Here is a 56594-nt window from a genome sequence, read left to right as displayed (position 1 = left end):
CCGGCGGGCTCGCGAAATCGCTCGGTTTTCCGATCCCGGTGATCCCGATCGATTTGCCCGCCTACCAGCGGAAGGAAAATTGGGGCGCGTCGGAGACGTTCTACCAGCTCGTCCGCGCGCTCGCGGGTCCGAATGCGCCGGCGCCCGGCACCAAGCGCGCCGAACGCGCGCCCGGCGTCCGCGCCAAATGCAATCTGCTCGGCCCGACCGCGCTGGGTTTCCGCCATCGCGACGACGTCGCCGAAATCACCAAACTACTTGGTCAACTCGGCATCGAGGTCCATGTCGCCGCCCCGATGGGGGCCACGCCGGCGGATATTGCCCGGCTTGGTGACGCGGATTTCAACGTCGTGCTGTATCCCGAGATCGCCGGGCAGGCGGCGTCTTGGCTGCACCGCATCTTCCATCAGCCGTTCACTAAGACGATTCCGATCGGCGTGTCGGCCACCCGCGAATTCATCCGCGAAGTCGCGAGTCTTGCCGGCGTCGATCCCGAGCCTGTGCTCGCCGCCACTTCGACGCGGCTGCCGTGGTACTCGCACTCGGTCGATTCGACTTACCTGACCAACAAGCGGGTATTCATTTTCGGCGACGCCACGCACGCGATCGCCGCGGCTCGCATTGCGTCGGAAGAACTCGGCTTCAAGGTGGTCGGGCTCGGAACCTACAGCCGTGAGTTCGGCCGCGACCTGCGCGAGGCGGCGGCGAAATACGGCGTAGAAGCGCTGATCACCGACGACTATCTCGAGGTCGAGGCCAAGGTCGCCGAACTGCATCCCGAGCTCGTGCTCGGCACGCAGATGGAGCGCCACATCGCCAAGCGGCTCGGCGTGCCTTGCGCGGTGATCTCCGCGCCGGTGCATGTCCAGGACTTTCCGGCGCGCTACGCGCCGCAGATGGGGTTCGAAGGCGCGAATGTGATCTTCGATACCTGGGTCCACCCGCTGATGATGGGCCTCGAGGAACATCTGCTGGCGATGTTCAAGGACGATTTCGAATTCAAGGACGGCGCGCTGCCGTCACACCTCGGCACCGGGCACGCGTCGCAAGCCGCGCCCGACGTGGCGGAGGTAGTTATTGCGCTGCCGCAAGGCGCGCCAACTCTCGACGAGGCAGCATCCGTGCCGGCTGCTGCAAACGGTGCGGCCGCAGGGACCGTCTGGGCTCCTGAAGCAGAGAAGGAACTTCAAAAGATTCCGTTCTTCGTTCGCGGGAAAGCCCGCCGGAATACCGAGCGATTCGCCAACGAAAATGGCGTCGCAACCATTACCGTCGAGACCTTGTACGATGCCAAAGCGCACTTCGCCCGCTGATAAGACCCCCATTCGGGTCGTCATCGTTACGCTGGACAGTCATTTGTCCGGGGCCGCCGCGCGTGCACGCCAGGTGCTGCGCAAGGACTATCCGGGTCTCGAACTCGTGGTGCACTCCGCTGACGAGTGGGGCAGCGACGGCCACGCGCTCGAGCGCTGCCTCGCCGATATCGCCACCGGCGATATCATCATTGCCACCATGTTGTTCATGGACGATCACGTTCGCGCGGTGATGCCGGCGCTGAAGGCGCGGCGGGCGCAGTGCGACGCGATCGTGTGCTGCATGTCGGCGGCCGAAGTGGTGAAGCTCACCCATATCGGCAAGTTCGACATGAGCGCCGAAACGCTCGGCATGATCAACTGGCTGAAGAAGCTGCGCGGCAAGAAGCATGAAGGCAGCGCGGGCAAGGGCGAGATGAAGATGCTGCGGCAGCTCCCGAAGCTGTTGCGATTCATCCCCGGCACCGCCCAGGACATGCGCGCCTATTTCCTGACGCTGCAGTACTGGCTCGCGGGCTGCGAGCAGAACATCGCCAACATGGTGCGGCTGCTGATCGATCGCTACGCGAACGGTCCGCGCAAGGTGTTGCGCGGCGCCGCGAAGGTCGAGCCGCCGATCGATTACGCCGATGTCGGCGTGTATCATCCGAAGATGAAGGGCCGGATCGCCGAGACGCTGGACAAGCTGCCGGCGGGGCCGGCCGAAGCCAAGGGCACGGTCGGCGTGCTGCTGCTGCGCTCTTATCTGCTAGCCGGCAATGCCGGCCATTACGACGGCATGCTGGAGGCGTTCGAGGCCAAGGGCCTGCGCGTCGTCCCGGTTTTCGCCTCGGGTCTCGATCAGCGTCCCGCCATCGAGAAGTTCTTCATTCATAACGGCCGTCCGACGGTGGATGCCGTGGTGTCACTGACCGGCTTCTCGCTGGTCGGCGGCCCGGCCTACAACGACTCCAAGGCGGCCGAAGACATCCTGGCCGCCCTCGATGTGCCGTATCTGTCGGCGCATCCGGTCGAATTCCAGACCCTCGAGCAATGGGCCGCGTCCGACCGCGGGCTGATGCCGGTGGAAAGCACCATCATGGTGGCGATCCCCGAACTCGACGGATCGTCCGGCCCGATGGTTTATGGCGGCCGTTCCGATGGCGGCGACGTCGCCTGCCCCGGCTGCGATAAGTTCTGCAAGTTCGAACGCAGCGAAAGCGGCGGCGACATGCATGTCTGCGGCGAGCGCGCCGAAATGCTGGCGTCGCGAACCGCGCGGCTGGTCGCGCTGCGCCGTAGCGAGCGCAAGGACCGCAAGGTCGCTGTCGTGCTGTTCAACTTCCCGCCGAATGCCGGCAACACCGGCACTGCGGCGTTCCTCGGCGTGTTCGAGTCGCTGTTCAACACGCTCAAGGCGATGAAGAGCGAAGGCTACACTGTCGAGGTGCCCGAGAGCGTCGACGCGCTGCGCGAGTCGATCATCACCGGGAATGCGGCGCGGTTCGGCGCCCACGCCAACGTCCACGCCCGCGTCACGGCCGGCGATCACGTCAAGTCGGAGCGCTGGCTGCGCGAGATCGAAGCGCAGTGGGGTCCGGCGCCCGGCAAGCATCAGAGCGATGGCAGCTCGATCTTCGTGCTTGGTGAGCGCTTCGGCAACGTCTTCGTCGGCGTGCAGCCGGCGTTCGGCTACGAAGGCGACCCGATGCGGCTGCTGTTCGAGAAGGGCTTCGCGCCGACGCATGCCTTCTCGGCATTCTACCGCTGGCTCAAGCAGGATTTCGGAGCCCACGCCGTGCTGCATTTCGGCACTCACGGCGCGCTGGAATTCATGCCCGGCAAGCAGACCGGCCTTTCAGGCACCTGCTGGCCCGATCGCATGATCGGCGATCTGCCGAACCTCTATCTCTACGCATCGAACAATCCGTCCGAAGGCGCGATCGCCAAGCGTCGCTCGGCGGCGACGCTGGTCAGCTATCTGACGCCGCCCGTGGCCCACGCCGGTCTGTACCGCGGCCTGCTCGAACTGAAATCCTCGCTCGAGCGCTGGCGCGGGCTGACGCCGGAAGAAGAGACCGAGCGCGACAATCTGGCGGTGCTGGTGCAGGCGCAGGCCGCCGGCCTCGATCTCGTGCCGGCCGAGCCGGCCTGGACCGCTGAAGATGCGGGCGCGGCCATCGCCAAGCTCGCCGATGCGGTGCTCGAGATGGAGTACGCGCTGATCCCGCACGGGCTGCACGTCGTCGGCAATGTGCCGTCCGAGGAGGAGCGCGTCGAAACGCTGGAAGCGATCGCCGATGCGTTGCACGGCAAGCGGCCGGACAAGTCGCTGCTCGAAGCGCTGGTCCGCGGCGGTCATCCCGAACATCTGTCGGGCAACGGACCGGATGCGCAGGCTAATCTCGACATGCTCAAGGAGCTTGCCGGGATGGACAAGCTACTGGCCGAGGACCACGAGATCGCTGCGATCTTGCGCGCGCTCGACGGCAAGTTCATCCGGCCTGCGCCGGGCGGCGATCTGCTGCGCACACCGCAGGTGCTGCCGACCGGCCGCAATCTGCACGGATTCGATCCGTTCCGGATCCCGTCGGCCTATGCGTTGCAGGACGGTGCCAAACAGGCGCAGCGGTTGATCGACAAGCACATCGCCGAAGGCAATCCGCTGCCCGAGACCGTCGCGATCGTGCTATGGGGCACCGACAACCTCAAGAACGAGGGCGCACCGATCGGCCAGGCGTTGGCGTTGATGGGCGCAAGGCCGCGGTTCGATGGCTACGGCCGTCTCGCCGGCGCGGATCTGATCCCGCTTGCGGAACTCGGCCGGCCGCGCATCGACGTGATCATCACCATGTCGGGCATCTTCCGCGACCTGCTGCCGCTGCAGATCAAGCTGCTGGCCGAATCCGCCTATATGGCGGCGAGCGCCGACGAACCGGCCGAGCAGAACTTCATCCGCAAGCATTCGCTGGCCTATCAGGCCCAGCACAAATGCGACATGGAGACCGCATCGTTGCGCGTCTTCGGCAACGCCGACGGCGCCTACGGCTCCAACGTCAACCATCTGGTCGAGAACAGCCGCTGGGAAGACGAGGACGAACTCGCCGAGACCTACACCAAGCGCAAGAGCTTCGCCTACGGCCTCAAGGGCCAGCCTGTGCAGCACGCCGAGCTGCTGAAAAGCGCGCTTGCCGACGTCGATCTCGCTTATCAGAATCTCGACTCGGTCGAACTCGGTGTTACCACGGTCGATCATTACTTCGACACGCTGGGCGGCATCAGCCGCGCGGTTCGCAAGGCCAAGGGCGGGCAGGCCGCGCCGGTCTATATCGGCGATCAGACCCGCGGCGCCGGAACGGTGCGCACGCTGTCCGAGCAGGTCGCGCTCGAGACCCGGACGCGCATGCTCAATCCGAAATGGTACGAGGGCATGCTCAAGCACGGCTACGAAGGCGTGCGCCAGATCGAAGAGCACGTCACCAACACCATGGGCTGGTCGGCGACCACCGGCGAAGTCGCGCCGTGGGTCTACAAACAGCTCACCGAAACCTTCGTCCTCGATCCGGAAATGCGGGCCCGTCTCGCCGCGCTCAATCCGGTCGCATCCGCGAAGGTCGCTAACCGGCTGATCGAAGCCCACGAACGAAACTACTGGTCTCCGGACCCGGAAATGCTCGAGGTCCTGCGCAAGGCAGGCGAAGAGCTCGAGGATCGCCTAGAAGGCGTAGGAGTGGCCGCATGAACATCCTGACTGATCCCCTCAAGCTGAAGACTTCGGGCTGTGCCGACCTCAATGCGTCGAAATGCTCCGAAGGGGACGGCGAGGGCAGCGTCCAGGTGCAACTCGACCCGAATGTCAAAATCGGCAGCGCCAAGGTGTTTTCGATCTACGGCAAGGGCGGCATCGGTAAGAGCACGACCTCGTCGAACCTGTCGGTGGCGTTCTCCAAATTGGGCAAGCGCGTACTGCAGATCGGCTGCGATCCCAAGCACGACTCGACCTTCACGCTGACGAAGCGACTGATCCCGACGGTGATCGACGTCCTCGAGGAGGTGAACTTCCACTCCGAAGAGCTGCGTCCCGAAGACTTCGTGTTCGAGGGTTACAACGGGGTGATGTGCCTGGAAGCCGGCGGCCCGCCGGCCGGCACGGGTTGCGGCGGCTACGTCGTCGGCCAGACCGTGAAGCTGCTCAAGGAGCATCATCTGCTCGAAGACACCGATGTGGTGATCTTCGACGTGCTCGGCGACGTGGTGTGCGGCGGCTTCGCAGCGCCGTTGCAGCATTCCGAGCGGGCGATGATCGTCGCCGCAAATGATTTCGACTCGATCTTCGCTGCCAACCGCATCGCTGCTGCGATCCAGGCGAAGTCGAAGAACTACGCCGTCCGACTGGCGGGAATCATCGCCAATCGCAGCCGCGACACCGATCAGATCGACAAGTTCGGCGCCGCGACCGGTATTCAGCGCGTTGCGCACCTTCCGGATCTCGATGTCATTCGCAAGAGCCGTCTGAAAAAGATGACACTCTTTGAGATGGATCACACCGACGAAATTCTGGCTGTGCAACAAGAGTATCTTCGGCTCGCTGCCGATATGTGGGAGGCGAAGGCGCCACCGGTCCAGGGCAAGCCGCTGAAGGATCGCGACATCTTTGATCTCTTGGGATTTGATTGATGGCGTTGGGCAGCTACATCGAGCGACGCGGAGAGCTTGAAACCTATTTCGACCGCACTGCGGCCGATACATGGGCCAAGCTGACGTCCGATGCCCCCGTGAGCGGCATCCGCGCCACGGTGCGCGCCGGCCGTGACGAGATGCGCAACACGCTGCTGTCGTGGTTGCCGGCCGACATGACCGGCACCCGGCTGCTCGATGCCGGCTGCGGCACCGGCGCGCTGTCGATCGCAGCGGCGCGGCGTGGCGCGCAGGTGCTGGCGATCGACCTGTCGCCGACGCTGGTCGCCGTCGCCCGCGAACGCCTGCCGGAGGACATCGATCCGGCGGCGATCGACTTCCGTTCCGGCGACATGCTCGATCCTGCGCTCGGCGAATTCGACTTCGTCGTCGCGATGGATTCTTTGATCCACTATCTGCCGCACGATATCTGCCGCATCCTCGCCACGCTGGCGTCGCGCACCCGGCAATCGATGGCGGTGACGTTTGCGCCGAAGACTCCGGCGCTGGCGTTGATGCACTTCGTCGGTGGCTTCTTCCCGCGTGCCGACCGCGCGCCGGCGATCGAGCCAGTGAGCGAGAAGAAACTGCTCAAGCTGATTTCGGAAGACGCTGCGCTGGTGCAGTGGCAGCCGGGCCGCACGCACCGAGTGTCGTCCGGTTTCTACACCTCGCAGGCGCTGGAGATGGTTCGACGATGAGCCAGATGACGGCGACATTGGCGAAAGGCTGGATGCGTCTCGGCACGCGCTTCCTGCCGTTTGCCGATGCCGCCACCAAGGAGCTTCCGCTCGGCCGGCTGCTGCGGTTGTCGCTGTTTCAGGTCTCGGTGGGCGCTTCGGTCGTACTGCTCAATGGCACCCTCAACCGCGTGATGATCGTCGAGCTCGGCGTCTCGACGCTGCTGGTTTCGCTGATGGTGTCGCTGCCGCTGGTGTTCGCGCCATTCCGCGTGCTGATCGGCTTCAAGTCCGACAATCATCGCTCCGTGCTCGGTTGGCGCCGGGTGCCCTATATCTGGATGGGCACGCTGCTGCAGTTCGGCGGCTTCGCCATCATGCCGTTCGCACTGCTGGTGCTGTCGGGCGGCGGCGAGTATCCGGCGGTCTATGGCCAGATCGGCGCCGCTTTGGCGTTTCTGCTGGTCGGCGCGGGGATGCACACGACGCAGACCGCGGGCCTTGCGCTCGCGACCGATCTTGCACCCGAGCATGCGCGGCCGCGCGTCGTTGCGTTTCTCTACGTCATGTTGCTGGTGGGGATGACCGGCAGCGCGCTGATCTTCAGCGAGCTGCTGCGCAACTTCAGCGAACTGCGTCTCATTCAAGTGATCCAGGGCGTCGCCGTGGCGCAGTTGCTGCTCAACATCGTGGCGCTGTGGAAGCAGGAAGCGCGCAACCCGACGCTGACCTCGGCGCAGCGCCAGCGGCCACAGTTCAACCAATCCTGGTCGCGCTTCCGCGCTGCCGGCGGCTCGTCGCGCATGCTGATCGCGGTCGGTCTCGGCACCGCCGGTTTCTCGATGCAGGACATTCTGCTGGAGCCCTACGGCGCGGAAGTGCTGCGGCTTTCGGTCGGCCAGACCACGGCGCTGACTGCGTTCTTCGCACTCGGCACGCTTGCGGGCTTCGGCATCGCGGCGCGCACGCTGGGCCGCGGGGGTGATCCGTATCGGCTCGCCGGCTTCGGCGCGCTCGTCGGCATCTTTGCGTTTGCGGCTGTCATGTTCGCCGCGCCAGCGCAGTCGGCCTTGCTGTTCCGCATCGGCACGGCGCTGATCGGTCTCGGCGGCGGCTTGTTCGCCGCCGGCACGCTGACCGCCGCGATGGCCGTGGCGTCGGACAGCGATCCCGGTCTTGCTCTCGGCACGTGGGGCGCCGTGCAGGCGACCGCGGCCGGCGGCGGCATCCTGCTCGGCGGCGGCATTCGCGACCTGGTCGCGTCGTTCGCCGACAGCGGTGCGCTCGGCGTCGCGTTGTCCGGCCCGGCGATCGGCTACGGCTTTGTCTACAACATCGAGATCGCGTTGCTGTTCGCAACGTTGGTTGCGGTCGGTCCGCTCGTGCGTACGTCACGATCGGGCGGCGCGCAGCCTGCTACCAAGTTCGGCCTTGCCGAATTTCCAGGTTAACAAAGAGGAAGGGGTCCGCTCATGCAACCCGGAGCGTATTTGGACTTAGCACAGGTTACCCTGTACGTATTTTGGATCTTCTTCGCCGGCTTGCTCTTCTATCTTCGCCGCGAAGACAAGCGAGAGGGCTATCCGCTGGTCGCCGACGTCGGCGCCGGCAACCGTCTCGCGAAGACCGGGATTCCGGCCTCGCCGGATCCCAAGACCTATCTGCTGCGCGGCGGTGCGACCAAGACAGTGCCGTCGATCAGCAACGATCGGCCCAACGTCGCGCTCACCCCGACCGCGCCTTGGCCCGGCGCGCCGTTCGTGCCGACCGGCAACCCGTTCGCCGACGGTGTCGGCCCGGGTTCCTATGCGCAGCGCGCCGATGTGCCGGAACTCGGCCTCGACAACCTGCCGATCATCGCGCCGCTCCGCGCCGCGAAGGGCATGTTCCTCGACCATCGCGACCCCAATCCGATCGGCTTCCCGGTCGTCGGTTGTGACGGTCAGGTCGGCGGTACGGTGACCGAAGTCTGGGTCGACCGCGCCGAAGTTCTGGCTCGCTACCTCGAGGTCGAAGTCGCCAAGACCAAGAAGCGCGTGCTTCTCCCCGTGCCCTTCGCGCTGATCAACAGTCCGGTCGGCAAGGTCTCGGTCGACGCGATCCGCGGTGATCAGTTCGCAGGCGTGCCTGCGCTGGCCAAGGCGGATCAGGTCACCAAGCTCGAGGAAGACAAGGTCTGTGCGTATTACGGCGCCGGCACGCTCTATGCCACGCCGATGCGTCAGGAGCCCATCGTATGACCGACTCCCCCAGCCAATTTCGTGAGCTTCCGTCGCCACTGCCGGAGGGAGAGCGCGTTCTCTGGCAGGGGAAGCCGACCTTCAAAGGGTTGGCGATCCGGACCTTCCACATGCGGGCAGTGGCGATCTATTTCGCCCTGCTGATCGTGTGGAAGGCCTGGTCGAACTGGTCGAACGGTGAATCACTCGGCGAAGCATCGGCGTCCGCGGCGATGCTTCTCCTTCCGGCGATCGGCGGTCTCGCACTGCTGGCGCTGCTCACCTATCTGTTCCGCCGCGCGAGCTGCTACACCATCACCTCCAAGCGCGTGCTGATCCAGACCGGGGTGGCGCTGCCGATCACGCTGAACATTCCGCTCGGCAAGATCGCCAACGCGGATCTCCACGAACGACACGACGGAAGCGGCGACATTCCGCTGCGGATCATCGATACCAAACGCACCTCCTACGTTCTGCTGTGGCCACACATTCGACCATGGCGTCTGCGTGCACCCGAGCCGATGATGACGTCGGTCAGCGACGTCGCAAAGGTGGCTGCGATCCTCACCGAGGCGGTGAAGGCACAGCTCGATCCCGCCGCAGTTTCTCTCGTTCAGACGGCTACCAGCGGACCGGCTCAAGGCCCGTTGTCGAACTCGACGGCCACTGCCGTCGCTTGAACCGGAGAGAGAGATGAGTGAGGCCGCCGAAAATTTCACCGTTCCCAAAGGCGCGTTGATCGGTGCCGCTGCGATCGTGCTGTTTGCGATCGGGGCGGGCGCGACCGTGCGCCTGACCGGTTACGGGCATTCTCACATGACGCCGCCGGCCGTCGTGGAGAGCATGGACCTGACCTTCGAGGACAGCTCCAACGGTCTGGTTAATATCTACCGCGCCAACGACCACACTCTCGTCCGCGTCATTCATCCCGGCGAGTCAGGATTCGTCCGCGTGGCGATGCGCGGACTGGCGCGCGAGCGGATGGTGGCCGGCGTCGGCTCGGAGCCGCCCTTCGTCCTCGCCCGTCATAGCAACGGCCAGTACACGCTGACCGATACCGCGACCCGCAAGGTGCTCGACCTCAACGCCTTCGGTGCGGACAATCTCCGCGCCTTCTCTCAATTGATGCCCGCTCCGACGATCGGGGCAGCTAACGACAAGCAAAATAGCGATAAGCAAAAGGACGGCTCGCAATGAGCACGTTCGGGATCGGGAAACGCACAAGCTTCGACGTCCCCTGCACGGTGGAAATCGAGCAGACGTCGGAAACTCTCCATGCCCACGTGATCCTCGACGGCGATGTCGAGATCGGCCCCGGCGACGAAGTGATGGTTCACGACGCGCCGACCCACGTCGAATTCGGCGAACGGCTGGTCGTTCGCCGCACCGCGACCGTGGTGCGGGCCGGCTGGCTCGACAAGATCCGCGCGCGGCTGGAAGGTTATCGCGAACTGACCGAGCTCTACGAAGTCAGCTTCTCAGATGGGAGGGTTTCATGATTCCGATGGAGGGAGGCGCGCAGGGCGCGCTACGGCCGACGGCCCGCCCCGCGATCAAGGGTAGCGTCGACAGCCTCAACATCGCAAAAGAGGATACGATCCTCACGCCGCGGTTCTACACCACCGACTACGCCGCGATGGACAGGCTCGACGTCAGCCTAGTGCGCGCCGAGTGGACGGCGATGATGAACGAGATGCGCGCCGACTATAACAAGTCGCACTTCAAGAAGACCGACGAATTCCGCGAAAGCGACCTCGACAAGCTGCCGCCGGAACTGCGCGCCGAGTTCAAGGACTTTCTGGTCTCGTCGCTGACCGCCGAGTTCTCGGGCTGCGTGCTGTATTCGGAAATCAAGAAGCGCATCAAGAACCCGGAGATCCGCGAACTGTTCGGCCTGCTCAGCCGGGACGAAGCGCGCCACGCCGGCTTCATCAACGAGATCCTCAAGGATCATGGCATCGGCGTCGATCTGTCGTTCCTGACCAAGGTCAAGAAGTACACCTATTTCCGGCCGAAATTCATCTTCTACGCGACCTACTTGTCGGAGAAGATCGGCTACGCGCGTTACATCACGATCTACCGCCAGATGGAGCGCCATCCGGAGCGCCGTTTCCATCCGATCTTCAAATGGTTCGAGCGCTGGTGCAACGACGAATTCCGTCACGGCGAAGCGTTCGCGCTGCTGATGCGTGCCGATCCGTCGCTCCTGTCGGGCATCAACAAGCTATGGATCCGGTTTTTCCTGCTCGCGGTGTTCGCCACGATGTATGTGCGCGACCATATGCGTCCGGCCTTTTACGAGGCGCTGGGCGTCGATGCCACCGACTACGGCATGCAGGTGTTCCGCATCACGACCGAGATTTCCAAGCAGGTTTTCCCGGTGACGATCAATCTGGACGATCCGCGTTTCCTCGCCAATCTCGAGAGATTGCGCAAAGCCGCGGACAAGATCGCCGAGTCTCGTAGTCAGGGTGTGGTCGGCAAACTGAAGCGTCCGTTCTACGCGGCCTCGGCCGCGCTGGCGTTCGGTCGTCTGTTCCTGCTGCCGGCGAAGCGGAACGAGTTGCCCCGCGTTATCGGTCTGCGGCCGGCGTGGTGAGAGAGTAGCGCGATGGTGTCCTATCTCGGCCCACCTATCTTCGCGGCCTTCGTCTGGTGGTTTTCCACCGGTGCCGTTCTGCTGCTGGTTGGCAGCGTCGGCCGCTCGGAGCTGCTCCGGGCGGTGTGTGCGGGCGGGATGCTCACGATCGCGCTGTGCGGCCTGTCAGTCACCGCGCACGACACCAGCGTCGGCGCGGCCTATATGGCGTTCAGCTGCATCATCTTCCTGTGGGGCGCCCAGGAAATCGCGTTCCTGTCCGGTTGGCTGACCGGGCCGCGGGCCGAGCCGTGTCCACCGGATGCCAAGGGTTTTGCTCGCTTCAGCTACGCGCTGCAGGCGATCATTTATCACGAGATCTGCCTGCTCGCCTGTGGCGCCATCGTGGTGTGGGTGACGCTCGGCGCCGAAAACGAAGTCGGTCGCTGGACCTATCTGGCACTGTGGGTGCTGCGCCAGAGTGCCAAGATCAATCTGTTTCTCGGTGTTCCCGTCACCAATGACGAACTGATGCCGGACGCGGTCCAGTTTCTGAAGACGTATTTCGCGCGTAAGCCGGTGAGTGTGTTCTTCCCGATCTCGGTGACCGCGGCCACCGCCGTGCTGGTGGTGATGATCCAGCGCATCGTCGAAGTCGCCGATACGCCCTCCGAAGTCGTCGGCCTGACGCTGGTATCGACTTTGTTCGCACTTGGCGTCGTCGAACATTGGTTCATGCTGCTACCACTGCCCGCCATCACGCTTTGGAGTTGGGGCATCCGTCCAGCTTTCTCGCCGGAGAGCAACATCATGGAACAGAATCCGTCTACCATTGCCGCTGCGTCCGTGCATGCCGCGCCGACGCAAGCTTCCGAAGCGCCGCAGGCCGCTGCTGAGGCCCGCAGTGCGGTCGGGCCGCAGCTCGTGGTGCTGCCGACCGCTCGCAAGGACGAAGCGCCCAAGGTGCGCTCGAGCTGCGCCCGGCAGCGCCTCGAAGATCAGTTTCGCCAGACTTTCCTCGAACAGCATCCGCGCAGCGGATTGGCTCCGGCCCGGGTCGGCATCGCCGCCGAGCCGGTCGCAACGATCAACGGGAGGACGTCATGAATTACGAAGCCTATTTCCGCAGGCAGCTCGAAGGCCTGCATCGTGAGGGCCGGTATCGCGTCTTCGCCGATCTCGAGCGCCATGCGGGCTCGTTCCCGCGCGCCACGCACTATAAGCCCGACGGCACCGGCGACGTCACGGTGTGGTGCTCCAACGACTATCTCGGCATGGGCCAGCACCCTGCGGTGCTGAAGGCGATGCACGAGGCGCTCGACAGCTGCGGCGCCGGCGCCGGCGGCACCCGCAATATTGCCGGAACGAATCACTATCACGTCCTGCTCGAGCAGGAGCTGGCCGCGCTCCACGGCAAGGAAGCTGCGCTGCTGTTCACCTCCGGTTACGTCTCGAACTGGGCCTCGCTGTCGACGCTGGCGTCGCGGATGCCCGGCTGCGTGATTCTGTCGGACGAGTTGAACCATGCCTCGATGATCGAAGGCATCCGTCACAGCCGCAGCGAGACGCGTATCTTCGCCCACAACGATCCGCGCGACCTCGAACGCAAGCTGGCCGATCTCGATCCGCACGCGCCTAAGCTGGTGGCGTTCGAATCGGTCTATTCGATGGACGGCGACGTTGCGCCGATCGCCGAGATTTGCGACGTCGCCGACGCCGCGAACGCCATGACCTACCTGGACGAAGTCCATGGCGTTGGCCTGTATGGCCCGAACGGCGGCGGCATCGCCGATCGCGAGGGGCTGAGCCATCGCCTGACCATTATCGAGGGGACGCTGGCGAAGGCGTTCGGCGTGGTCGGCGGCTATATCGCCGGCTCGGCTGCGGTGTGCGACTTCGTGCGCAGTTTCGCCTCGGGCTTCATCTTCTCGACCTCGCCGCCGCCAGCTGTCGCGGCTGGCGCGCTGGCGAGCATCCAGCATCTGCGCGCCAGCTCGGCCGAGCGTGAGCGCCATCAGGATCGCGTGGCGCGGCTGCGTGCGCGGCTCGACCAGGCCGGCGTGGCCCACATGGCGAACCCGAGCCACATCGTCCCGGTGATGGTCGGCGACGCCGCGCTGTGCAAGCAGATCAGCGACGAGCTGATCGACCGCTACGGCATCTACGTGCAGCCGATCAACTACCCGACGGTGCCGCGCGGCACCGAGCGGCTGCGCATCACACCGTCGCCGCAGCACACCGACGCCGACATCGAGCATCTGGTTCAGGCCCTCAGTGAAATCTGGGCCCGGGTCGGTTTGGCCAAGGCCGCATAGGTCGCGCTCCCGGATCAAACGGCGGTTCGCCGTGCGCCAGGCTTGCCTGGCAAGTTGGGCGCGCCGAGAGACTTCACCTTCGTCATGGCCGGCGGGCCATGACCGAGGAAAGACTGCGAAAACGGCGCCGGCGCATTTGTGGCAAGATACAGCGGCCGATCGTCAGAGTCAGCCTATACGAGCCTGTCGCTAGAGCGATTCTGCCTCTAATCGAATCGCTGCCGTCATCCCGAGGTACCCGCTGTGCTGCGCTCTGCGCGACGCTGCTAGCCTCGAAGGATGAGCCACGGGCGCCTTTGCCGCATCCTTCGAGTCGCGCTACGCGCGCGCCTCAGGATGGACGATTCCGCACCAGAGGAGACGGCGTCGCTTCAATCAATCGATGAAGCGCTCTCGTCCTGCTTTCCGTCAGTCCTGCCTGCCATCAACGCTTGATGCGATGCCCGGCGGGCGGCGCGGACGGGCGCGTCAGGCGCATTCGCCGGTCGGTTCGCGGCAGGAATTGCGGGCCCTCGGCCTTCAGGAAGTCGAGCATCGCGCGCGCCGGCGGCAGCAGCACCTTGTCGTTGCGCGTGACGACGTACCATTGCCGCACAACAGGCAGCCCGACGACGTCGAGGATCACGAGCCGCCTTTCGTCGAGCTCGGTTGCGACCGTGTGGGCGGACAGGAAGGCGATGCCGAGGCCGGCGATCACTGCCTGCTTGATGGTCTCGTTGCTGCCCATCTCCATGCCGATGGTTGGCCGGATGCCGGCACTGCCGAAGAGCTGCTCCATCAGGCTCCGCGTCCCTGAGCCCGGCTCGCGGGTAAGGAACGTCTCACCGGCGAGTTCGGTGAGCGCGACGTCGGATTTGCGCGCCAGCCGATGCGCGGTCGGCGCGATGATGACGTGCGGGTGGTCCCCGATCAGATGGGTCTCGACTTCGAGGTCGACCGGCGGCCGTCCCATGATGGCGATGTCGAGTTCGTAGCCGCGCAGCGCCGAGCCGATCTCCTGCCGATTGCCGATGAACAGCCGGACGTCTATCTTCGGGTTGAGCTTGAGAAATCCCGAGATCGCAAAGGGCACGAAGTACTTTGCGGTCGACACCGCGCCGATCGAGATCCGCCCCGCGGTTTTGCCGGCGATCATCTCCAGCGACGTGTCGCATGCGGCTATCGCGGCCTCGATCCGCTCGCTCAGCGCCAGCACTTCGAGCCCGGCATCGGTGAGCTGCATGCCGTCGCTGCGCCGCTGAATCAGCGGGATGCCGGCGAGCGCCTGTAGATTGCGCAGCTGCAGCGTGACCGCCGGCTGGGTCAGATGCAGCTTGTTTGCCGCCGCCGTGATGCTACCGGTCTCTGCCAGGGCCGCAAGTGCGCGGAGCTGCCGGATCGAAACTGCTCTGAAGGGGCGACTCATCAACAATGACTGCGTGCGGGGACGTTGACGGAGTGTCGGCTATTCCCCGAGGACGGTCAACATTGATCAGGCTGGTGAACACCGGGCTGCGATCACGAGGATCCGAATTGGTCCGGCTGCGACCTGAAGCCGATGGCAGAAGTGATTCTGCAGGCGGCGTTGCGATCCTGATAGTTTGTCATCGTCAATTACTTGCTGGCTGACCGGAGAGCTTCCGGTGCACATCGACCGGCAGCCCGGTCAAAGTCGAAGCCGTTGGTCTTGGAACGGCCAGACGCTGGTGACCTCGTACAAATCCGTGAACTTCATCGATTACGACGTATCCTCGTTCAATGACGAGTAGCGGCGAAATATCTTCCCGTTCGACGAGAATCGCCGTCATCTAAACGAGAAATTAGCTTGCCGACGATCAGAGTTATCGCGGGCGATGTGATTACAAAACTAATCGAATTACTTGTTGCGTCTACCGCCGGCTGAACCGCGGACAGGGGGCTTCGTGAGGAGTCGCATTCTCCATATCGACGACGATCCAGCGATGTTAAAAATCGTTTCCGTGGTGCTGTCGCTCGATCCGAGTCTGGAAACCAAGGGCTGTCTCTCCTGCGAAGAGGGGATGCAGGCGGTCACGGAATGGCTTCCGGATCTGATCCTGAGTGACGTCTCGATGCCGGGTATCGGTGGTCTGGAGTTGCTCGAACGGTTGCGCAATCGAACGGCCACGCGGGGCATTCCGGTGGTCTTTACGACCTCCCGCAGCCGACAAAATCATGTCGCTCAATTCATGTCGTGCGGCGTGTCGGGCGTCATCTTCAAGCCGTTCAACCTGCGCGACCTCATCGGCAGTGTTCGCAAGTACCTCGATCTCACAGCCATGGATCAAGAGGATGTCATGCCGCCGGACGTGGATATCGGGCGTCGGCTGAGTGACGATGCCGCCACCCTCCGGGAACTTCGGGCCGTCTTTGCGGCTGGAGACTCCGCCGCGCCGATGCGCGATGTCGTGCACAAGCTGGCCGGCGTGGCCGGCCTGTACGGTTACGATTCGATCAGTGAGACAGCCGCGCGGTTGGAACGCGTGCTCGATGCCTTTACGCGCGGAACGACGGCGAGCAGCGACGTGGTGACCCGCCTCGATGATCTGCTGGAGGTGCTCGATCGCGACAACCAGCCGAAGTCCGAACAATCGACGACGCCGGAGAGATTCGAATGAGTGCGCGTAGGATTTTGATTGCGGACGATGACCCGGCAATCTTGAAGGCCCTGTCGACGCGGTGCCGGAGAATGGGCTTCGAAGTCGATACCGCGACAAACGGCTTGCAGATGTTGCTGAAGGCGCGGCGGACGTCACCTGATCTGATTATCGTCGACGTCAACATGCCGGAGCTGGATGGACTGACGGCGTCGTTCCATCTGCTCGAGCCCGGTGGGCCTCCGGTCGACGTGATCGTCGTCACCGGTGTATCGAGCGCGGAGACCCTGGAGCGCTGCGAAGCGATGGGAATGTTCCTCGCCTGCAAGCGAACCGATTTCTGGCTCGACATCAGCCGTGCGCTCATCGAGATATTTCCGCAGATGGCGGAAGCGATCGCCACGGAAACAGACGCGTTGGCAGCAGCCGCAAAGGAGGTGCCGACGCAGCCGCGGGTGCTGGTGGTCGACGATGACGAGCAGGTCGGCCAATTCCTCGCCAGCCGTCTCAAAAAGCTCGGCATCGACGTGCTGTTTGCTCCGAACGCCGCGCGCGCACTGCGTCTTGCGGCCGGTCATTTTCCGAGCGTGGTCGTGACGGATTATCACATGCCGGAGGGTGACGCCGACTTCCTGATCACCCGGCTGCGCAGCTATCCGGCGACCGCCCTAATTCCGGTGATCGTGCTGAGCGCCAAAGACCTCGACCTCTCGACCGAGAAGCTGCTGAAGCGCGACGTGCTGGGCTATCCCGGCGCCATCGGCATTTTCAAGAAGTCGTTCGACGTCAGCGGATTGTTCGAGACCATCCAGCATTATTGCTGTGCCGGTCCGAAACGAGATCCGGCGGCTTAGCACGAGTTCCGATCGTGATTCGCCTGGATCCAGCGAAGCGAAAGTTCGAAGGCGCGCCGATGCCGACCCGACGTCCAGCTGGCGGCAGAAGCGCGCGTTTTGTCGTCCGTCTCGGCGGTGCCGCCGTGATCGTCGCCCTGAGCGTCGTGGCCGGACGCATCGCGTCCGCCGATGTGCCGTCATGGGAAGCGCTGGGCAGCTGGGCACTCGATATCCCGTGGTGGATCTTGGCGAGTTCGTTAGCGATCGGCCTGCTGATCGCCGGCCTGATCGAGCTGCATCTGACGCGGTTCGAACGGCGCAATGCGCGAACGCGTCACTACGCGCATCTGGCGGCGATCGTGGAGTGCTCGAGTTACGCGATCGTCGGCAAGTCCTTGGACGGCTCCGTGCTGAGCTGGAACAAGGCGGCGGAGCTGCTGTTCGGTTACACCGCCGATCAGGCGATCGGCCGGAACGCGAGCGACCTGATCGTTCCCGACGAACTTCGGGAGGAAGAGCGGCAGATGCTCGCCGGCATGCAGGACGGGACCTGCTTCGCCTATCTTTGGACCAAGCGACGAAAGGCGAACGGAGACCTGGTCGATGTCGCCGTGAGCATCTCGCCGATGCGCTCGGATGACGGCACGTTGATCGGGATGGCGGCCTCCGCGCGCGACATCACCGACCTGGTGCAGGCCGAGAGAGAGATCCACAATCTCAACGCCTCGCTCGAACGGCAGGTCGCCGAGCGAACCGCGCAGCTCGAGAAAACCCTGACGCTGCAAACCGCCATCCTCGAACGCGCCGCCTATGCGGTGATCGCGACCGACGTCTCGGGGACGATCACGTTGTTCAACCCGGCCGCCGAACGGATGCTGGGCTACAAGGCGCAGGAGATGATCGGCCAAGCCACCGCAATGCTGTTTCACGATCCCGACGAACTCGCGGAGCGCGCCGCAGCGATGCGAAGCGAAGGAGTGCATGTCGCCTCCAACGCCGGCGTGCTTCGGGCGCGGCTCGCACGCAACGATCCGGACACCGCGGTCTGGACCTATATCGACCGACAGGGCAACCGCATTCCCGTGCGGCTGACTCTCAGTCTGCTGCGGTCGAAAGATGGAACCAATCTGGGCGTTCTCGGAATCGCGATCGATCTGACCGAGCAGCTCAAATACGAGGACGAACTCAAGGCCGCACGCGCGACCGCCGAGCAGGCGAGTGCCGCCAAGGCGGATTTTCTCGCCAATATGAGCCACGAAATCCGCACCCCGCTGAACGGGATCATCGGATACTCCGATCTCTTGCTGGAAGACCAGACGCTTGCTCCGGACACCCGCCGTCAGGTGACCCGGATCTTCGAGGCCAGCGACTCGCTGCGTGTCATCATCGACGACATTCTCGACTTCTCGAAGATCGAGGCCTGCGGCGTGAAGCTGGAGAGCAAGCCGCTCTATATCCCGGAGCTGATCGCGAATTGCGCCTCGATCATCGAGCCGAAGGCCGATGAAAAAGGCCTCAGACTGATCGCGGCGACGCGTTCCACATTGCCTGTCCTGATCGGAGACGCTGCACGGCTGCGGCAGGTGCTGCTGAACCTGATGAACAACGCCGTCAAGTTCACTGCGGCCGGCTCGGTCGAACTGATCGTGTCCTGCGTGTCGCGGGTCGACGATGTCGTTCGTCTGCGGATTGCCGTGACCGACACCGGCATCGGCATCTCGCCGGATGAGCAGAACGGGCTCTTCAAAAGGTTCAGCCAGGCCGACGAGACGATCTCGCGCAAATACGGGGGCACCGGTCTCGGCCTGGCGATTTCGCAGCGCATCGTTCACGCCATGCAGGGGGAGCTGAAAATCGAGAGCGAGCCTGGAATAGGCAGCACCTTCGCGTTCGAAATCGACCTGCCGGTCGCCGAGCAGATCGACATCGACAGGCACGACGCGCCGGTTCAGAGCAGCAGGCGCGCCCGGATTCTCGTGGTCGACGATGTCGAGATGAACCGCGATCTCTGCAGGACCATGCTCTGCAGGGCGGGGCACCAGGTCGATTTGGCGGACAGCGGCAGCACGGCGATCGCCATGACCAGCAGTCGCGTCTACGATCTGATCTTCATGGACGTGCAGATGGGCGAGATGGACGGGCTGGAGGCAACCCGGCGGATCCGCGCGAGAGGCGTCGGCCCGAGCACGGTCCCGATCATCGCACTGACGGCGAACGTTCTTCCCGAACAGGTCGCGCGCTACAAGGCGGCGGGCATGGATGACCATCTCGGCAAGCCGATCAATCGCGTCGAACTACTCGCCTGTGTGGCCCGATGGATTGATGGTGGCGTCGCGAACCTGCCGTCCGTGCCGTTGGCGCCATCGGCAGCCGGACCGGATCTGCCGGTCCGCGATCAGGATGCGCTCGACGACCTCAGGCTGTTTGCAGACGATCAGGTGATCGCGGGCTTTGCGGCGCAACTGTCCGAGACGATCGCCCGGATGGAGCCGCGCGCGCCTCACGACGAGCCAGCCGTCGCCCCCGGCATCGGCGCGTTCGACCCGGCGGAGCGCGAGGCGCTCGGAGCGATCGCCCACAAGACGATCTCGCTCGCCGGTCAACTCGGCTTCGTCCAGCTCGCCGAAGCCTGTCGCCGCATGGAGATGGCGTGCAGCGAGCACGCGCACGACGTGCCGGAGCTCTATGTCACGCTCCAAATCGCAATCGACAACGCGAAGGCCGAGCTCGAAGCGCTGCAATCCGTCGCCTCATAATATTTACTTTGGCGATGTCGAAGATAATGAAATTTCTCTTATTTTAGCCGTTGTGATCAAAGTCCCTGCGACGCATTCGCGACACGTGCCGGACATGCGGCACCTTCGCGATCCCCGTTTCCGGAACGGCATCTGACATCTCGCGGCCGACGCCAATCAGCTTTCAGGGAGGACGACATGAACGAGTCAGTCACCATCCGCGGCAAGGACCGCTATCGCTCCGGCGTGATGGAATACAAGAAGATGGGCTATTGGGAGCCCGATTACGAACCGAAGGACACCGACGTCATCGCGCTGTTCCGCGTCACGCCGCAGGATGGCGTCGATCCGGTTGAGGCCTGCGCAGCCGTGGCCGGCGAGAGTTCGACCGCGACCTGGACGGTGGTCTGGACCGACCGCCTGACCGCGGCCGAGAAGTATCGCGCCAAGTGCTACCGAGTCGATCCGGTGCCGAATTCGCCCGGCCAGTACTTCGCGTACATCGCCTACGACCTCGATCTGTTCGAGTCGGGCTCGATCTCCAACCTCACCGCCTCGATCATCGGCAACGTGTTCGGCTTCAAGCCGCTGAAGGCGCTGCGGCTCGAGGACATGCGGCTGCCGATCGCCTATGTGAAGACCTTCCAGGGGCCGGCGACCGGCATCGTGGTCGAGCGCGAGCGCATGGACAAGTTCGGCCGGCCACTGCTCGGCGCCACCGTCAAGCCGAAGCTCGGCCTGTCCGGCCGCAACTACGGCCGCGTGGTGTACGAAGCGCTGAAGGGCGGCCTCGACTTCACCAAGGACGATGAGAACATCAACTCGCAGCCGTTCATGCATTGGCGCGAGCGCTTTCAATACTGCATGGAGGCGGTCAACAAGGCGCAGGCCGTGAGCGGCGAGATCAAGGGCACCTATCTCAACGTGACCGCGGCGACCATGGAGGACATGTACGAGCGCGCCGAATTCGCCAAGGAACTCGGCTCGATCATCGTGATGATCGACCTCGTGATCGGCTACACCGCGATCCAGTCGATGGCGAAGTGGGCGCGCAAGAACGACATGATCCTGCATCTGCACCGCGCCGGCCACTCGACCTACACCCGGCAGCGCAATCACGGCGTGTCGTTCCGCGTCATCGCCAAATGGATGCGGCTCGCCGGTGTCGATCACATCCATGCCGGAACCGTGGTCGGCAAGCTCGAGGGCGATCCGGCGACCACCAAGGGCTACTACGACATCTGCCGCGAAGACTACAATCCGATGCAGCTCGAACACGGCGTGTTCTTCGACCAGCATTGGGCCAGCCTCAACAAGCTGATGCCGGTGGCGTCGGGCGGCATTCACGCCGGCCAGATGCATCAGCTGCTCGACCTGCTCGGCGAGGACGTCGTGTTGCAGTTCGGCGGCGGCACCATCGGCCATCCGATGGGCATCGCGGCCGGCGCCACCGCGAACCGTGTCGCGCTCGAAGCGATGATCCTCGCCCGCAACGAGGGCCGCGACTACGTGCACGAGGGCCCGGAGATCCTGGCCAAGGCGGCGCAGACCTGCACGCCGCTGAAGGCCGCGCTCGACACCTGGAAGAACGTCACCTTCAACTACGAATCCACCGATACCCCCGACTACGCGCCGACACCCTCGGTTTCGACGTAATCGTCATTGCGAGGAGCGAAGCGACGAAGCAATCCAGCCGCATGCACTACGCTTCTGGATGCCTCGCTTCTGGATTGCTTCGCTTCGCTCGCAATGACGGCCCCGGAGATCGTTCGCCCAAAAAATAAGGAGCAATTCATGCGCGTGACCCAAGGCTGTTTCTCGTTCCTGCCCGATCTCACCGACGAGCAGATCGCCGCGCAGGTGCAATATGCGCTCGGCAAGGGCTGGGCGGTGAACCTCGAATTCACCGACGACCCGCATCCCCGCAACACCTATTGGGACATGTGGGGGCTGCCGATGTTCGACCTGCAGGACGCGGCCGGCGTGATGATGGAGCTGGCCGAATGCCGCAAGGTTTACGGCGACCGCTACATCCGGCTGTCGGCGTTCGACTCCTCGCACGGCTGGGAGTCGGTGCGGCTGTCCTTCATCGTCAATCGACCGAAGGAGGAGCCCGGCTTCCGGCTCGACCGCCAGGAAGTCGACGGCCGCAACATGCGCTACACCACGCGCGCCTATTCGGCCGACAAGCCTGAAGGCCGCCGCTACGGAGAGTGATTGTGGACACGCCTGCTGCAGCCACCAACGAGAGCGACACGCCGCCCGAGCGCGTCGACCTCCGTGCCGAGTTTGAAGCCGTCGGCATCGGCGAGGTTCTCGATCAACTCGATCGCGAGCTGATCGGGCTCAAGCCCGTGAAGACGCGAATCCGAGAGATCGCCGCGCTGCTGTTGGTCGAACGCTTACGCAAGCGGATGGGGCTCGCGACCGGCAATCCGACGCTGCACATGTCGTTCACCGGCAATCCCGGCACCGGCAAGACCACGGTGGCGCTGCGCATTGCGTCGATCCTTCACCGGCTCGGCTTCGTGCGGCGTGGTCACGTCGTGTCGGTGACGCGCGACGAACTGGTCGGGCAATATATCGGCCACACCGCACCGAAGACCAAGGAGGTGCTGAAGAAGGCGATGGGCGGCGTGCTGTTCATCGACGAGGCTTATTATCTGTATCGCCCGGAGAACGAGCGCGACTACGGCCAGGAAGCGATCGAGATCCTGCTGCAAGTGATGGAGAACCAGCGCGACGATCTGGTGGTGATCCTTGCCGGCTATGCCGACCGGATGGAGAAGTTCTTCGCCAGCAATCCGGGCTTCCGCTCCCGCATCGCGCACCACATCGACTTTCCGGACTACACCGACGGCGAGCTGCTGACGATCGCCGAAGGCATGCTGAACGAGCAGAATTATCACTTCGCCCCCGAAGCGAAGGCTGCTTTCGAGCGCTACATCGGCATCCGCAAAACCCAGCCGTTGTTCGCCAACGCCCGCTCGATCCGCAACGCTCTCGACCGCATCCGTCTCCGCCAGGCCAACCGCCTGATCGCCGACCTCGACCGCTCGCTGAGCGCCGAGGATATCATGACGATCGAGGCCGGCGACGTACTGGCGAGCCGGGTGTTCGGCAAGGGAGGGTAGCATCCGGATCCATGGATAGCGAAGCCAAGTCGTGTGAGGCCGTTCCCGAAGCGCGGGCAGTGGTGCTCATCGAGATCAGGGCTAGTGCGGAATCGACGCATGGTTCGGTCAGCTCGCTGATCACGGCTTCCGGCCGGCGTTCATCGCGAGCTCTGCTTCCATCCGAGGGTGCCGTAGATAACCCCTCCGGTGGGGCGGCCTGCATGATCGGGTCGGATTTGAAGGTCGCTTTGAGGAAGCTCGACACCGCGCGTATGCGCGGCACGAACTGCAGGTCGGTGTGCACGTTGATCCAGACTTCGCGTGCCGTCCATATCTGGTCGTGCAGCACCGGCACCAGATCGTCGCGATCCTTAGCGGCGAAGCTCGGTAGCAAGACCAGGCCGAGACCCCCGGCCGCGGCGTTCATCTGCGCAATCATGCTGTTGGAATGAAAACTGACAGTGGGATTCTTGATGATGTCGTCCAGCCAGCGGATCGAATCGAGCTGGATGAGATCGTCGATATAGGTGATGAACTGATGCCGCGCGAGGTCGGCGGCGGAACTGGGTGTGCCGAGCTGATCGAGATAGTCCTGTGAGGCGTACAGGCCCAGCTCGAAACATCCGATTCGCTCGGAAACCATGCCCTGGCCGCGAGGGCGGAAGAAGCTGAGGAAGAGATCGGCCTCGCGGCGGTTCACCCAAACGGTCTGCGGCGACGTCAGCAATTCGACCGTCAGGTTGCGATGCTGGCGGTGAAGACGCGAGAAGCGCGCGGCCAGATAGAGCGATGCGATGCCTTCCATCGTCGCCAGCCGGACGCGGCCGGCCGTCCGGCTACTGCCGCATTGCACGTCCTCCTGCATCGCGATGACCGCGCTCTCGATCCTCTCGGTGTGGCACAGCAAACGGTCGCCCAGCTCGGTGACGCGCAGTCCGGAGGGGAGCCGCTCGAACAGCGCGATGCCAAGCGTGCTCTCCAGATGCGCGATCTTGCGGCTGACGGTGGATTGATCGACCTTCATGCGTTTGGCCGCGCTGCCCAGGCTGCCGCCCCTGGCCGCGTGCAAGAACACCTTGAGGTCATCCCAGTCGAGTGAATTGAAGTCCTTCATGCGACGACATCGGCAAAACCCGTGCCAATAGATGCTGCTGAGACGCATTCTTGCCGGATGCAAGCCGGCTTGCAGGATTGCCTCTACCCACAGCGTTCGGAAGCGACCTAGCCTGTTGGAAACAAAGGACGACGATATGCTTCCTCGATTCAAGGCGGCCGCGGTTCACGCCGCACCGGTGTTCCTCGACAGGGCTGCGACTACGAAAAAGGCGCTCTCGCTCATCCGTGAGGCAGCCGCGGCAGGTGCCGCTCTGGTTGCGTTTCCCGAGACCTTCGTCCCTGCATTTCCGGTGTGGGCCGCTTTGTGGGCGCCGATCGATAACCACGATCTGTTCGCGCGAATGGCCGATCAGTCGGTGCTGGTGGACGGACCCGAGGTGAAGGCGATCCGGGACGAGGCGCGGGCACACGGGATCGTGGTGTCGATGGGCATCAGCGAGAGGTCGCCGGCCAGCGTCGGCTGCATCTGGAATTCCAATCTGCTGATCGGCGAGGACGGGACGATTCTCAATCACCACCGCAAGCTGGTGCCGACGTTCTACGAGAAGCTGATCTGGAGCGCCGGTGACGGCGCGGGTCTGCGCGTTGTCGATACGCCGATCGGCAGGATCGGTCAGTTGATCTGCGGCGAGAACACCAATCCGCTGGCGCGCTACGCGCTGATCGCGCAGGGCGAGCAGTTTCACATCTCCAGCTGGCCGCCGATCTGGCCGACGCGGCGCCCGGCCGAAGGCGGCAACTACCATATCGGGACGGCGACCCGTATCCGCGCCAGCGCGCATTGTTTTGAAGCGAAGGTTTTCGGCCTCGTCACCGCCGGCGTCCTCGACAAGCCGGCGCGCGAACTGCTGATGGCGCGCGATCCGTCGATTGCCGCCGTGCTCGACGGTACGCCGAACGCGGCGTCCTACTTTCTGGATCCGACCGGCGAGCAGATCGGCGAAACGCTCTGCGAGGACGAGGGCATCCTGTATGCCGACATCGACCTCAACAAATGCGTCGAGCCGAAACAATTCCACGATGTCGTCGGGTACTACAATCGCTTCGACGTCTTCGAGCTGGGCATCAACCGCCGCCGGCTGGTGCCGGCGACCTTCATCGACGACGCAGCGAACGTCGCGGCTGTGGACGATGCCGCGGACGACATCGGCCGCGCGACGCAGACTGCCCGTATCGGTCTCTAGTTTCGCCGGGGCTTCCCCCAAACCGCAACTCACCGCCGATGGTGGTGGTGATTGAACTGACAGAGGTGGTGACATGCAGTTTGACCGTCGGCAGCTTTTGCTCGGAGGAGTCGGCGCCGCAGCCGGTCTCATGCTTCCGGAACGCTCGTTTGCGCAGTCGCCGGCGACCATCGGCACGTTTCCGGCAGGCGTTTCCGCCGATTCGGTTTTCGTCGGTCTGACCATCCCGCTCACCGGCGTGTTCTCGGGCGACGGCGGCGACCTCAAGCTCGGCTACGATCTGGCGATCGCGCAGATCAACGCAGGCGGTGATATCGCCCAGAGCTGGGGACTGAAGGGCAAGGGCGTGCTCGGCCGCCAGATCCGCTACAAGGTCTCAGATACCGAGGGCAAACCGAACCTCGACGTGCAGAGCGCTACCCAGTTCATCCAGCGCGACAAGGCCATCATGGTGGCCGGGTCGGTGTCGAGCTCGAGCGCGATCGCGCTCGAAGAGCTCGGCTCGCGCGAGAAGGTGCTCTACATGGTCGGCATCGCCGGCTCCAACGACATCACAGGCAAAAACTGCCAGCGCTACGGCTTCCGCTCGCAGCAGAACGCCTACATGGCCGCCAAGGGTCTTGCACCGGTGGTCGCCAAGGCACTCGGTAAGAATATCAAGATGGCGTTCCTGGTGCCGGACTACACTTACGGCCACAGCGTCTATGACAGCTTCGCCAAATTCTCGACCGAGCAGGGCTGGAAGCAGATCGCCAAGGAAGTGGTCCCGCTCGGGACCACAGATTACTCCTCGGCGCTGCTCAACATCGCCAACAGCGGCGCCGACGTGTTCGTCAACATCGCTTTCGGCGGTGACGCCGTCGCCTCGACCAAGCAGGCCGAGCAGTTCGGCGTGCTCAAGCGCATGAAGCTCGTGGTCCCCAATCTGTCGTCGTTCCAGGACAAGGAGCTCGGCGCCGAGCTGATGCAGGGCGTGTATGGCAGCTGCGATTTCTGGTTCGGCCTGCAGGACACCTTCCCGCTCGCCAAGGCCTTCGTCGAGAGCTTCGTCGCGCAGAACAAGTACTATCCGCGATGGGGCGCCCATATCGGCTACATGCAAACCTATCTGTGGGCGATGTCGGTGGAGCGTGCGAAGACCTTCAATCCGGTCGACGTCATCAAGGTGATGGAAAGCTCCAAGTCGCAGCCTTACAACACCACGATCGGCAAGGTCTATTATCGCGCCGAAGATCATCAGATGGTTCGGCCGATCCCGATCCTGCGCGGCAAGAAGCCCGCTGAGATGAAGCACAAGGAAGACTTCTACGACATCGTCGAGATCGTCGACGGCGAGAGCGTGATGAATTCACCGGACTTCTTCGGCTGCAAGCTCGGCCCCTATACCTGAGGAAATGGTCATGCCGAGCTGGCCCGTTCTCGTCTCGCAGGCCTTCAACGGCTTGGCACTCGGTACGCTGCTGGCATTGGTCAGCAGCGGGCTGACGATCATCCTCGGCACGCTCGGCGTGCTCAACTTCGCCCACGGCGCGCTGTTCGCCGTGGGCGCCTATACGGTCTTCGTGCTGCTGCACTATACCTCGTCGTTCGTGCTGGCGATCGTGCTCGGCTGCTGTTTCATGCTGGTGCTCGGCTTCTTGCTCGAGCGCGTCATCATTCGCTACTTCTACGACCGGCCGCACGAAGACCAGATCCTCGTCACCTACGGCATCGGCATTGTTCTGGTCGAGTGTATCCGTGCCGGTTTCGGCGGCAACGCGCAGCGCGTGCCGGTGCCGCCCTGGGGGCAGGGCGCCACACAGCTTGGGTTCCTCATCTATCCGACCTACCGGCTGCAACTGATCGCGATCATCGCCGGGTTGCTGATCGGGCTGTATCTCGTGCTGTATCGCACCTCGATGGGATTGGTGGTGCGTGCCGGAATCGAAAATCCGGGCATGGTCGGCATCCTCGGCATCAACGTGCGCCGCGCTTTCTTGCTTGTGTTCGCCATCGGCATCGTCGCCGTGGGGCTCGCCGGGATGCTGTATGCCCCGGTGGTCGCGGTGTCGCCGGATATGGGTGCGAATTTCATGGCGCAATCGTTCGTCGTGATCGTCCTCGGCGGCCTCGGTTCGTTTCCCGGCGCGATCGTCGGCGGTCTGATCGCCGGCGAGATCATCAGCCTGACGAGCGCGTTCAACTCGTCCTATTCCGAAGTCATGCTGTATGCGCTGATGGCGCTGTTGCTGGTGATGCGCCCGCAGGGCCTGTTCGGATCGGAAGGCAGGGCATGAAGCGCGTCAGGACGTACTCCGCGGAAATCGCAGTTCTGCTCGCACTGATCTTCGGACCGCTGGTCCTGAATCCGCTGGGCTTCTCCACCGATCTGTTGACGCGTGTGCTGAACTGGGGACTGATCGGCCTCGGCTTCGACATTCTGTTCGGGCTGACGGGCCTGCTGTCGTTCGGTCAGGCCGCCTTCTATGGCGTCGGCGGATTCGTCACGGCGTATCTCCTGGTGTCCGGCGCGATCGGCAGCGTCTGGCTGGCCCTCCTCGCGGGCACGGGTGCGGCCGGCGTCTTCGGCTTGGTGGTCGGCTGGTTCGCCGTGCGCCGGATCGGCATCTACTTCACGATGATCACGCTCGCCTTCGGACAGATGGCATACTTCATCGAAAACTCGATCTTGACCGACTACACGGGCGGAGAGAACGGCATCGCTGGCGTACCGGTGCCCGTGCTCGGTTTCGGTGAGCATGCGTTCCGCATCACGGCCGGTCTGCCGATGTACGGGTTGTTCGCGGTGATCTTTTTCGTCGGCTATGTGCTGGCACGGCGCATCGTGCGCTCGCCGGTCGGGGCGATCCTGCTGGCGATCAAGGAGAACACCGGCCGCGTCGCGATGCTGGGCCACAACGTGCCTGCCTATAAACTGACGGCCTTCGTCCTCGCCGCGCTTTACGCGGGTCTCGCAGGTGGATTGCTCGGTTCTTTTCAGAGCTACATGCCGCCCGATGCATTCTCGCTGGAGACGTCGGGTCAACTGGTGGTGCAGACCATCGTCGGGGGCGCCGGCACGTTGATCGGGCCGCTGGTCGGCGCCACGGTGTGGCTGTGGCTGCGCGACAATCTGCAACTGATCCCCGGCTTCGCCATTCTATGGAAGCTGGTCCTCGGCGTCGCTTTCATCGTGCTGGTGATCGGGCTGCGCCGCGGCATTTGCGGGGAGATCGCGCATTGGTGGAGTGAGCGGCGCAACCAAGCCGCGCTGCGCGCTGCCGAGGCGAAGACCGAGGTGATCGAGGCGCACAACATCGACGCGGCCACCGGTGGCGCGGCGGCGCGTGCGGATGTGACCCTGCCGCTGGCCGAGCCTGCGACGGGAGACGGAGAGACCGCGCTCGAGGCGCGATCGCTGGCTCGCTACTATGGCGGTTTGAAAGCCGTCGACGGCGTCTCGTTCAAGGTTCGTCGCGGATCGATCCATGCCGTGATCGGCCCGAACGGCGCGGGTAAGTCGACATTGTTCAAAATGCTGCTCGACGAGGTCAGCCCGACGTCCGGTGATGTGCTGTTGTTCAGTGAGAAGGTCACCGGTCTCGGTGTCAGCAGAGCCGCTCAGCTCGGGATCGCCAAGAGCAACCAGCTCAACCAGCTGTTTCCCAACCTGTCGGTGCGCAAGAACCTGCGCATCGCCGCATTGGCCCGCAGTCGCGGTCCGCTGCGCTTCGACCTGTTGCGGCCGGCGAACAGTCTTGCGGAAGTAGAAGCGCAGGTCTCGTCGATCCTGTCCATGCTCGACCTCGTCGAGCGTGCCGATACGCCGGCACATGTGCTGGCTTACGGCGAGAAGCGCCGGCTCGAGATCGGGATGGCGCTGGCGACCAGTCCGAACGTGCTGCTGCTCGACGAGCCGCTGGCCGGTATGAGCCCGGCGGAGAGGGCCGCGACCTGTGCCTTCATACGCGACATTGCCCGAGCTCGAACCGTGGTGATTGTGGAGCACGATCTCGACGCCATTTTCGGCCTCGCCGAGCGCATCACCGTGCTTTACGAGGGCCGGCTGCTGGCGGACGGCACGGCCGATGAAATCCGTCGCAACCCGGCGGTCCAGGATGCCTATCTCGGAGGGTTGCACGCTCATGAGCCTGCTTGAAGTCGACCGGATCAACACGCTGTATGGCGATTCCCATGTGCTGTTCGACCTGTCCATCCGGGTCGAGCAGGGCGAGGTCGTGGCCCTGCTGGGGCGTAATGGCGCCGGCAAGACGACGACGCTCCGCTCGATCATGGGCGTGCTGTCGCCGCGCAGCGGCGCCATCCGCCTCGACGGCAAGCCGATCGCCGGAATGCCGCCGTCGGCGATCGCCGCCATGGGCGTGCAACTGGTTCCCGAGGAGCGGGCGATCTTCGGTGGTCTCAGCGTCGAGGAGAATTTGCGCATCGCAGCACTGACCGCGCCGAACGCCTGGTCGTTCGAACGGATCTACGAGGTATTTCCGCGACTCAAGGAGCGGCGCAAATCGGCCGGCCGCTCATTGTCCGGTGGCGAGCAGCAGATGCTGGCGATCGCCCGCGCGTTGATCCGCGATGCTCGCATCATCCTGCTCGATGAGCCGTTTGAAGGTCTCGCGCCTCTGATCGTCCGCGATCTGGTCGCGGTCGCGCGCAATCTCGCCGCGGAAGGCCGCACCATGATCGTGGTCGAGCAGAACGTCGCAGCCGCCCTCAGCTTTGCCAACCGAGTCTATGGACTTAACAACGGTCATGTCGTGTACGAGGGCACCCCGGCGGAGCTGAACGCCAACCCGGGGATGGCACGCGACTTCCTCGGTGTGGCGTCCTGAGGGATGCACCTCGTCCCGCGGCCGCGGAATGCCGCGGGTCTCGTCCCAGGAGCACAAGGGCAGCGCCGCAGCTCGTGCGGCGATGCCCTGCTCAGCAACAAACGTCTTTGATCACCCCTGCAGCGCCTTCAGCACCTCGTCGGGACGCTCGACCATCATCGTGTGCCCGGCGCCTTTCAGGATCACGGTGCGGGAGCCGGCCACTGCCGCCGCCAGCGTTTTGCCGTTCCTGGTCGGTGTCATCATGTCGCGCTCGCCGAGGATGAACAGCGTCGGCACCGTCACCTTCGCCGCCGCCGCCAGCGCGTCCTTGTAGTCGTTGCAGGCCGACAGGTCGTTGAAGATCACCCCCGGCTTGTTGGCTTCGAGCACCCGCACCGAGCCGCCATGCATCCACAGGCCCGGCGCGAGGTTGCCGCCGATCTCGGCGTCGGGGCCGAGACCCCAGATCGTCATCATGGCGATCGCAGCAGGATCGTTGACCTCGGCGGCCTTCAGCAGATCCGGGCCGACGGTCATGACCGAGGTAGTCCCGATCAACGCCAGCGACGCCACCTTGGCGGGATGCCGCGCGGCGGCTTCCAGCGCGATCAGCGAGCCCATCGAGTGGCCGATCAGCTTGGCCGGCTGTGCGCCGGCGGCACCGAGCAGCGCCGCGACCCAGTCGGCCATCTCGGCGATGGTCTTCAGCGGCTCGCCGCCGGCGCGGCCGTGGCCGGGCAGGTCGGGCGCCAGCACAGCGAAGCCGTGATGCGCGAACCAGCGCGTCTGCAGCGCCCACACCGAATGATCGAAGCCGGCGCCGTGAATGAACACCGCGGCCGGCAGCGAGGGGTCGAATGCCTTGCCGCCGGTGGCGACGAAGGTGTCGATGCCGTTGACCTTGATCTGCATGGCTCAGCCCTTCTGCGACATGCGCAGCGCCTGCGCCAAATCAGCGATGATGTCCTCGGCGGTCTCGATGCCGACCGACAGCCGGATCAACTCCTCACCGATCCCGGCGGCAGTGAGTTGCTCGGCGCTCATCTGCTGATGGGTGGTCGAGGCGGGGTGGATCACCAGCGTCTTGGCGTCGCCGACATTGGCGAGGTGGCTGGTCAGCCGCAGCGCCTCGATGAACTTGCGCCCGGCTTCGCGGCCGCCCTTGATGCCGAACGAGATGATCGAGCCGGCGCCCTTCGGCAGCAATTGCTGGGCGAGCGCGTAGTCCGGATGGCTCTCCAGCGTCGGGTGCAGCACCCAGTCGACCGCCTTGTTGCTACCGAGGAAGTCCAGCACCGCCTTGGTATTGGCAACGTGGCGATCCATCCGCACCGGCAGCGTCTCGATGCCCTGCAGTAGCTGGAACGCATTGGTGGGCGACAGGCAGGCGCCGAAGTCGCGCAGCCCTTCCATTCGCGCGCGGATGACGAAGGCGGGCGGGCCGAACTGCTCGTCGAAGACGACGTCGTGATAGCCGGCATAAGGCTCGGTCAGCGTCGGAAACTTGCCGGAGCTGCGCCAGTCGAATCGGCCGCCGTCGACCAGCACGCCGCCGATCGCGATGCCATGGCCGCCGAGCCATTTGGTCACCGAATGCATCACGATGTCGGCGCCAAGTTCGATCGGCTTGCTCAGATAGGGGGTAGCAAACGTGTTGTCGATCAGCAGCGGAATCTTCGCCTCATGGGCGATCGCCGCGACCTTCGGGATGTCGAGCACTTCGAGCCCGGGATTGCCGATGGTTTCGCCGATCATCAGCTTGGTGTTGGGCTGGATCGCCGCTTTCAGCGCGGCGTGATCGCGCGGATTGACGAATGTCGTGGTGATGCCGAACCGCGGCATGGTGTGCGCCAGCAGGTTGATCGTGCCGCCATACAGCGATGACGACGCCACGATGTGATCGCCGGCGTTCAGCAGCGTAGCGATCGCCAGATGCAGCGCCGCCATGCCGCTCGCGGTCGCCACCGCGCCGACGCCGTTCTCCAGCGCCGCAATGCGCTCTTCCAGCACCGCGGTCGTCGGGTTGGAAATGCGCGTGTACAGATGCCCGGGCCGCTCCATGTTGAACAGTGCGGCGGCGTGGTCGGTGTCCTGAAACACGTAGGACGTGGTCTGATAGATCGGCACCGCGCGCGAGCCGGTGACTGGATCGGGATGTTGTCCGGCGTGCAGGCTGAGGGTTTCAAATCCGGGCGGTTTGGGTGCGGCCATGATGTGCTCGGGTTGTTTCCTGATGGCTTCTTTGTTGAACTCCGTCATTGCGAGGAGCGAAGCGACGAAGCAATCCAGGCTCAGTGCTCGGCGCTTCTGGGTTGCTTCGCTGCGCTCGCAATGACGGGGAGAGGGTGTATTGCGGGCTTTATGCCACGCTCACGCGCCGGCGTCAGCCAGGCCCACCGCCCACAGCGCGAAGGCGTAGACGATGGCGACCTCGTCGAGCCGGCTGAAGCGGCCGGAGGCGCCGCCGTGGCCGGCGCCCATGTTGATGCGCAGCAGCACCGGCCCCCCGCCCGTCATGGTGGCGCGCAGCCGCGCGACCCATTTGGCCGGCTCCCAATAGGTGACCCGCGGATCGGTCAAGCCGCCCATCGCCAGGATCGCCGGATAGTCCTTGGCGGCGACGTTGTCGTAGGGCGAGTAGGACAGGATGGTCTTGAAGTCGGCTTCGCTGGCGATCGGATTGCCCCACTCGGGCCATTCCGGCGGCGTCAATGGCAGTGTGTCGTCCAGCATGGTGTTGAGCACGTCGACGAATGGAACCTCGGCGACGATGCCGGCAAACAAGTCGCCCGAGCGGTTGGCGACCGCGCCCATCAGCATGCCGCCGGCGCTGCCGCCATGGGCAACGATGCGCTTCGCCGACGTGTAGTTCGCGGCGATCAGCGCGCGAGCGCTGGCGGCGAAATCGTCGAACGAGTTGGTCTTCTTGTCGCGTTTGCCGTCGAGATACCAGCCCCAGCCCTTGTCGGCGCCGCCGCGGATATGGGCGATCGCATAGACGAAGCCGCGGTCCACCAGCGACAGCGCGTTCGCCGAAAAGCCGGCGCCCATCGCGTGACCGTACGAGCCGTAGCCGTACAGCAGCAGCGGCGCCTTGCCGTCGAGCGGCAGCCCCTTGCGATGCAGGATCGACACCGGCACCTCGGCGCCGTCGTCGGCCTTGGCCATGATCCGCGTGGTGACGTAATCGGCCGGGTTGTGGCCCGACGGAATCTCCTGGCGCTTGCGCAGCACGCGTTCGCGCGTCGCCATGTCGTAGTCGTAGAGTTCCGAGGGCGTCGTCATCGACGAATAGGAGAACCGCATCACGGTGGTGTCGAATTCATAGCCGCCCGACGCCGACAGCGAGTAGGCGGCTTCGTCGAACGCGATGGCATGCTCGTCGCCGCTGGCGAGATCGCGGATCGTCACCGACGGCAGCGCATTTGCGCGCTCCAGCCGCATCAGGTGGCCGCTGAACAGATCGAAGTCGATGATGTAGATGCCTTCGCGGTGCGGGATCAGATCGCGCCAGTTGGCGCGCACCGGATCGGCGAGCGGTGCGGTGACGATCTTGAAGTCGATCGCGCCGTCCGCATTGGTCAGGATGAACAACTCGTCGCCGCGATCGCCGATGGAATACTGAACGCCGAGTTCGCGCGCCGCGACCAGTCGCGGCGGCGCAGTCGGGTCGGCGACGTCGATCAGTCGCTGCTCCGAAGTTTCGTGGTCGCCGCCGGCGATCACGCAGAACCGGCCGCTGGTGCTCTCGTGAATGTGGGTGAACCAGCCGGAGTCTTGTTCTTCGTACACCAGCAGATCGTTGGCCTGCGCGGTGCCCAGCTTGTGCAGCCACACCTGCATTGGGCGATGATTGTCGTCGAGCTTGACGTAGAAGAATCCCGACGAGTCCGCAGTCCACACCACGCCGCCATCGGTCTCCTCGACCTCGTCCGGCAGATCCTGCTTGGTCGCCCAGTCGCGCACCCGGATCGTGTAGTATTCCGAACCCTTGGTGTCGGCGCTCCACGCTTCGAGCTTGTGGTCGAGCGAATGCCGACGGTCGCCGATTTCGAAGTAGTCGAGGCCTTTTGCCAGTTCGTCGCCATCGAGAATGACGTCGATCTCGCCACCGTCGCGCGGGGTGCGGCCGTACAGCGGGTGCTGGCCTCCCTCGCGATATTTACGCAGATAGGCATAGGGCCCATCCGGCAGCGGCACGCTGGAATCGTCTTCCTTGATGCGTCCGCGCATCTCCGCGACCAGCTTCTTCTGCAGCGCATCGGTGTGGCCGAGCACGCCCTGCGTGTAGCCGTTCTCGGCCTCGAGATAAGTGCGGATGTCCGGCTGCAGCAGCGACGGGTCGCGCAGCACCTCCTGCCAGTTCGGGTCCTTCAGCCAGGCGTAGTCGTCATTGATGGTGATGCCGTGGGTGGTGAAGGCGTGCGGACGGCGCGGCGCGACGGGGGGCGTCAAGCTGTCGCGGGGCGGGGACTTTGTCATGGGCAGGTCTCGTTGCATGCGGATGCCGTGGTTTGGCCAAGTTGGGCTTAGCAGAGTTTGGCCCTTGCGGCGCGCGCCGGTTTAAGGTCGAAAGGACGCGGCCGGTTCCGCTCCCGGCCGGGCCTTCGCGGAGTGTGCAAGTGGCTGAAAACAGACCTGATTTTCATGGCGTCTTTCCTTATTTGGTATCCCCGCTGGAGCCCGATGGCGGTGTGCGGACCGATGTGCTCGGCCGGTTGTGCGACGACCTGATCAAGGCGGGCGTGCACGGCCTGACGCCGCTTGGTTCGACCGGCGAGTTCGCCTATCTGGGCGCCGCGCAGCGTGAAGCGGTGGTGCAGGCGACGATCGAGGCCGCGGCCGGGCGCGTGCCGGTGGTCGCCGGCGTGGCGTCGACCTCGACGGCCGATGCGGTGGCGCAGGCGAGGGCGTATCAGAAGCTCGGCGCGACCGGCATCCTCGCCATTCTCGAAGCGTATTTCCCGCTCAAGGACGCGCAGATCGAGAGCTACTTCCGCGCCATCGCCGATGCGGTGGACATCCCGGTGGTGATCTACACCAACCCGCAATTCCAGCGCTCCGATCTCACGCTCGACGTGATCGCGCGGCTCGCCGAGCATCCGCGCATCCGCTATATCAAGGACGCCTCGACCAACACCGGCCGGCTGCTGTCGATCATCAATCGCTGCGGCGAGTCGTTGCAGGTGTTCTCGGCCTCGGCGCACATTCCGGCGGCGGTGATGCTGATCGGCGGCGTCGGCTGGATGGCCGGCCCCGCCTGCATCGCGCCGCGCCAGAGCGTGAAGCTCTACGAGCTGTGCAAGGCGCAACGCTGGGACGAGGCGCTGACGCTGCAGCGCAAGCTGTGGCGCGTCAACGAAGCCTTCGCGAAATTCAATCTCGCCGCCTGCATCAAGGCCGGCCTGGCGCTGCAAGGCTACGACGTCGGCGACCCAGTCCCGCCGCAAGCGGCATTGACGGCGGAGGAGCGCAAGGCGGTCGAGCAGGTGCTGCGCGAGATTGCGTAGTCTCGAGCGTACGCCCCGCGTCGCAGCGCGCTCCCCTCCCCCTTGCGGGGAGGGGTAGGGGGTGGGGGGCCCCAGGCACGACCTGTCTTTGAGCACCCCATCGTCGCTGTACGCTCCCGTGCAGATGATCGCAGCGCCCCGCTCGTGGCGGGGGGCCCCCCCCCCCCCCCCCCCCCCCCCCCCCCCGCGCGGGGGGGGGGCGCCCCCGAGCCGCGGGCACAGGGTTTCGTAACTTCGCCACCCCACCCCGCTCGCTATGCGAGCGACCCTCCCCCTGGAGGGGGAGGGTGAAGGACGGCGTCGCTCCTTCAGGACGCGATAGCCTCCGCCAGCTCCACCTCGCGCCGGCGCGCGGCCATGCGGCTTTCGCCGCTCTCCTCGCCGAAGCAGTCGGCAAAGTCGTTGCACTGCGCGCAGGACGGGGTGCTGCACATCACCATGCCGTCGTCCTCGCAGAGCTTGCGGTAGAAGTAGCGCTTCCAGCGCATGTTGCGGGTATTGCCATGCGCGAGTGGAGCGAAATGGCGGATCAGCAGCCGCGACAGCTCCGACCGGTTGCGCAGACCGAGATCCTCCCACAGATGATCCGGCTCCATCGCGCGCCGGGCTACCATCGCCGCCAGCCAGTGGCCGATCTCGCCGGAAGTCGAGCGATGCTTCAGCAGCAGGTCGCGCAGCATCGCGGCCTCGTCGTCGACCTCCGCCGCGCCGATCGCGAGCACCGACAGCAGCACCGAAACGTGAGGAAAATACGCGATGATCAGAGCGGTAAAGTCATCGGGCAGCAGACCGCAGCGTTCGGAAATCGACCCTGGCTCGGTAAGCGCCGCGGAGAGAATCGACGCCAGCACGTGCCGATCGAAGGCCCGGTCGTCGTCGATCTGCGCGTCTCCCGGCGAACACCCGGTGAGCGCGCGGTAAACGACTGCAGGTGACGACGCGAAGCCGGCGGCGGCGACACGCAGCGGCAGTGCCGGCCCGCCACTCTGAAGATTCGCGGCGCCGCCCATGATCGCTCTCCTACAACCCGAGTTCGCTGGCCTTGACGTGAGTCTGGCAAGCCTTCGGGCAAACCCGGACACAGGCCGAGCAGCCGATGCAATTACCGGCCTGATCCAACACCATCACCTTGCGGACGAATTCCTCATCGTCATCGTCGTCGTTCTCGAGCGAGCAGCCGACCAGTTCGCCGTCCTCATTGACACCCATCAGGTGCATGACGTCACGCGAGCAGACCTTGTGGCAACGACCGCAGCCGATGCATTTGGCGCCGTCGATCGCGGTGAGGTAGGTGGGTTCCCACGGCTTGCCGTCGCGGCTCGAGAAGATCGTCATCGTCGTTACTCCTGGCGCGGCCTCGGCCGCGCGGTTCGTGCTGTCGCTGCGGCCGCGTCAGGCGGCCCAATCAGGCAGCTTTGGCTTCCAGCTCTTTCAAGGTCTTGCGGGCGGCTTCGAGCGCCGCGTAGGCGTCCTGGGTCTGCTGCGCGATCGTCATGATGTTCTGCCAGTTGATCGGCAGTTCCTCGGACAGGTCGTGCAGATTCATCTTCATCGTGGTCGCGCGCGCCGACAGCTTCTTGATCTCGGCTTTCAACGTTTCGATCTCGGACATTCTGGGTTCGCTCCGGTTCAGAGATGGGCGACGTCGGGATATTTGAGAATCATCTCGACCCCCGCGGCGACCAGCTTGTCGCCCTCCTCCGCCAGCTTGCCGAGATTGTCGAAGCCGAACCGGTGCACGTCGCGCATATGCTTGTTGATCACGATCAGCCGGCCCGCGCTCAGGATCAGGCGGCCGAAACCTTCGTGATGCATCTTCATCATCGGCGAGACCATGATCCCCGTCTCGCGCTCGATCGACAGCGCCACCGCATTGTAGAACAGCTCGAGCCGCCACAGCGTTTCCGGATCCGGATCGCCCATCAGCGGAATCTCGCGGCGCTTGGCCTTGTCGATGATGTAAGGCTCGAGCAGCTTAAGGTCGGACTTGTTCTCCCAGGTGCCGTGGGTGTCCTGGGCGCGCAGCTGCTTGATCAGTTCCTTGACGAGCAGCGAGTCGATGGCCGCGTCGGGCGTCGTGGTCGCGTCGGTCATGTCTACACCTCGTCGGCAAAATCGAAATTGCGTTCTTCACCCTTGAGCAGCGCCTTGCGCAGCCACGGCGGCGGCACGCCGCGCAGCACGACTTGCAGCTTGGTGATGAGGTCGGTGATCAGTTCCGGCTGCGCCAGCTTGAGCGGGTGAACTTGCGCCGCGACCACGCGCGCGGCGCCGGATCCTCCGATCGCCGCGCAATACACGATTGCGCACTCCCGGATGGCGTCGATCTTCGCCGCCAGCTTGTCCTCGTTGCCGTCTTCCTTCTCTTCGGCGAACTGCACCGCTTCGACGAAGCGGAAGTCGTCCGGCGTCACCTCGTAGATGGCGATGTTCTTGGCCCAACCGAAATGCGCATCCACGCGCTTCAGATCCTGGGTGGCGAAAGCGACCTTCATGCCGCGCCTCCGTTGCTGTGCATCGTCCGTCTCCTTCGCTGCCGTCTTAATGAGCCGTAGGCGGCGCATCGATCCGATCCGGCTGGCTGGTGGCGAGCGTGCGCCAACTGTCCACATTCGGCTCCCGTATGTTCGCGATGAACTGATTGCCGATCGCGAAGATCAGATCGCGCGTGCCGCGATAACCCACCACGACCTGATGGGCGGCGCCGAGGCGGTCGAACATCGGCAGGCCGATGCGGAACAGCGGTATGCCGAGCCGTTCCGATGCCTGGCGGCCGTGCGAATGCGTCAGCAGCAGATCGCAGCCTTCGGCGCGGTGTTCCAGATCTTCGAGATCGCCGATCAGTACTTCGTCGCTCGGGACGAGCTCGAGCACCGGCGAGGTGGTAGTCGTCACCGCTGCACTCACCGTACAGCCCATATCGGCGAGCCACCCGGCGATATTGAGCAGCATGTCCGGCTCGGCGCCGATCGCGACCTGTTTGCCGCCGAAATAGAAGTGACCGTCGAGCATGGCGTCGACCAACTGGCTGCGCTGCCGCCGATACTTTGGCGGCACCGGCCGGCCGCTGATCCGCGCCAGCGTCGCCATCAGTTCGTCCCCGGCCGCCAGCCCGGTCAGGCGCTGCAGCAGCGTGAACGAAACGCCGGCCTTGGCTTCCAGCGCCGCCGCCGCATCCCGCATCTGTTCGCCGAGCGCCAGCGTATGTGCCGCCGCGCCCATCGCGGCGACCTCAGCCACCGAGACGCCGCCGTGAGTCGTCGGCGTGAAATCGTCCGGCAGATGGCCGTCGAGCGAGCCGGAGATATCCGGCAGGAAGGTCGGCACCAGCCCGAACGCCTCGATGATGTCGCGCAGCTCGTCGATATCGCCCGGCGTCAGATGACTGCCCGCCAGCACATTGAGCTTCGCGAGATCGCGTTCCGTACCGGGCTCGGGCGCTTCGACCAGCGTCTCGACAATGCGGGTGACCGTCGCGGCAAAGCCGTCCTCGAACGCGCCCTTGAAGTCCGGCGTCGACACCGGCACGAGTGCGACATGGGCGAGTTCGGGGTGCTTCGTGCGCACATCCTTGATGAAGCCGTCGAGATCGTCGCCTTTGATCTCGGTCACGCCCGTGGTGCAGATCCCGATCACGTCGGGCTTGGTGCGAGAGACGATGTTGACGATCGCCTGCTCAACATTATCGAAGCCGCCCAGCACGGTGGCGACTTCGCTCATCGCCGTGGTCTGCATCGGGATCTGTTCGCGGAAATGCCGGACGAACAGCACCAGGCCGAACGAGGTGCAACCCTGCGAGCCGTGCAGCAGCGGCATGCAGTTGCGCAGCCCCATGAAGGCGAGCGACGCGCCGAGCGGCTGACTCATCCGCAGCGGGTTGACGGTGCAGGATTTGGTCTGGCTCACGATCTTGGCCATCGCCGCCTCCTCACGCGACCCGCGCGGAGCGCGGCCCGAAGATCGCGCGCTGCCGGTCGTCGATCGCATTGGCGGCGTCGGCGCGCTGCTCCCAGGTCACTTCCTCCCACGGCGGCGCGGAGCGGACCTGATCCCAGATCGGGTTCGACAGCGCCTTGTCGATCTGCCGCACCATCTCGACGATGCCGACATAACCGCAATATGCGTAGGAACGCTCCTGATTGATATCCATCCAGGGCATCCGCGCCTTCAGCGCGACGAACTGCGAGCGGCCGCCCGACAGCATGATGTCGGCCTGCGCCTCTTTGAGCATCTTGTACATTTCGCGCGGGCGCAGATCGTCGATCTGGTGGACGTCGGGGCTCGTCTCCTTGAGCCGCTCCTTGTCTTCCTTGGTCGACTTCTTGACGCTGGTGCCTACGATGGTCAGCCCAGCCTCTTGCAGTGCGGCCACTACAGACCACGATTTTACACCACCGGTGATCAGCAGAACCTTCTTGCCTTCGAGCCGCGGCGTATAGGCCTTGATCGCGGCCCAAGCCTTGGCCTCCTCGCGCGCGATCAGCGCTTCGACGCGGTCCATCAGCTCCGGATCGGCGCCGCGGCCGATCAACAGTCTGGCGATCTGGCGCAGCGATTCCGAGGTGTCGCTGATGCCGTAGAACGAGCCTTCGAAATACGGAATGCCGTAGCGCTCTTCCATCTTTCGCGCGACGTTGATCATCGCGGTGGAGCACACCATCATGGCGGCGCGGGCGCGGTGCGACTGCGCGACCTCGTGGTAGCGCGCGTCGCCCGACAGGCAGGACAGGATGCGGATGCCAAGTTCGTCGAGCAGCGGCTTCACCTGCCACAGCTCACCGGCGACGTTGTACTCGCCGATGATGTTGATGTCGTAAGGGGTGGTGACTTCCGGCTCCTGGGTGCCGATCACGTAATCCAGCATCGCCTCGCCGGCGAGCTTGTTGCCGAGGTTCTTCGGCCCGACGAATCCCGGCGAGATGATCGGGACGCAGGGCTTGCCGAATTTCTCGGCCGCCACCTTGCAGACCGCCACGATGTCGTCGCCCATCATCGCCGGCACGCAGGTCTGATACACGAACACCGCCGGGGGATCGTACTTCTCGATGATTTCCTTGATCGACCGGAACAGCCGCTTCTCGCCGCCGAAGATGACGTCGTTCTCGCCCATGTCGGTGGTGAAGCCGGTGCGATACAGCTTCGAGCCGGACGACTTGGTGCCGCGATTGTCCCAGGACGAGCCTTCGCAGGCGATCGGGCCGTGCACCAGATGGGCGACGTCGACGATCGGCTGCAGCGCGATCTTGGCGCCATCGAAGGCGCAGCCGCCGGCTGCGCCCCCCGGCTGCAGCGGTTTGCTGCAGCCCTTCTTGCGTTGCTTCTCGGACTTGACCTGATTGGCCGCACAGCCGGGCTCGTTGAAGACATCTTGAATCTTGTCTGCGAGGCGGCTCATGCGGCGCTCCTGAGGATCAGGTGGTCCGAGACTTTGTCATCGTCTTCGGCATCAACGGATGATGTCGAAGCTGAGATCGGTCTTGCCGGCGATATTGGTCGCCTTGTCCATCTCGTCGAAGATCTTGTCGAGGATCTTGACCAGGACGTTCATCGTGCCCTGATAGCCCCAGATCGGCGAGCGGTGGTGATGGTGACGATCGAACACCGGGAAGCCCATGCGGATCAGCGGCGTGCCGGTGTCGCGCTCGAGATACTTGCCGTAGGTGTTGCCGATCAGGAAATCGACCGGCTCGGTGAACAGCAGAGAGCGCAGGTGCCAGAGATCCTTGCCGGCGTAGACCTTGCAGTTCTTGCCGAACGGCGAGCTGTCGAGCAGCGCCTGCACCTTGGCTTCCCAGCTCTTGTTGCCGTTGGTCGCCAGGATGTGGGTCGGCTCACCGCCGAGTTCGAGGATGAACTCCGCGACGCCGTAGCAGAGGTCCGGATCGCCGTAGATCGCGAACTTCTTGCCGTGGATGTGCGCCGAGGAGTCGCCGATGGCGTCGACCAGACGGCCGCGCTCCTTGGTCAGCGCCTCGGGGATCGCCTTGCCGGTGATCCGCGAGACCGCCTGCAGGAAGCGGTCGGTGCCGGAGATGCCGATCGGGGAGTTGAACGCGACCACTTCCTGGCCGTGACCCTCGATCGTCGCCAGGGTCTTCTCGGTGCAGAATTCCTGCATCGAGATCGTCGCCTTGGCGTGGATGGCGTTGGCGGCTTCTTCCAGCGTGGTGCCGCCGTCGTACATCCGGAACTCACCGTCGGCCGGGGTATCCCAGACGTCGCTGTTGTCGCCGAAGATGGTGTAGTCGACGCCCATCAGGTCGAAGATGCGCTTGATCTCGCGGATGTTGCCGACGGTGTTGCCGTCGAAGCCGCCGAGGAAGTTGATCGACTCGTTGGGCTTGCGCTCGAGCTTCTCGACCGTGCCGGACTTGCCGTCCCAGAAGTGCTCGACGATGCCCTTCATGACGTTGTCGTAGCCGGTGATGTGGCTACCGACGAAGGCCGGGGTGTGGGCGTAGGTGACGTCGAAGTCCTGCGGGACCGAACCCTTTTCCTTGGCGTTCTTGATGAACGCGTTGAGGTCGTCGCCGATCACCTCGGCCATGCAGGTGGTCGAGACCGCGATCATCTTCGGCTTGTACAGGGCGTAGGAGTTCGCCAGGCCGTCGATCATGTTGTTGAGGCCACCGAACACCGCGGCGTCTTCGGTCATCGACGACGAGACGCAGGAGGTCGGCTCCTTGAAGTGGCGCGAGAAGTGGCTGCGATAATACGCGACGCAGCCCTGCGAGCCGTGCACGAACGGCAGCGTCTTCTCGAAGCCGACCGCGGCGAACACCGCGCCGAGCGGCTGGCAGGCCTTGGCCGGATTGATGACCAGGGCTTCACGAGCGAAGTTCTTCTCCTGATATTCCTTGGTCTTGGTCCAATCCGACACCCGCGCGACTTCGGCTTCGCCGACGGCGTTTTCGAACTGCTTACGCTTGTTATCCATCATGTCCGCATATTCGGGCTGATGGAAGAGATCGAAGTGATCCCGGATCTTTTCTGCGGTCTCGGTCATGGTGATGTTCTTTCCCAAGGAATTCGGGGACTCGGTGCTTCCGGTGGATCTCACCGGAAGCCCGGGTGACGAGTGGGTTCAGCTCCGAACCGTCAGCTCCAGGGAGCCTTGGTAAGCTTCCAGATCGGAGCGTTGATGGCGATATCCATGTCGCGGGCGAAGATGGCGAAGCCGTCATAGCCGTGATACGGGCCGGAATAGTCCCACGAGTGCATCTGGCGGAACGGCACACCCATCTTCTGGAAGATGTACTTTTCCTTGATGCCGGAGCCGACCAGATCGGGCCGGACCTTCTCGACGAACTTCTCGAATTCGTAGCCGGTGACGTCGTCGTAGATCAGCGTGCCGTCCTTCACGTAGTGGGTGGTGCGCTGATAGTCGTCGTTGTGGCCGAATTCGTAGCCGGTGCCGACCACTTCCATGCCGAGGTCTTCGTAGGCGCCGATGACGTGGCGCGGACGCAGGCCGCCGACGTAGAGCATGACCTTCTTGCCTTCGAGGCGCGGGCGATAGCGATCGACGATCGCCTGCATCCGCGGCTTGTATTTGGCGATGACGCGCTCGGCGCCTTCCTTGATCTTGTCGTCGAACTTCGAGGCGATCTCGCGCAGCGACGCCTCGATCTTGGTCGGGCCGAAGAAGTTGTATTCGACCCACGGGATCCCGAACTTCTCTTCCATGTGCCGCGTGATGTAGTTCATCGAGCGGTAGCAGTGCAGGATGTTCAGCTTCGCCTTCGGGGTGTTCTCGAGCTCGGCGATGGTGCCGTCGCCGGACCACTGCGCGATCACGCGCAGACCCATTTCCTCGAGCAGGATGCGCGAGGCCCAGGCGTCGCCGCCGATGTTGTAGTCGCCGATGATCGCCACGTCGTACGGGGTCGATTCGAAAGTCGCGACCTTGTCGCCGGCCTTGTCGAACACCCAGTCGCGGATCACGTCGTTGGCGATGTGGTGGCCGAGCGACTGCGACACGCCGCGGAAGCCTTCGCAGCGCACCGGGATGATCGGCTTGCCGTCATACTGCTTCGACTTGGCCTTGGAGACCGCCTCGATGTCGTCGCCGATCAGACCGATCGGGCATTCCGACTGCACCGAGATGCCGCGGTTGAGCGGGAACAGCTCCTGGATCTCGTCGATGATCTTGCCGAGCTTCTTGTCGCCGCCGAAAACGATGTCCTTCTCCTGGAAGTCGGACGTGAACTGCATCGTACCGAAAGTGTCGATGCCGGTGTTGCCCTTGTAGTAATTGCGGCGCGAGCCCCAGGAATACTGGCCGCAGCCGACCGGGCCGTGGCTGATATGGACCATGTCCTTGATCGGGCCCCACACCACGCCCTTCGAACCGGCGTAGGCGCAGCCACGGATCGTCATGACGCCCGGGATCGACTTGATGTTCGACTTGACCGAGCACTCGGCCTTCTCGGCCTCGTAGGTGTTGAGATGCTTGGCGCGACGCTTGGCCGACTTGTCCGGATAGGCCTCCAGGACTTCGCCGATCAGCTGCTTGTTACGTTCCTTGATGTCCGCGGGGGATTCTGCGACTGCGGTGCTCATCGTTGTTCCTCGTATCTGGGGCCGCCGGGGGACCGGCCGCGCGAGGCGGCCGGCCCGGCTGATGGGATCAGGCGGACGCGGCGGCCGCCTTGGCGGCTTCCTTGGCCTGCAATTCGGCGAGCGCCTGCTCGTCGGTCTTCATGATGCCGAAGTCGAGCAGCATCTCTTCGAGCTCTTCCATCGTGATCGGGGTCGGGATGGTGCCCTTGCCGCCGTTGGCATGGACCTTCTCGGCCAGCGTCCGATACTCCTTCGCCTGCTGCGAATCCGGCGCGTACTGGATCACGGTCTGGCGGCGCAGCTCGGCGTGCTGCACGATATTGTCGCGCGGCACGAAGTGGATCAGCTGCGAGTTGAGCCGCTTGGCCAGCGCTTCGGCGAGATCGAGCTCGCGGTCGGTCTGGCGCTCGTTGCAGACCAGGCCGCCGAGGCGGACGCCGCCCGACGAGGCGTACTTCAGAATGCCCTTGGCGATGTTGTTGGCGGCATACAGCGCCATCATCTCGCCGGACATGACGATGTAGATTTCCTGCGCCTTGTTCTCGCGGATCGGCATCGCGAAGCCGCCGCACACCACGTCGCCGAGCACGTCGTAGGAGACGTAGTCGACGTCCTCATAGGCGCCGTTCTCTTCGAGGAAGTTGATCGCGGTGATGACGCCGCGGCCGGCGCAACCGACGCCCGGCTCCGGGCCGCCGGCTTCGGTGCACTTGATGCCCTTGTAGCCGACCTTCATCACGTCTTCGAGTTCGAGGTCCTCGACCGAACCCGCTTCCGCCGCGAGGCTCAGCACGGTGTCCTGCATCTTGGTGTTGAGGATCAGGCGGGTGGAGTCCGCCTTGGGGTCGCAGCCGACGATCAGGATCTTCTGACCCATCTCGACCAGCGCGGCCAGAGTGTTCTGCGAGGTGGTGGACTTGCCGATGCCGCCCTTGCCGTAGAATGCGATTTGCCGAAGTGCCATGTTTTCTCTCCGTTGACCTAATGCCGCTTGATCGATTTGCGCCGGACCGCGCAGCTCATTCAGTTCAAAACCGTCGCACGGCTCAGATGCGGACGTTGCGCTTCGCTTGTCTGCTCAGCCAACGATGCCTCGCCTTGCTGATCCCTGTTTTGCAACGACCGTGCCAAGCGCCGCGCAACGCGAAAAAGCGTGCAATTCCGTGCGGATAGTCAGCGTGAAAGTGAAATGTACATAGATGTTTAGAATCCGACATCGGGGCCCGCCGGACGACATCGGTAGATGCAGCTGTTAGAAACGAAACAAACTGATACCGGCTGGCGAAGCTACACGAGACATCGTCGCAACTGGCGACGTCATCTCTCCGTCATTGCGAGGAGCGAAGCGACGCAGCAATCCAGCTCAGTGCACAGAAGCTGGATTGCTTCGCTTCGCCCGCAATGACGGTGGGACTGAAGACTCCACGTCACACAACGTCGTGATGCCCGGCCTCGTGCCGGGCATCAACGAATACGGCGGTGCCCGTTGCAAGAACGTCAATGGCCGGCACGAGGCCGGCCATGACGTGGAGAGTGCGGGGGGCGACAGCAGACTTACGCCGTCAGCGCCTGTCCCTGCAGTGCTTCAGCCAATTCGCCGACGAACTTCAACAGCGGAAGCTCCAGCCGGGTGATGCTCTGCTCTTCCAGGAAGCGCTCTTCGTTGCGGGTCAGTGGATCGGGCAGCACGGCCCAGTGCTTCGCCGAAGAGCGCTTCATGATCTGACGCGCGAACAGACGATCGAGCTGATTGTCGAAACGGCAGCCGAGAAACAGGAAGTGCCGGTCGCGCCGTAGTTCCTGCACCGACTGCGGGATCGGCGTCTGGATGTCGATCTCGGTCAGGACTTCGACGAAGTCGCTGTCCGACACCAGGAAGTTCGCCGCCGGACGCACCGAGCCGAGCGGCTGGTAGAGCAGCGTCGCCCAGCCGCGCGCCTCGTCCGGCACCGGCGCGAACAGCGGCATGTCGTCGGCCACGATGCTCGGATCGGGCCCGGTCACTTCGCTGCCGTCGGGCCGAAAGAAATTCACCCAGCGGCCGTGATGCTCGGTCTGGCTGACGCCCTGGGCCATGCCCCAATCGATGCGACTCGCGAGGGCCTTCTGCGGCAGGTCGTCGTACCAGGCGTGCACCAGCAGCGGCAATTCCGGCAATTCGGCCAGCATCCGATGCAGACCGTTTGGCTCAGCCGACGCACGGAACGCTTCGGTCATCAGCGACGACAGCGTCTTGCGATGTTTGAAGTTCTCGATGTACTGCGCGGCGCCGGTGAGATTGCTCCGCACCTTGTGCGGCACCGTGGTCTTGGCGGTCAGCCGCGCCACCAGTTCGAGCGGCGACGTCGGTACGCCGGCCTCGCCCAGCGTCAGCACGCCCGAGCCGAGATAAGGAATCACCCGCCCCTGCGCGAAACCTGCGGCGATGTCATGCAGCGCTTTAACGGTCATCCTGTTCTCCCTTGATGGTCGGAACGACTATTCAGTCGTCATTGCGAGGAGCACCCGGATCGGCGCTTCGCGCCGTCCGAGTACAGGCTCCGCGACGAAGCAACCCAGCCAGGTGCAGGAAGCTGGATTGCTTCGCTGCGTTCGCAATGAAGGAGTGTTGCAGGGCTTCGGCCAGCATTCATCCGTGCCCACTCACCTCCGCGCTGCCTTGCGATCCGCCACGACCAGCCCGGTCGCCTGCGCCGGATTGCCCGTTATGGTCCAGCAGTGATCGGAGCTGTCGACCAGATAGACGTTGAATTGCGGATAGACACGGAACGGCTGCTCCTGGTCGATATCCGACGCGTCGCAGCGTGTCAGCGACATTGCCGGCAGTTGCTGTCGAAGCCGAGGGAACACACCTGCGTCCGCGTCCGCGCAGCCGAGCAGCGTGTCGAGTGTCGTGAGATCGTCGGCGGACAGCGGCATGGTCAGAGCTTGCGCGCTTCGACGGTGATCGGCAGCGGCGTATCGGCGGCCATCACCGGGAGCTCGAGTTGCCAGCCATTGGCGAGCGTCACCTTGCCGCCCCACAGCGCTTCATTCTCGATCTCGACAATTGCCTCTTCGAGATCTTTCTTGGGCACATACGCCGACAGCCCCTTTTCGGTCCTGCGGATCATCACTTTCATGGTTTCGGTCCTTGGCCTGGCCGCCGCGGCGACCGTTATCTCGAGCATGATCCCGAAAAGTGGATACCGGTTTTCGGACAAGATCATGCTCACTTTCAAAGAGCCGCGATTTCGTGTTCGAGGCAGCCGATCACGCGGTGCTCGGCGAATTCGACCAGGTAAACCGGCTGATTGCTCTCCTCGTGGAGACCGATCCGCACGATCTCGCCGGTATCGCCGCTCTTCACCAGCAGCGCTTCTTCCGGCTGGTCCGGGAAGCTGCCGTCGTTGAACAGATCGACCTGCGCACGGACCGGCTGGCCCCATTGATATTTCGGCTCGCTCATCACGCGACCTCCTGCTGGCTCGGGGGCGCGGCTTCGACCGGCATCAGCTCTTTGCGCTTCATGCCGACGATGCGGCCCTGAGCGACGAAATCGACGCCATAGATGTAGAACTGCTGCAGGAAGGTGCCGATCGAGACGACGTAGCCCTCGTCACCCTTCTTCACCAGCACCTCGCCGATTTCCTTGCCGGGAAAGGTGCCGTCGTTGCGGATGTTGATCCGCGCCCGCACTTTCTGGCCGTAGTCGAACGTCGGAGGTCCATCGAGTTCGACGATGTCGCTGTCGCGGGCGATGTTCATGATGATGGCTCCGTTGCGGGCTTGGCGTTGGGGGCAGGACCTGAGCGCGGCGCGCCGGTGAATCCGGTGCGGCTGCGGACCAGCTCGCGCACCAGCGGATCGGGATCATCGAGCAATCGGCTCAGTTCGTAGGTGTCGACGCGGCTCGCCACTTCGTAGCGAACCCGCCAATCGGCATCGTCGATCATCGCCAGCAGCCGTCCCGGCGACATCCGCCTTGCGGCTTCGAGCCGGACCTCGCCGTCCTTGTCCATCGCCATCTGCGCCAGCCATTCGGGGCCGATCCGACGCGCGACCTCGCGGCGCACGCCGCTGTCGGAATCGAGCACCAGCAGCGGCAGCAGCCCGGGCGAAGCACGCTTCGCAACGATCTGGCGGACGTAGTAGTCCTCGTCACTCGCCATCGGGCGCAGATCATCGTCACTCAGCACCGAGGCAACCCGGATCCGCACTTCGCGGTGCGGATCGCTGCGCAGCGGGAGCAGGTAACGCTTCGGCAATCGCCGCGCTGCGCTCCAGCGTACGGTCTCATCCGGATCCTGCAGCAGCCTGGGAAGCAAGAACACGGTCGCGTAGCCGGCCGCGACCGCTCGGGTCTCGAAATACGGATGGTCGAGATATTGGTCGGCGAGCGCCCGATTGCGCTGGAAGAAGCGCTCCAGCCGCCGGGCATAGCGATCCTGAACACAGGCCTTCTTCAACTCGCAGCCGCCCGCCGCCAACAGATCGCGATGCGGGCACGACGCGCAGTCGATCTCGTTGCCCTGCCAGTCGCGGGCTTCGTCGATGTCAGTCGTCATCGACCTGCCCTATCCGTTGCCAGACGTCATGCAGCACACCGGCGTTGACCTTGTCGGAGGGATCGAGCTCGAGCAGCTTTTCGATCGCCGCATGGCCTTCGTCGAGGTCGCCGAGGCGCATCCGCAAATACGCATAGGCTTTCAGCGCGAACAGATAGAACCGCGGCAGGATCGCGGCGAAGCTGGAAAACTCGGCGTCGCTGCGCCGGACCTTGCGCCAATCGGCATCAAGACCGTTGTCGCGCGCCGCTTTAGTCAGGCAGACTTCGGCGATATGCAGCGCCTCCTGCAGCCGGCCTTTGTAGAAATAGAAGCGGTACAGTCCGATCAGCACCGCGGCGTGATCCGGCGCCAACGCCTGCGCGTCGCGCAGATGCTGTTCGGCTTCCGCATCGCTTTGAAAGTCGCTGCCGGCCAATTCAAGGTGGCGCTGGGCGTCGGTCGGAAGCCCCGCACCGAGCAACGCACCGGCGAGCAAGGACTGCTCGGGACCGGACATCGTCAGCTCGCTGTGCAGGACATGCGACATCTCACAGCTCCTGCAACTGATGCAGATTCTGCTTCGGCGCCTCGACGGTGCCGCCAGAGCACTGGCAGTTCGACGGCTTCGGATCGTGGAAGATGAAGCCGCTCGACGTCGGGGTTTCCATGAAATCGATGGTGACGCCTTCGAGCAGCTTGCAGCTCTCGTCGGGAACGAACAGCCGCAGGTCGCCGTGGTCGATCACCTGATCGCCCGACCGCGGCGCTGCCTCGACGTCGAACGCGGCCGTCAGTCCTGAACAGCCGCCGGACGTCACCGCGAGGCGGAAGCCGCCGGCGCCACCGCTGAGCCGGAGCATCCGGCGAATGAATTTCTCAGCCGAGGGGGTAAAAATCAGAGCCATCTGTTTCCTCATGCTGCGCGCGAGCGCGGGACGGAATTGTCGATCACGCAGGTGTCGTCGACCGGACACACCGCGACGCATTGCGGCATGTCGAAATGGCCGATGCACTCGGTGCACTTGGCCGGATCGATCGCGAACACGCCGCCCTTTTCGAAGATCGCGACGTTCGGACACTGCGGCTCGCAGGCCGAGCAAGAGGTGCATTGCGATGCGACGATCTTGTAGGCCATGGCGGCGCCTCCTGTGTTGGCTCGCCTACGCTTCGGTGAAGGCGCCCTGCCGAATCGCAGCGTCGCCGCGCGCGATGTGGCGGATCTCGGAATTATCGACACGTTCGAGATAATCCTTGAAGTAGGCGATCACCGACTGCTCGATGTATTCGAACGCGTAGGTCTCGACCGCTTCGATGCCGGCGCCGGCGAGCGAGTCCTTCGGACACAGCCCGATCTTGGCGACCAGCACTGCGGTGCAATCGTTCAGCGCCTTCAGGATCGGCTCGATGCCGGTGTCGCTGGCATAGCCCCCCTCGCAATACAGATCGACGCGGCGGTGGCCGACGAACTTGGCGCCCGCTGTTGAAACCTCGTAGATCTGGAATTCGTGGGCGTGGCCGAAATGCTCGTTGATGACGCCGCCGCCCTTGGTGGCGATCGCGACCTGGATCTTGATGGTGGCCGTCTTGTCGGCCAGCTTCGCGAGTTCGCGCTGCTTGGCCACAGCGATCGCATCGCGCTCGGCTTCGACCTTGGCCTGATAGGCCTGACGGCCGGCGAGATCGTATTCGACGTCCATCGCCATCACCTTCTCGGTGGTGAACTCGGCGCTGCGATCTTCGCCGAGCAGGCCGACCGCGTCGGCGCGGCACTGCCGGCAGTGCCGCATCATGTTCATCTCGCCTTCGCAATCGTCCTGCAGCGCCTTGAGCTCCTGGGCGGTCGGGCCGCGCTGGCCGGACAGGCCGAACGCCGTGCCGTGCTCGGCTTCCGAGATCAGCGGCATGATGTTGTGCAGGAAGGCGCCGCGCGACTTCACGGCCTTGTTGACCTCGATCAGATGCTTGTCGTTGATCCCGGGGATCATCACCGAATTGACCTTCACCAGGATGCCGCGCGCGGTCAGCATTTCGAGGCCGAGCAGCTGCCGCTCGCTGAGGATCTTCGATGCCTCGACGCCGGTGATGCGGCGGTGGTCGTAGAAGATCCACGGATAGATCTGCGCGCCGATCTCCGGATCGATCATGTTGATGGTGATGGTGACGTGATCGACGTTCATGGCGGCGATCTGCTCGACATAGTCGGGCAGCATCAGGCCGTTGGTGGACAGGCACAGCTTGATATCAGGCGCCGTCTCGGTCACCAGCTCGAAGGTCTTGAAGGTCTTTGCCGGATTGGCGAGCGCGTCGCCGGGGCCGGCGATGCCGAGCACGGTCATCTGCGGAATGGTCGAAGCAACCGCGACCACCTTGCGCGCGGCCTGCTCCGGGGTCAGCTTCTCGCTGACCACGCCGGGGCGGGACTCGTTGGCGCAATCGTATTTTCGATTGCAGTAATTGCACTGGATGTTGCACGCGGGCGCGACCGCGACGTGCATGCGGGCGAAGTGATGATGCGCCTGCTCGCTGTAGCAGGGATGGTTCTTCACCTTCTCCCAAACGTCCGGCGGCAAATCGCTCGGGCCGGCGGCGGAGCCGCAGCTGGTCTTGCCGGCGCCGCCCTTGCTGCTGCAGCCGGAGACGCCGCTCCGCAGCTCGTCGAACGAAGCCGCATTGAGGGCGCCGAAATCATGTAGTTGCAGCAGCTTGCTCATAACCAGGCCTCGTTCGATCGCCGCATGACAGGCGGCTTGTCCGTGGGTGGGGTGCTGCAACCGGGCCGGCGAGAGTGCGATGGCAAACTGCGGGCACCACGATTGGGCGATGACGACATCCGACGGTCAAGGCGTCGGCTCGTTGTTCGATCAGGCAGCCATCAGGCCGGCACGCAGGTATTGTCGACCGGGCAGACCGTGACGCATTGCGGCTTGTCGAACTGGCCTTCGCACTCGGTGCACTTGGCGGCGTCGATCACGTAAGTGCCGCGCTTCATCGCGATCGCAGCATTGGGGCATTCGAATTCACAGGCACCGCAGACGGTGCATTGAGACGTCACGATCTTGTAGGCCATAGCCGGCTCCTCGGTTGAGAGACATTGCGTTACGCTTCGTCTTTCAAGCCTCGTGCCAGACTGCTACTTCGTTGATTCTTAGAAGGATTATACGGATCGGCGGAATTTCCGACGGTGTCGGGGCCCCGACACTTGTCGCAAGTCGGACAGATCTTGGATCAGTACGACCGAGGCCATGACGTCACCCCACGTCATGTTCGGGCTCGTCCCGGCCATGACGGAAGTAAGTGCGTAGAGGATGGCGCGGCGAGTTCGTCGGATGGGTTGAGCGTAGCCAAACCCATCAGCACCGACGCTGACGGCGACGGGTTTCGCTCCGCTCAACCCATCCTACGGCTGCTGCAAAACGTGATGGCCGGGACAAGCCCGGCCATCACGGAGAGAATGACAACGATACTCAGAAATGCTTCAGCTCGATGTCGTACTTCTTCAGTGCGTAGCCGATCTGGCGCGGCGTCAGGCCGAGCAGGCGCGCGGCCTTGGCCTGAACCCAGCCGGAGCGCTCCATCGCGCTGACAAGGCGGTCGCGCTCGGACATCGGCGCGCCGTTGGTTGCTTCGGAGGACGGGGCAGCCGCAATATCGAGCGGCGCGTTCGCAGGTTCGCGCGGGACGATCTCGAGCGGCGCCTTGCGCGGCAGCACCTGCAGCGGGATCTGCGGCCGCGGCCGCTCGGGCGCCGGCTCGGTGTGGCCCTTCCACAGGATCGCCGACAGGCACTCGTCCTGGTGACAGGCGAAATCACTATCGAGGATCTGCGGTCCCATAGCCAAGGTGGCGGTGCGGCGGACGCAGTTCTCGAGCTCGCGGACATTGCCGGGGAACGAACACGCCTTCAGCAGCTCGAATGCGCGCGGTTCGAATGCCAGTTCGCGATCATTCTCCTTGTTGAAGTTCTTCAGAAACTCGCTTGCCAGCAGCGGAATGTCGGTCGGCCGATCGCGCAGCGGCGGCAGGATCATCGGCACCACGTTGATCCGGTAGTACAGGTCGGCGCGGAACTCCTTGCGCGCCACCGCCTCTTCGAGATTGCGATTGGTCGCCGCGACGATGCGAACATTGACCTTGATGGTTTGATTGCCGCCGACGCGTTCGAACTCCTGCTCCTGCAACACGCGCAGCAGCTTGGCCTGGAACGACGCCGAAATCTCGCCGATCTCGTCGAGGAACAAGGTGCCCTTGTCGGCGAGCTCGAACCGCCCCTTGCGCGAGGCGATCGCGCCCGTGAATGCGCCCTTCTCATGGCCGAACAGCTCGGATTCCAGCACCGACTCCGGCAGCGCCGCGCAATTGATCTTGATGAAGGGACCATTGGCGCGCGCCGACAATTCGTGGATCGCCTTGGCGATCAGTTCCTTGCCCGTGCCCGACTCGCCGCGCAGCAGCACCGGCGACTGCGACTTGGCGATAATGCTGACCTTGGCGAGCAGCGTGCGGATCGCCGAGCTTTCGCCGACGATGCCGTCGACGCGGACGCGCTTCTTGTCGCGCTGTGGCTTCAGCTCCAACAGTTCCTTCTGCAGCCGGTGGCTCTCCGCCATCAGCCGCTCGCGGTCGCGCGCGACGACGCGATGCAGCTTCACGGTCTGGCCGATCAGGTTGGCCACCATGGTCAGAAAGCGGACGTCGGCGTCCATCCGGAAATTGGCCCGGCCATCGCGCAACCGGTCGATCGTCAGCGTGCCGACCACGCGCGAATCGATCCGGATCGGCACGCCGATGAACGAGACGCGGGTTTCATCGGTTGCGCCGAGCGCCAGGGCATCTGCGGCCGAGAACATCGGATGCGCCGAGACGTTATCGGCGACGAGCGGCACGGAGGTCGCGACGATCTGATCAATCGCTTTCTGCGGCAGCCGCGCCCGGTAGCGGTTGTCGCTGCCTTCGTTCCAGCCGACTCCGACCGTAATATCGGGCACGCTGTCGTCCGCCAGCAGCGAGACGACACCGTTTCGCATCTGCAAGAACGACTGTAGCAGATTGACCACATTGGCCAGCGTGACTTCGAGCCGCGCCGGCGCCGTCAGGATCTTGGAAATCTCGAAGATGCCGGTGAGCGCAATCTCACTCAGCGGTATAGGGTTCTGGTCCATAGGCTTCCGCGATTGCTCGCTATCGACAAGACGTACTTCGCGCTGAGCCATATCCATCTCCATCGCTCCCGAGCTTTCCTCCCTTTAGTTCTGGAGCGTTGCGGGATTGTGTCTGATCCTCATTCCGATGTCGTGCCCAACTTGGCTGCATCGCTGAGGAAACTGATAGCTGTCACTGCACAGTTCGTCGTCAAAGTGAGTCTGATGAATTAGCGCTGATTACTTAGTTACCAGCGGATAAGGCCCACACCTGCATTGATGCAACGCAAAATGAAGGTGGTAAATGACGGCCAGGACGGCAACACCGCTTGCGCTGACCGGACTACTTGCGAACTATTCGCTGAACCCAAATACCGTTTGCGGCGCCTCCCCACCCTCAGCCGTCATCGCCCGCGAAAGCGGGCGCCCCAGTCCTCCAGTGCGTCAGCGATCAACAACGAGCACTCTGGGCCCTGGATCCCCGCATGCGCGGGGATGACGGCTTGAGTGCAATGATCCCTGCGCTACACGCGCTGACCGCCGTTGATGTGGATTTCTTCGCCGGTGACATAGCTCGCCGCATCCGAGCACAGGAAGAACATCACCTTGGCGACCTCCTCCGGTGTTCCGATACGGCGCATCGGGATGGTGGGGGCCAGCATCGCTTCGGTTTCGGGGGACAGAATGTCGGTCTTGATCTCGCCAGGCGCGATCGCGTTGACGCGGATTCCGAAAGGGGCGTAGTCGTGAGCCATCTCGCGGGTGAGGCAGGTCAGCGCCGCCTTCGAGGTCGCGTAGGCGCTGCCCGCGAAGGGATGCACGCGCGAGCCGACGATCGAGGTGACGTTGACGATCGATCCCTGGCCGGCCCGCAGTTCATCGAACAGTCCCTGCGCCAACACGACCGGCGCCAGCAGATTGACATGGAACACGCTCATCCAGGTACCGACCGGCGTATTCAGCGACGTCAGCCGCTCGCCGGCCTCGCTCTTCGGCGAAATCGCGGCGTTGTTGATCAGCGCATGGAGCGGGCCGCCGCCGAGCTTCTCCTTCAACTCGTCGAGCGCCCGCGGCAGCGCGCGGTGATCGGCGAGTTCGACCGCGACGTGGTTCTCCATCCCGGTCGCCCAGGGGCAACGGTCGTCTGCGAACGGTTGACGCGAGCAGGTGATGATCCGCCAGCCGGCGTCGGAGAACAGCTTGCCGGTGGCATGGCCGATGCCGCGCGAAGCGCCCGTCAGCACCAACGTCTTCTGCTTGCCCGAGCGCGACTCGCGCTGATCGTTGTGAAACGGACAAGCGCCGGATGTCGGCGCTCCCGACGGATGCGACGCAGGGTCGTGCGTCGCCGGATCGGGCCGTTCCGGTCCGGGTCCGCCAGGATGCCCTGGCCGCTCGGCGTGCAATGGCTCGCTGTGCAAGGACAACCTCCATCGTTTCCCTGATGGAGGACGTTGCACGAACCGGGCCAGTGCTGCGCCCGGCACGGACGGCATCGTTTCCGCTGAACAACGGTGCGTTGCTGCCATCGAATGTCATGTGACCGACAACGCGGAGCTGCGTCGGTCCGACAAATCGTGGTGTTCCTGACACCTTTGTTCGACCAAAGGCGCAATTCGCACCAGCGCGTGCACTCATCGGACGTGGTCCGGCGCTTGCTTATCAGCCGTCATCTTCACCTTGCGACAGTCGAGATCCGGATGCACCAGCCGATCCATCACAGCCGACGCCGCTTCGCGGTGGTGCTCGGCACGAACGAGATTGCATCGGCCGTGGCGGTGCAGCTGCATCGCACAGGCTTCGCGGTGGTGATGTCACACGATCCGTTTCCGCCGGTCATCCGGCGCCGGATGGCGTTTCACGACGCCTTATTCGGCGACCCAGTGTCGGTGGACGGCGTGATGGGCGAGCGGGCCGACGACGGCATGCAGATCTATCACGCGCTGCGGCACTCGCCTGCGATCCAGGTGACGTGGCTGCCGCTGCCCGACCTGCTGCCGGTGCGGTCGATCGACCTGTTGGTCGATGCGCGAATGCAGAAGCACCGCGTCACGCCCGATCTAAGCCGGCTGGCGCGCCTGAGCATCGGGCTCGGCCCCGGTTTCGCCACCGCGGTGAATTGCGACGTCGCAATCGAGACGCGGCCCGGCCGCAGCGGACTGATCGTGGCGCAGGGCTGGACCGATGCGGCCGATGGCGTGGCCAGCCCGCTGGGCGATGCCGGCGCCGAGCGCTTCCAATACTCGCAGGCGACCGGCCGGTGGCATACGGCGGTCGAAATCGGCCGCCGCGTGTTCAAGGGCTTCGTGCTCGGCCATCTCGGCGGCGAGCCGGTCCGCGCCCCTTGCGACGGCATCGTTCGCGGCATCGCCCGCGACGGCAGCGACGTCCCCGTCCGGGTGAAACTGCTGGAAATCGACCCGCGCGGCCGCCACGCCCAATGGACCGGCCTCGACAGCCGTGGCCGGACCATCGCCGACGCGGTGTGCCGGGCGGCCGGCAAGCTTGATGAGCCGCAGGACGCGCGGGCTTACGTGCGGGTCTGATTGGATTGGCGCTGATCTTCACCCTCCCCTGGAGGGGGAGGGTCGGCACGCAGGCCGCGAAGCGGAATGCGTGACGGGGTGGGGTGAGCCGCGAGCACTGCGGATGAACTCTTCGCGGGCCCCCCCCCCCCCCGGCGGGGGGGGGGCCCCCCCCCC

The 56594-nt window shown here is 64.2% G+C and carries 52 protein-coding genes and 1 pseudogene (1 of these 53 running past the window's edge); 25 read left to right on the top strand and 28 right to left on the bottom strand.

Annotation, left to right across the window (positions count from 1 at the left end):
- The 12 genes in view from bchB to hemA are tightly spaced (at most 21 nt apart) and all read left to right on the top strand, a layout consistent with a single transcriptional unit that may run on beyond the window.
- Positions 1–1313: the 3' portion of a ferredoxin:protochlorophyllide reductase (ATP-dependent) subunit B gene (gene bchB, locus LPW26_RS09245; protein ID WP_238734510.1), read on the top strand. 310 nt of this gene lie to the left of the window's left edge; the window shows 1313 of its 1623 coding nt (coding positions 311–1623); the start codon falls outside the window, past its left edge; the stop codon is at positions 1311–1313.
- A complete protein-coding gene (locus tag LPW26_RS09240) occupies positions 1288–5034 on the top strand; it encodes a magnesium chelatase subunit H (RefSeq protein ID WP_238734509.1) in 3747 nt (1248 codons plus the stop codon). The genes bchB and LPW26_RS09240 overlap by 26 nt, the downstream gene beginning before the upstream one ends.
- The gene (gene bchL / locus LPW26_RS09235; RefSeq protein ID WP_238734507.1) at positions 5031–5969 is read left to right on the top strand and encodes a ferredoxin:protochlorophyllide reductase (ATP-dependent) iron-sulfur ATP-binding protein; all 939 of its coding nucleotides are present in this window, start codon (positions 5031–5033) and stop codon (positions 5967–5969) included. The genes LPW26_RS09240 and bchL overlap by 4 nt, the downstream gene beginning before the upstream one ends.
- Positions 5969–6670, top strand: coding sequence for a magnesium protoporphyrin IX methyltransferase (gene bchM / locus LPW26_RS09230; protein ID WP_238734506.1), 702 nt, complete (start codon positions 5969–5971; stop codon positions 6668–6670). Before bchL ends, bchM begins: the two co-directional genes overlap by 1 nt.
- Complete coding sequence (locus LPW26_RS09225; protein WP_238734502.1) at positions 6667–8100, top strand: MFS transporter; 1434 nt, start codon at positions 6667–6669, stop codon at positions 8098–8100. Before bchM ends, LPW26_RS09225 begins: the two co-directional genes overlap by 4 nt.
- Positions 8101–8121: 21 nt before the next feature.
- Positions 8122–8889 (top strand): photosynthetic reaction center subunit H, encoded by a 768-nt coding sequence (puhA, locus tag LPW26_RS09220; RefSeq protein WP_238734499.1) that lies wholly within the window; start codon positions 8122–8124, stop codon positions 8887–8889.
- A complete protein-coding gene (puhB, locus tag LPW26_RS09215) occupies positions 8886–9548 on the top strand; it encodes a photosynthetic complex putative assembly protein PuhB (protein WP_238734496.1) in 663 nt (220 codons plus the stop codon). Before puhA ends, puhB begins: the two co-directional genes overlap by 4 nt.
- Positions 9549–9561: 13 nt before the next feature.
- Positions 9562–10065 carry a photosynthetic complex assembly protein PuhC gene (gene puhC / locus LPW26_RS09210; RefSeq protein WP_238734493.1) on the top strand — a complete coding sequence of 168 codons (504 nt, stop codon included), beginning with the start codon at positions 9562–9564 and terminating at the stop codon, positions 10063–10065.
- Positions 10062–10367 carry a hypothetical protein gene (locus LPW26_RS09205; protein ID WP_238734490.1) on the top strand — a complete coding sequence of 102 codons (306 nt, stop codon included), beginning with the start codon at positions 10062–10064 and terminating at the stop codon, positions 10365–10367. Before puhC ends, LPW26_RS09205 begins: the two co-directional genes overlap by 4 nt.
- Entirely contained in the window at positions 10364–11467 is a 1104-nt protein-coding gene (gene acsF / locus LPW26_RS09200) for a magnesium-protoporphyrin IX monomethyl ester (oxidative) cyclase (protein ID WP_406677287.1), read from the top strand. The genes LPW26_RS09205 and acsF overlap by 4 nt, the downstream gene beginning before the upstream one ends.
- A gap of 12 nt (positions 11468–11479) precedes the next feature.
- Positions 11480–12553: a putative photosynthetic complex assembly protein PuhE gene (gene puhE / locus LPW26_RS09195; RefSeq protein ID WP_238734487.1), complete on the top strand. Its 1074-nt coding sequence runs from the start codon at positions 11480–11482 to the stop codon at positions 12551–12553.
- On the top strand, positions 12550–13761 hold the full coding sequence (gene hemA / locus LPW26_RS09190) for a 5-aminolevulinate synthase (RefSeq protein ID WP_238734484.1): 1212 nt from the start codon (positions 12550–12552) through the stop codon (positions 13759–13761). Before puhE ends, hemA begins: the two co-directional genes overlap by 4 nt.
- A gap of 424 nt (positions 13762–14185) precedes the next feature.
- Here the strand turns inward: hemA and LPW26_RS09185 are convergent, their stop codons facing one another.
- The gene (locus LPW26_RS09185; protein WP_238734481.1) at positions 14186–15166 is read right to left on the bottom strand and encodes a LysR family transcriptional regulator; all 981 of its coding nucleotides are present in this window, start codon (positions 15164–15166) and stop codon (positions 14186–14188) included.
- Positions 15167–15662: 496 nt separating this feature from the next.
- Here LPW26_RS09185 and LPW26_RS09180 point away from each other — a divergent pair, with 496 nt between their 5' ends.
- From LPW26_RS09180 to cbbX, 6 genes are all read left to right on the top strand, one after another.
- Entirely contained in the window at positions 15663–16376 is a 714-nt protein-coding gene (locus LPW26_RS09180; RefSeq protein ID WP_319942173.1) for a response regulator, read from the top strand.
- Positions 16373–17209 (top strand): response regulator, encoded by an 837-nt coding sequence (locus LPW26_RS09175; RefSeq protein WP_263858978.1) that lies wholly within the window; start codon positions 16373–16375, stop codon positions 17207–17209. The genes LPW26_RS09180 and LPW26_RS09175 overlap by 4 nt, the downstream gene beginning before the upstream one ends.
- Positions 17210–17334: 125 nt before the next feature.
- On the top strand, positions 17335–19947 hold the full coding sequence (locus LPW26_RS09170; RefSeq protein ID WP_238734472.1) for a PAS domain S-box protein: 2613 nt from the start codon (positions 17335–17337) through the stop codon (positions 19945–19947).
- Positions 19948–20124: 177 nt separating this feature from the next.
- The gene (locus LPW26_RS09165; protein ID WP_238734469.1) at positions 20125–21582 is read left to right on the top strand and encodes a form I ribulose bisphosphate carboxylase large subunit; all 1458 of its coding nucleotides are present in this window, start codon (positions 20125–20127) and stop codon (positions 21580–21582) included.
- Positions 21583–21720: 138 nt separating this feature from the next.
- A complete protein-coding gene (locus LPW26_RS09160; protein ID WP_238734466.1) occupies positions 21721–22143 on the top strand; it encodes a ribulose bisphosphate carboxylase small subunit in 423 nt (140 codons plus the stop codon).
- Between the two features lie 2 nt (positions 22144–22145).
- Complete coding sequence (cbbX, locus tag LPW26_RS09155; protein WP_238734463.1) at positions 22146–23060, top strand: CbbX protein; 915 nt, start codon at positions 22146–22148, stop codon at positions 23058–23060.
- Between the two features lie 199 nt (positions 23061–23259).
- Here cbbX and LPW26_RS09150 read toward each other — a convergent pair.
- A pseudogene (locus LPW26_RS09150) lies at positions 23260–24156 on the bottom strand (LysR family transcriptional regulator); the annotation flags it as partial.
- 136 nt (positions 24157–24292) lie between these two features.
- Between LPW26_RS09150 and LPW26_RS09145 the strand changes: the two are divergent.
- The 5 genes from LPW26_RS09145 to LPW26_RS09125 all read left to right on the top strand — a co-directional run bounded on the left by LPW26_RS09145 (position 24293) and on the right by LPW26_RS09125 (position 30171).
- Positions 24293–25342 (top strand): carbon-nitrogen hydrolase family protein, encoded by a 1050-nt coding sequence (locus tag LPW26_RS09145; protein WP_238734461.1) that lies wholly within the window; start codon positions 24293–24295, stop codon positions 25340–25342.
- A 73-nt stretch (positions 25343–25415) separates the two neighbouring features.
- Positions 25416–26732: an ABC transporter substrate-binding protein gene (locus LPW26_RS09140; RefSeq protein ID WP_238734458.1), complete on the top strand. Its 1317-nt coding sequence runs from the start codon at positions 25416–25418 to the stop codon at positions 26730–26732.
- A 10-nt stretch (positions 26733–26742) separates the two neighbouring features.
- The gene (locus LPW26_RS09135) at positions 26743–27618 is read left to right on the top strand and encodes a branched-chain amino acid ABC transporter permease (RefSeq protein ID WP_238734452.1); all 876 of its coding nucleotides are present in this window, start codon (positions 26743–26745) and stop codon (positions 27616–27618) included.
- Complete coding sequence (locus tag LPW26_RS09130; protein ID WP_238734449.1) at positions 27615–29480, top strand: branched-chain amino acid ABC transporter ATP-binding protein/permease; 1866 nt, start codon at positions 27615–27617, stop codon at positions 29478–29480. The genes LPW26_RS09135 and LPW26_RS09130 overlap by 4 nt, the downstream gene beginning before the upstream one ends.
- A complete protein-coding gene (locus LPW26_RS09125; protein WP_238734444.1) occupies positions 29467–30171 on the top strand; it encodes an ABC transporter ATP-binding protein in 705 nt (234 codons plus the stop codon). Before LPW26_RS09130 ends, LPW26_RS09125 begins: the two co-directional genes overlap by 14 nt.
- Positions 30172–30282: 111 nt before the next feature.
- Here LPW26_RS09125 and LPW26_RS09120 read toward each other — a convergent pair whose 3' ends face one another.
- From LPW26_RS09120 to LPW26_RS09110, 3 genes are all read right to left on the bottom strand, one after another.
- Positions 30283–31065: an alpha/beta fold hydrolase gene (locus tag LPW26_RS09120; protein ID WP_238734441.1), complete on the bottom strand. Its 783-nt coding sequence runs from the start codon at positions 31063–31065 to the stop codon at positions 30283–30285.
- Between the two features lie 3 nt (positions 31066–31068).
- On the bottom strand, positions 31069–32364 hold the full coding sequence (locus LPW26_RS09115; RefSeq protein ID WP_238734438.1) for an O-acetylhomoserine aminocarboxypropyltransferase: 1296 nt from the start codon (positions 32362–32364) through the stop codon (positions 31069–31071).
- 159 nt (positions 32365–32523) lie between these two features.
- On the bottom strand, positions 32524–34635 hold the full coding sequence (locus LPW26_RS09110; RefSeq protein ID WP_238734435.1) for a S9 family peptidase: 2112 nt from the start codon (positions 34633–34635) through the stop codon (positions 32524–32526).
- Between the two features lie 140 nt (positions 34636–34775).
- Here LPW26_RS09110 and LPW26_RS09105 point away from each other — a divergent pair, with 140 nt between their 5' ends.
- Positions 34776–35663 carry a dihydrodipicolinate synthase family protein gene (locus LPW26_RS09105; RefSeq protein ID WP_238734432.1) on the top strand — a complete coding sequence of 296 codons (888 nt, stop codon included), beginning with the start codon at positions 34776–34778 and terminating at the stop codon, positions 35661–35663.
- Positions 35664–35971: 308 nt separating this feature from the next.
- Here the strand turns inward: LPW26_RS09105 and LPW26_RS09100 are convergent, their stop codons facing one another.
- The 23 genes from LPW26_RS09100 to LPW26_RS08990 form a co-directional block, all read right to left on the bottom strand.
- Positions 35972–36673 carry a nitrogen fixation protein NifQ gene (locus LPW26_RS09100; protein ID WP_238734429.1) on the bottom strand — a complete coding sequence of 234 codons (702 nt, stop codon included), beginning with the start codon at positions 36671–36673 and terminating at the stop codon, positions 35972–35974.
- 10 nt (positions 36674–36683) lie between these two features.
- Complete coding sequence (gene fdxB / locus LPW26_RS09095) at positions 36684–36998, bottom strand: ferredoxin III, nif-specific (protein WP_238734427.1); 315 nt, start codon at positions 36996–36998, stop codon at positions 36684–36686.
- A gap of 70 nt (positions 36999–37068) precedes the next feature.
- A complete protein-coding gene (locus LPW26_RS09090; RefSeq protein WP_238734422.1) occupies positions 37069–37275 on the bottom strand; it encodes a CCE_0567 family metalloprotein in 207 nt (68 codons plus the stop codon).
- A 17-nt stretch (positions 37276–37292) separates the two neighbouring features.
- A complete protein-coding gene (locus LPW26_RS09085) occupies positions 37293–37757 on the bottom strand; it encodes a NifX-associated nitrogen fixation protein (protein ID WP_238734418.1) in 465 nt (154 codons plus the stop codon).
- A 2-nt stretch (positions 37758–37759) separates the two neighbouring features.
- A complete protein-coding gene (gene nifX, locus LPW26_RS09080) occupies positions 37760–38158 on the bottom strand; it encodes a nitrogen fixation protein NifX (RefSeq protein ID WP_238734416.1) in 399 nt (132 codons plus the stop codon).
- 46 nt (positions 38159–38204) lie between these two features.
- On the bottom strand, positions 38205–39581 hold the full coding sequence (gene nifN, locus LPW26_RS09075) for a nitrogenase iron-molybdenum cofactor biosynthesis protein NifN (RefSeq protein WP_238734414.1): 1377 nt from the start codon (positions 39579–39581) through the stop codon (positions 38205–38207).
- Positions 39582–39591: 10 nt separating this feature from the next.
- Positions 39592–41058: a nitrogenase iron-molybdenum cofactor biosynthesis protein NifE gene (nifE, locus tag LPW26_RS09070; protein ID WP_238734412.1), complete on the bottom strand. Its 1467-nt coding sequence runs from the start codon at positions 41056–41058 to the stop codon at positions 39592–39594.
- Between the two features lie 51 nt (positions 41059–41109).
- The gene (gene nifK / locus LPW26_RS09065; protein ID WP_238734409.1) at positions 41110–42669 is read right to left on the bottom strand and encodes a nitrogenase molybdenum-iron protein subunit beta; all 1560 of its coding nucleotides are present in this window, start codon (positions 42667–42669) and stop codon (positions 41110–41112) included.
- Between the two features lie 92 nt (positions 42670–42761).
- Positions 42762–44225: a nitrogenase molybdenum-iron protein alpha chain gene (nifD, locus tag LPW26_RS09060; protein ID WP_238734406.1), complete on the bottom strand. Its 1464-nt coding sequence runs from the start codon at positions 44223–44225 to the stop codon at positions 42762–42764.
- A 67-nt stretch (positions 44226–44292) separates the two neighbouring features.
- Positions 44293–45189 (bottom strand): nitrogenase iron protein, encoded by an 897-nt coding sequence (gene nifH, locus LPW26_RS09055; protein WP_238734404.1) that lies wholly within the window; start codon positions 45187–45189, stop codon positions 44293–44295.
- Between the two features lie 590 nt (positions 45190–45779).
- A complete protein-coding gene (locus LPW26_RS09050; RefSeq protein WP_238734402.1) occupies positions 45780–46676 on the bottom strand; it encodes an SIR2 family protein in 897 nt (298 codons plus the stop codon).
- Between the two features lie 192 nt (positions 46677–46868).
- The gene (locus LPW26_RS09045; protein WP_238734401.1) at positions 46869–47144 is read right to left on the bottom strand and encodes a hypothetical protein; all 276 of its coding nucleotides are present in this window, start codon (positions 47142–47144) and stop codon (positions 46869–46871) included.
- A 2-nt stretch (positions 47145–47146) separates the two neighbouring features.
- Complete coding sequence (nifT, locus tag LPW26_RS09040; protein ID WP_238734668.1) at positions 47147–47347, bottom strand: putative nitrogen fixation protein NifT; 201 nt, start codon at positions 47345–47347, stop codon at positions 47147–47149.
- 95 nt (positions 47348–47442) lie between these two features.
- Positions 47443–47676 carry a nitrogen fixation protein NifZ gene (locus LPW26_RS09035; protein ID WP_238734400.1) on the bottom strand — a complete coding sequence of 78 codons (234 nt, stop codon included), beginning with the start codon at positions 47674–47676 and terminating at the stop codon, positions 47443–47445.
- Positions 47673–47972: a nitrogen fixation protein NifZ gene (locus LPW26_RS09030; protein ID WP_238734399.1), complete on the bottom strand. Its 300-nt coding sequence runs from the start codon at positions 47970–47972 to the stop codon at positions 47673–47675. Before LPW26_RS09030 ends, LPW26_RS09035 begins: the two co-directional genes overlap by 4 nt.
- The gene (locus LPW26_RS09025; RefSeq protein WP_238734398.1) at positions 47969–48772 is read right to left on the bottom strand and encodes a 4Fe4S-binding leucine-rich repeat protein; all 804 of its coding nucleotides are present in this window, start codon (positions 48770–48772) and stop codon (positions 47969–47971) included. The genes LPW26_RS09030 and LPW26_RS09025 overlap by 4 nt, the downstream gene beginning before the upstream one ends.
- The gene (locus tag LPW26_RS09020) at positions 48762–49301 is read right to left on the bottom strand and encodes a hypothetical protein (RefSeq protein WP_238734397.1); all 540 of its coding nucleotides are present in this window, start codon (positions 49299–49301) and stop codon (positions 48762–48764) included. Before LPW26_RS09020 ends, LPW26_RS09025 begins: the two co-directional genes overlap by 11 nt.
- A gap of 1 nt (position 49302) precedes the next feature.
- A complete protein-coding gene (locus LPW26_RS09015; RefSeq protein ID WP_238734395.1) occupies positions 49303–49659 on the bottom strand; it encodes a HesB/IscA family protein in 357 nt (118 codons plus the stop codon).
- Between the two features lie 8 nt (positions 49660–49667).
- Positions 49668–49889 carry a 4Fe-4S binding protein gene (locus tag LPW26_RS09010; protein WP_238734393.1) on the bottom strand — a complete coding sequence of 74 codons (222 nt, stop codon included), beginning with the start codon at positions 49887–49889 and terminating at the stop codon, positions 49668–49670.
- Positions 49890–49914: 25 nt separating this feature from the next.
- On the bottom strand, positions 49915–51465 hold the full coding sequence (gene nifB / locus LPW26_RS09005; protein WP_238734391.1) for a nitrogenase cofactor biosynthesis protein NifB: 1551 nt from the start codon (positions 51463–51465) through the stop codon (positions 49915–49917).
- Between the two features lie 161 nt (positions 51466–51626).
- Positions 51627–51821, bottom strand: coding sequence for a 4Fe-4S binding protein (locus tag LPW26_RS09000; RefSeq protein ID WP_238734388.1), 195 nt, complete (start codon positions 51819–51821; stop codon positions 51627–51629).
- Positions 51822–52218: 397 nt separating this feature from the next.
- A complete protein-coding gene (nifA, locus tag LPW26_RS08995; protein ID WP_238734666.1) occupies positions 52219–53964 on the bottom strand; it encodes a nif-specific transcriptional activator NifA in 1746 nt (581 codons plus the stop codon).
- 452 nt (positions 53965–54416) lie between these two features.
- A complete protein-coding gene (locus tag LPW26_RS08990) occupies positions 54417–55313 on the bottom strand; it encodes an SDR family NAD(P)-dependent oxidoreductase (RefSeq protein ID WP_238734387.1) in 897 nt (298 codons plus the stop codon).
- A gap of 279 nt (positions 55314–55592) precedes the next feature.
- Between LPW26_RS08990 and LPW26_RS08985 the strand changes: the two genes are divergently transcribed.
- On the top strand, positions 55593–56438 hold the full coding sequence (locus LPW26_RS08985) for a xanthine dehydrogenase (protein ID WP_238734384.1): 846 nt from the start codon (positions 55593–55595) through the stop codon (positions 56436–56438).
- Positions 56439–56594: the final 156 nt, after the last annotated feature.

Origin of the sequence: Rhodopseudomonas infernalis, assembly GCF_022271405.1 — a bacterium.
GTDB classification, from domain to species: Bacteria; Pseudomonadota; Alphaproteobacteria; order Rhizobiales; family Xanthobacteraceae; genus Rhodopseudomonas; species Rhodopseudomonas infernalis.
This window is presented reverse-complemented; position numbering and strand designations above follow the sequence as displayed.

Bases quoted from the DNA above. Each gene is read 5' to 3' on its own strand.
- LPW26_RS09240 (WP_238734509.1), top strand. From the start codon at position 1,288: ATGCCAAAGCGCACTTCGCCCGCTGATAAGACCCCCATTCGGGTCGTC.
- bchL (WP_238734507.1), top strand. From the start codon at position 5,031: ATGAACATCCTGACTGATCCCCTCAAGCTGAAGACTTCGGGCTGTGCC.
- bchM (WP_238734506.1), top strand. From the start codon at position 5,969: ATGGCGTTGGGCAGCTACATCGAGCGACGCGGAGAGCTTGAAACCTAT.
- LPW26_RS09225 (WP_238734502.1), top strand. From the start codon at position 6,667: ATGAGCCAGATGACGGCGACATTGGCGAAAGGCTGGATGCGTCTCGGC.
- puhA (WP_238734499.1), top strand. From the start codon at position 8,122: ATGCAACCCGGAGCGTATTTGGACTTAGCACAGGTTACCCTGTACGTA.
- puhB (WP_238734496.1), top strand. From the start codon at position 8,886: ATGACCGACTCCCCCAGCCAATTTCGTGAGCTTCCGTCGCCACTGCCG.
- puhC (WP_238734493.1), top strand. From the start codon at position 9,562: ATGAGTGAGGCCGCCGAAAATTTCACCGTTCCCAAAGGCGCGTTGATC.
- LPW26_RS09205 (WP_238734490.1), top strand. From the start codon at position 10,062: ATGAGCACGTTCGGGATCGGGAAACGCACAAGCTTCGACGTCCCCTGC.
- acsF (WP_406677287.1), top strand. From the start codon at position 10,364: ATGATTCCGATGGAGGGAGGCGCGCAGGGCGCGCTACGGCCGACGGCC.
- puhE (WP_238734487.1), top strand. From the start codon at position 11,480: ATGGTGTCCTATCTCGGCCCACCTATCTTCGCGGCCTTCGTCTGGTGG.
- hemA (WP_238734484.1), top strand. From the start codon at position 12,550: ATGAATTACGAAGCCTATTTCCGCAGGCAGCTCGAAGGCCTGCATCGT.
- LPW26_RS09185 (WP_238734481.1), bottom strand. From the start codon at position 15,166: ATGAGTCGCCCCTTCAGAGCAGTTTCGATCCGGCAGCTCCGCGCACTT.
- LPW26_RS09175 (WP_263858978.1), top strand. From the start codon at position 16,373: ATGAGTGCGCGTAGGATTTTGATTGCGGACGATGACCCGGCAATCTTG.
- LPW26_RS09165 (WP_238734469.1), top strand. From the start codon at position 20,125: ATGAACGAGTCAGTCACCATCCGCGGCAAGGACCGCTATCGCTCCGGC.
- LPW26_RS09160 (WP_238734466.1), top strand. From the start codon at position 21,721: ATGCGCGTGACCCAAGGCTGTTTCTCGTTCCTGCCCGATCTCACCGAC.
- LPW26_RS09145 (WP_238734461.1), top strand. From the start codon at position 24,293: ATGCTTCCTCGATTCAAGGCGGCCGCGGTTCACGCCGCACCGGTGTTC.
- LPW26_RS09140 (WP_238734458.1), top strand. From the start codon at position 25,416: ATGCAGTTTGACCGTCGGCAGCTTTTGCTCGGAGGAGTCGGCGCCGCA.
- LPW26_RS09135 (WP_238734452.1), top strand. From the start codon at position 26,743: ATGCCGAGCTGGCCCGTTCTCGTCTCGCAGGCCTTCAACGGCTTGGCA.
- LPW26_RS09130 (WP_238734449.1), top strand. From the start codon at position 27,615: ATGAAGCGCGTCAGGACGTACTCCGCGGAAATCGCAGTTCTGCTCGCA.
- LPW26_RS09125 (WP_238734444.1), top strand. From the start codon at position 29,467: ATGAGCCTGCTTGAAGTCGACCGGATCAACACGCTGTATGGCGATTCC.
- LPW26_RS09120 (WP_238734441.1), bottom strand. From the start codon at position 31,065: ATGCAGATCAAGGTCAACGGCATCGACACCTTCGTCGCCACCGGCGGC.
- LPW26_RS09115 (WP_238734438.1), bottom strand. From the start codon at position 32,364: ATGGCCGCACCCAAACCGCCCGGATTTGAAACCCTCAGCCTGCACGCC.
- LPW26_RS09110 (WP_238734435.1), bottom strand. From the start codon at position 34,635: ATGACAAAGTCCCCGCCCCGCGACAGCTTGACGCCCCCCGTCGCGCCG.
- LPW26_RS09100 (WP_238734429.1), bottom strand. From the start codon at position 36,673: ATGGGCGGCGCCGCGAATCTTCAGAGTGGCGGGCCGGCACTGCCGCTG.
- fdxB (WP_238734427.1), bottom strand. From the start codon at position 36,998: ATGACGATCTTCTCGAGCCGCGACGGCAAGCCGTGGGAACCCACCTAC.
- LPW26_RS09090 (WP_238734422.1), bottom strand. From the start codon at position 37,275: ATGTCCGAGATCGAAACGTTGAAAGCCGAGATCAAGAAGCTGTCGGCG.
- LPW26_RS09085 (WP_238734418.1), bottom strand. From the start codon at position 37,757: ATGACCGACGCGACCACGACGCCCGACGCGGCCATCGACTCGCTGCTC.
- nifX (WP_238734416.1), bottom strand. From the start codon at position 38,158: ATGAAGGTCGCTTTCGCCACCCAGGATCTGAAGCGCGTGGATGCGCAT.
- nifN (WP_238734414.1), bottom strand. From the start codon at position 39,581: ATGGCCAAGATCGTGAGCCAGACCAAATCCTGCACCGTCAACCCGCTG.
- nifE (WP_238734412.1), bottom strand. From the start codon at position 41,058: ATGAGCCGCCTCGCAGACAAGATTCAAGATGTCTTCAACGAGCCCGGC.
- nifK (WP_238734409.1), bottom strand. From the start codon at position 42,669: ATGACCGAGACCGCAGAAAAGATCCGGGATCACTTCGATCTCTTCCAT.
- nifD (WP_238734406.1), bottom strand. From the start codon at position 44,225: ATGAGCACCGCAGTCGCAGAATCCCCCGCGGACATCAAGGAACGTAAC.
- nifH (WP_238734404.1), bottom strand. From the start codon at position 45,189: ATGGCACTTCGGCAAATCGCATTCTACGGCAAGGGCGGCATCGGCAAG.
- LPW26_RS09050 (WP_238734402.1), bottom strand. From the start codon at position 46,676: ATGACCGTTAAAGCGCTGCATGACATCGCCGCAGGTTTCGCGCAGGGG.
- LPW26_RS09045 (WP_238734401.1), bottom strand. From the start codon at position 47,144: ATGCCGCTGTCCGCCGACGATCTCACGACACTCGACACGCTGCTCGGC.
- nifT (WP_238734668.1), bottom strand. From the start codon at position 47,347: ATGAAAGTGATGATCCGCAGGACCGAAAAGGGGCTGTCGGCGTATGTG.
- LPW26_RS09030 (WP_238734399.1), bottom strand. From the start codon at position 47,972: ATGAACATCGCCCGCGACAGCGACATCGTCGAACTCGATGGACCTCCG.
- LPW26_RS09025 (WP_238734398.1), bottom strand. From the start codon at position 48,772: ATGACGACTGACATCGACGAAGCCCGCGACTGGCAGGGCAACGAGATC.
- LPW26_RS09020 (WP_238734397.1), bottom strand. From the start codon at position 49,301: ATGTCGCATGTCCTGCACAGCGAGCTGACGATGTCCGGTCCCGAGCAG.
- LPW26_RS09015 (WP_238734395.1), bottom strand. From the start codon at position 49,659: ATGGCTCTGATTTTTACCCCCTCGGCTGAGAAATTCATTCGCCGGATG.
- LPW26_RS09010 (WP_238734393.1), bottom strand. From the start codon at position 49,889: ATGGCCTACAAGATCGTCGCATCGCAATGCACCTCTTGCTCGGCCTGC.
- nifB (WP_238734391.1), bottom strand. From the start codon at position 51,465: ATGAGCAAGCTGCTGCAACTACATGATTTCGGCGCCCTCAATGCGGCT.
- LPW26_RS09000 (WP_238734388.1), bottom strand. From the start codon at position 51,821: ATGGCCTACAAGATCGTGACGTCTCAATGCACCGTCTGCGGTGCCTGT.
- nifA (WP_238734666.1), bottom strand. From the start codon at position 53,964: ATGGCTCAGCGCGAAGTACGTCTTGTCGATAGCGAGCAATCGCGGAAG.
- LPW26_RS08985 (WP_238734384.1), top strand. From the start codon at position 55,593: ATGCACCAGCCGATCCATCACAGCCGACGCCGCTTCGCGGTGGTGCTC.